General features: G+C 35.0%; 37 protein-coding genes and 1 pseudogene (1 of these 38 running past the window's edge). 17 read left to right on the top strand and 21 right to left on the bottom strand.

The genetic code is table 11. The annotated features are described in order from the left end of the window. Positions 1–524 carry the final stretch of an ATP-binding protein gene (locus tag VB798_RS21860; protein WP_323689372.1) on the top strand. Its footprint begins 760 nt before the window's first position, so only the last 524 of its 1,284 coding nucleotides appear in the window; the start codon falls outside the window, past its left edge; its stop codon occupies positions 522–524. Positions 525–1,242: 718 nt separating this feature from the next. On the opposite strand, the gene VB798_RS21855 is transcribed toward VB798_RS21860, so the two are convergent. Together VB798_RS21855 and VB798_RS21850 are read right to left on the bottom strand one after the other, a co-directional pair. Continuing rightward, entirely contained in the window at positions 1,243–4,200 is a 2,958-nt protein-coding gene (locus tag VB798_RS21855; protein WP_323689371.1) for an endonuclease, read from the bottom strand. 193 nt (positions 4,201–4,393) lie between these two features. Beyond that, positions 4,394–5,635: a hypothetical protein gene (locus VB798_RS21850; RefSeq protein ID WP_323689370.1), complete on the bottom strand. Its 1,242-nt coding sequence runs from the start codon at positions 5,633–5,635 to the stop codon at positions 4,394–4,396. Between the two features lie 916 nt (positions 5,636–6,551). Here VB798_RS21850 and VB798_RS21845 point away from each other — a divergent pair. The 5 genes from VB798_RS21845 to VB798_RS21825 all read left to right on the top strand — a co-directional run bounded on the left by VB798_RS21845 (position 6,552) and on the right by VB798_RS21825 (position 10,435). Further along, complete coding sequence (locus VB798_RS21845; RefSeq protein WP_323689369.1) at positions 6,552–7,820, top strand: aminotransferase class I/II-fold pyridoxal phosphate-dependent enzyme; 1,269 nt, start codon at positions 6,552–6,554, stop codon at positions 7,818–7,820. 5 nt (positions 7,821–7,825) lie between these two features. Beyond that, positions 7,826–8,515: a TetR/AcrR family transcriptional regulator gene (locus VB798_RS21840; RefSeq protein WP_323689368.1), complete on the top strand. Its 690-nt coding sequence runs from the start codon at positions 7,826–7,828 to the stop codon at positions 8,513–8,515. Positions 8,516–8,555: 40 nt separating this feature from the next. Further along, positions 8,556–9,494, top strand: coding sequence for a helix-turn-helix transcriptional regulator (locus tag VB798_RS21835; RefSeq protein ID WP_323689367.1), 939 nt, complete (start codon positions 8,556–8,558; stop codon positions 9,492–9,494). 160 nt (positions 9,495–9,654) lie between these two features. Next, positions 9,655–10,098 carry a MauE/DoxX family redox-associated membrane protein gene (locus VB798_RS21830; protein WP_323689366.1) on the top strand — a complete coding sequence of 148 codons (444 nt, stop codon included), beginning with the start codon at positions 9,655–9,657 and terminating at the stop codon, positions 10,096–10,098. A gap of 103 nt (positions 10,099–10,201) precedes the next feature. After that, complete coding sequence (locus tag VB798_RS21825; RefSeq protein ID WP_323689365.1) at positions 10,202–10,435, top strand: hypothetical protein; 234 nt, start codon at positions 10,202–10,204, stop codon at positions 10,433–10,435. Between the two features lie 45 nt (positions 10,436–10,480). Here the strand turns inward: VB798_RS21825 and VB798_RS21820 are convergent, their stop codons facing one another. The 4 genes and pseudogenes from VB798_RS21820 to VB798_RS24395 all read right to left on the bottom strand — a co-directional run. Continuing rightward, positions 10,481–11,863, bottom strand: a complete 1,383-nt coding sequence (locus VB798_RS21820) for a RagB/SusD family nutrient uptake outer membrane protein (RefSeq protein ID WP_323689364.1) — start codon at positions 11,861–11,863, stop codon at positions 10,481–10,483. Between the two features lie 17 nt (positions 11,864–11,880). Beyond that, a complete protein-coding gene (locus VB798_RS21815) occupies positions 11,881–15,096 on the bottom strand; it encodes a SusC/RagA family TonB-linked outer membrane protein (RefSeq protein WP_323689363.1) in 3,216 nt (1,071 codons plus the stop codon). 37 nt (positions 15,097–15,133) lie between these two features. Further along, positions 15,134–16,096, bottom strand: coding sequence for a hypothetical protein (locus VB798_RS21810; protein ID WP_323689362.1), 963 nt, complete (start codon positions 16,094–16,096; stop codon positions 15,134–15,136). Between the two features lie 12 nt (positions 16,097–16,108). Continuing rightward, a pseudogene (locus VB798_RS24395) lies at positions 16,109–16,459 on the bottom strand (TlpA family protein disulfide reductase); the annotation flags it as partial. Positions 16,460–16,939: 480 nt separating this feature from the next. Between VB798_RS24395 and VB798_RS21805 the strand changes: the two are divergent. From VB798_RS21805 to VB798_RS21795, 3 genes are all read left to right on the top strand, one after another. Continuing rightward, the gene (locus tag VB798_RS21805; RefSeq protein WP_323689361.1) at positions 16,940–17,164 is read left to right on the top strand and encodes a helix-turn-helix domain-containing protein; all 225 of its coding nucleotides are present in this window, start codon (positions 16,940–16,942) and stop codon (positions 17,162–17,164) included. A gap of 348 nt (positions 17,165–17,512) precedes the next feature. Further along, on the top strand, positions 17,513–18,409 hold the full coding sequence (locus tag VB798_RS21800; protein ID WP_323689360.1) for a hypothetical protein: 897 nt from the start codon (positions 17,513–17,515) through the stop codon (positions 18,407–18,409). 457 nt (positions 18,410–18,866) lie between these two features. Further along, positions 18,867–19,391 carry an SLATT domain-containing protein gene (locus tag VB798_RS21795; RefSeq protein ID WP_323689359.1) on the top strand — a complete coding sequence of 175 codons (525 nt, stop codon included), beginning with the start codon at positions 18,867–18,869 and terminating at the stop codon, positions 19,389–19,391. 1,329 nt (positions 19,392–20,720) lie between these two features. Here the strand turns inward: VB798_RS21795 and VB798_RS21790 are convergent. Continuing rightward, entirely contained in the window at positions 20,721–21,470 is a 750-nt protein-coding gene (locus VB798_RS21790) for a 3-oxoacyl-ACP reductase family protein (RefSeq protein ID WP_323689358.1), read from the bottom strand. A 24-nt stretch (positions 21,471–21,494) separates the two neighbouring features. Further along, positions 21,495–22,112 (bottom strand): NADPH-dependent F420 reductase, encoded by a 618-nt coding sequence (locus tag VB798_RS21785; RefSeq protein WP_323689436.1) that lies wholly within the window; start codon positions 22,110–22,112, stop codon positions 21,495–21,497. A gap of 102 nt (positions 22,113–22,214) precedes the next feature. Here VB798_RS21785 and VB798_RS21780 point away from each other — a divergent pair, with 102 nt between their 5' ends. The 5 genes from VB798_RS21780 (at position 22,215) to VB798_RS21760 (ending at position 27,254) form a co-directional block, all read left to right on the top strand. After that, complete coding sequence (locus VB798_RS21780) at positions 22,215–22,604, top strand: winged helix-turn-helix transcriptional regulator (protein WP_323689357.1); 390 nt, start codon at positions 22,215–22,217, stop codon at positions 22,602–22,604. 392 nt (positions 22,605–22,996) lie between these two features. Next, positions 22,997–23,674, top strand: coding sequence for a hypothetical protein (locus VB798_RS21775; protein ID WP_323689356.1), 678 nt, complete (start codon positions 22,997–22,999; stop codon positions 23,672–23,674). A 551-nt stretch (positions 23,675–24,225) separates the two neighbouring features. Further along, complete coding sequence (locus VB798_RS21770; protein ID WP_323689355.1) at positions 24,226–25,359, top strand: NADH-dependent flavin oxidoreductase; 1,134 nt, start codon at positions 24,226–24,228, stop codon at positions 25,357–25,359. Between the two features lie 46 nt (positions 25,360–25,405). Beyond that, the gene (locus VB798_RS21765; protein ID WP_323689354.1) at positions 25,406–26,263 is read left to right on the top strand and encodes an SDR family oxidoreductase; all 858 of its coding nucleotides are present in this window, start codon (positions 25,406–25,408) and stop codon (positions 26,261–26,263) included. Between the two features lie 94 nt (positions 26,264–26,357). Continuing rightward, positions 26,358–27,254 (top strand): helix-turn-helix domain-containing protein, encoded by an 897-nt coding sequence (locus VB798_RS21760; protein ID WP_323689353.1) that lies wholly within the window; start codon positions 26,358–26,360, stop codon positions 27,252–27,254. Between the two features lie 202 nt (positions 27,255–27,456). Here the strand turns inward: VB798_RS21760 and VB798_RS21755 are convergent, their stop codons facing one another. Further along, on the bottom strand, positions 27,457–28,122 hold the full coding sequence (locus VB798_RS21755) for an NAD(P)H-dependent oxidoreductase (RefSeq protein ID WP_323689352.1): 666 nt from the start codon (positions 28,120–28,122) through the stop codon (positions 27,457–27,459). Between the two features lie 144 nt (positions 28,123–28,266). Between VB798_RS21755 and VB798_RS21750 the strand changes: the two genes are divergently transcribed. Further along, a complete protein-coding gene (locus VB798_RS21750; RefSeq protein ID WP_323689351.1) occupies positions 28,267–28,563 on the top strand; it encodes a winged helix-turn-helix transcriptional regulator in 297 nt (98 codons plus the stop codon). Positions 28,564–28,932: 369 nt separating this feature from the next. Here the strand turns inward: VB798_RS21750 and VB798_RS21745 are convergent, their stop codons facing one another. From VB798_RS21745 to VB798_RS21690, 12 genes are all read right to left on the bottom strand, one after another. Then, complete coding sequence (locus tag VB798_RS21745) at positions 28,933–30,078, bottom strand: Fic family protein (protein ID WP_323689350.1); 1,146 nt, start codon at positions 30,076–30,078, stop codon at positions 28,933–28,935. A 695-nt stretch (positions 30,079–30,773) separates the two neighbouring features. Then, on the bottom strand, positions 30,774–31,241 hold the full coding sequence (locus VB798_RS21740) for a hypothetical protein (RefSeq protein ID WP_323689349.1): 468 nt from the start codon (positions 31,239–31,241) through the stop codon (positions 30,774–30,776). Then, positions 31,234–32,319, bottom strand: coding sequence for an adenylate/guanylate cyclase domain-containing protein (locus VB798_RS21735; RefSeq protein WP_323689348.1), 1,086 nt, complete (start codon positions 32,317–32,319; stop codon positions 31,234–31,236). The genes VB798_RS21740 and VB798_RS21735 overlap by 8 nt, the downstream gene beginning before the upstream one ends. A 1-nt stretch (position 32,320) precedes the next feature. Next, positions 32,321–32,869: a Pycsar system effector family protein gene (locus VB798_RS21730; protein ID WP_323689347.1), complete on the bottom strand. Its 549-nt coding sequence runs from the start codon at positions 32,867–32,869 to the stop codon at positions 32,321–32,323. A 100-nt stretch (positions 32,870–32,969) separates the two neighbouring features. Continuing rightward, on the bottom strand, positions 32,970–33,140 hold the full coding sequence (locus tag VB798_RS21725) for a hypothetical protein (RefSeq protein ID WP_323689346.1): 171 nt from the start codon (positions 33,138–33,140) through the stop codon (positions 32,970–32,972). Between the two features lie 371 nt (positions 33,141–33,511). Continuing rightward, positions 33,512–34,519 carry a type II toxin-antitoxin system antitoxin SocA domain-containing protein gene (locus VB798_RS21720; protein WP_323689345.1) on the bottom strand — a complete coding sequence of 336 codons (1,008 nt, stop codon included), beginning with the start codon at positions 34,517–34,519 and terminating at the stop codon, positions 33,512–33,514. Next, on the bottom strand, positions 34,516–34,875 hold the full coding sequence (locus tag VB798_RS21715) for a hypothetical protein (RefSeq protein ID WP_323689344.1): 360 nt from the start codon (positions 34,873–34,875) through the stop codon (positions 34,516–34,518). The genes VB798_RS21720 and VB798_RS21715 overlap by 4 nt, the downstream gene beginning before the upstream one ends. Before the next feature lie 153 nt (positions 34,876–35,028). Next, positions 35,029–36,231 (bottom strand): restriction endonuclease subunit S, encoded by a 1,203-nt coding sequence (locus VB798_RS21710; RefSeq protein WP_323689343.1) that lies wholly within the window; start codon positions 36,229–36,231, stop codon positions 35,029–35,031. A 163-nt stretch (positions 36,232–36,394) separates the two neighbouring features. Continuing rightward, on the bottom strand, positions 36,395–36,877 hold the full coding sequence (locus tag VB798_RS21705) for a PBECR3 domain-containing polyvalent protein (protein ID WP_323689342.1): 483 nt from the start codon (positions 36,875–36,877) through the stop codon (positions 36,395–36,397). 105 nt (positions 36,878–36,982) lie between these two features. Further along, a complete protein-coding gene (locus tag VB798_RS21700; RefSeq protein WP_323689341.1) occupies positions 36,983–38,608 on the bottom strand; it encodes an HsdM family class I SAM-dependent methyltransferase in 1,626 nt (541 codons plus the stop codon). Then, positions 38,602–41,679: a type I restriction endonuclease subunit R gene (locus tag VB798_RS21695; RefSeq protein ID WP_323689340.1), complete on the bottom strand. Its 3,078-nt coding sequence runs from the start codon at positions 41,677–41,679 to the stop codon at positions 38,602–38,604. The genes VB798_RS21700 and VB798_RS21695 overlap by 7 nt, the downstream gene beginning before the upstream one ends. A gap of 334 nt (positions 41,680–42,013) precedes the next feature. Continuing rightward, positions 42,014–43,696 carry a patatin-like phospholipase family protein gene (locus tag VB798_RS21690; protein ID WP_323689339.1) on the bottom strand — a complete coding sequence of 561 codons (1,683 nt, stop codon included), beginning with the start codon at positions 43,694–43,696 and terminating at the stop codon, positions 42,014–42,016. Positions 43,697–44,270: 574 nt separating this feature from the next. On the opposite strand from VB798_RS21690, the gene VB798_RS21685 reads away from it, so the two are divergent. Beyond that, a complete protein-coding gene (locus VB798_RS21685; RefSeq protein ID WP_323689338.1) occupies positions 44,271–51,833 on the top strand; it encodes a CARDB domain-containing protein in 7,563 nt (2,520 codons plus the stop codon). A 12-nt stretch (positions 51,834–51,845) separates the two neighbouring features. Further along, positions 51,846–57,671: RHS repeat-associated core domain-containing protein (locus VB798_RS21680; protein WP_323689337.1), on the top strand; the 5,826-nt coding region annotated here is incomplete at its 3' end.

Here is a 57,671-nt window from a genome sequence, read left to right as displayed (position 1 = left end):
TTTACGGGCAAATCAAGAAAGGTTCAAGGGCAAAGGACTTTGAGACGGCTATCAGATGGCTTACAGATGCAGGTTTAGTGTTGAAGGTAAATATCGTAGAAAAACCAACAATTCCGCTTAGTGCTTACGCCGATATTGATATTTTCAAGTTGTTTTGTTTGGATGTTGGTTTGCTCAATGCTATGGCAGGAATTTCCCCGAAAATACTTTTAGAAAAAAATAGTATTTTGACTGAGTTTAAAGGAGCATTAACCGAACAGTTTGTGGCACAGCAGTTGAAACTTAAACATGAAATATATTATTGGTCTGCACAAAATGCCACAGCAGAAATAGATTTTATGATTCAAAAGGAGAATACTATCATTCCGATAGAAGTAAAAGCCGAAGAAAATCTTAAATCGAAGAGTTTAAAAGTGTTTGTCGATAAATTCCAAACACAGCAGAATATTCGTTTTTCAATGAATAATCATAGAGTACAAGACTGGATGATAAACACACCATTGTATGCGGTGAATAATTTGTAAAGAGTAACAATAGGCTTTTAGAATATGATTCCTTTCCTTGATATGAGATAAAAATAGTATTATTTCTGTTTTATTTTGTCGCAAAAATTACCTGTTTTTGCGACAAAATAAAATAATTAATCAATGTAAAGTGTTGATAATGAAACATTTGTAAAAATAAAAATAGCGAAAAGGGGTTCGCTATTTTTTGCTGAAGATTTTCTTTCTTTTGAGACTGCAAAAAATGTAATCTAAGACCTTAGAGCGTTTGAAAATCGAAGGTAATATTACTTAATCAAATTAATTTATGAAGAGAATACTCCTCCTTTCGAAGAGATTATATGTGATTTAATAACTTGAAAAACAAGATTAATGGATTAAGAGTGGAAGCTCAATAAGGAGGTTCTTGTACACTAATTATAATACATGAGTTTAACTATATGGCTGGATGGAAATTGCCAAAAATAAAGAAAACCAAAAGACTTTTATGGGTAAGGGCATTTATATACCAAAGAAAAGAACTTTTAAAAATCTCTGAAATCCTAAAAAACAAAAGAGCAGGCTTTGCCTGCTCTTCCGTATATCTTCACGTCGAACGACAATTCTAAAAAAGAAACTAACGAAGCCGACCGCTAGACTAGCCGTTCGCCCAGATTAAGTTCAAGACTAAACGTCCTTCATTCCTTCATGGTTTGGCTTTCACCTACGACTAAAGCTTATTTATTAGCGATAGTATTTTTCATCCAATCCCATTAGAAAAATCTACTTTTGTTGCTAGTTTTGGAAAATCAATAAATGGATTTCTGTTTCCTTGTAGTTCTTGAATTGCAAAATTTCTATGCTTTTCAAATATGGTTGGAGGCTCATTTATATGCCATGCTAAAAGAGTTTGAATATCTTGAATACTATATCTTGATATTACCTTAGGGTATCTAATTAGGAAATAAAGTGTCGCTCTAGCAACCTTCCCCTTCCCTTCCTTGGGTTCAAATCCATTATCTTCTCTATTGCCACAATTATCCATGACTTTTTCTTCCCAATCAGAGTACTCATAATATGGAATGTTTCCTCTAAAGCTATTACAGTTCGGTGTACATGAATATAAATGATGTAAATCTCCTTTCATTGGATTTTTCTTTCCAAACCATGATTGAGGTACAACATGTTCGCAATTAAATCCTTGGTTGTTTTCTAGGGATTCTAAAAAAAACTCTTCATCTATTGTCATATTTGATTCGAAACTTTCAGTTAGTGGAAATTCTTTATAAAAAGATTCCAAAACTTTTTGATTTGCTTCAAAATCAGACTTAATTAAAGCTTCAGGAGTTGAAGTATCACCACTATAAATATTGAGTATAGTCTTTTTATCCGGCTGAAGGTCAACCCACGGGTATAAATATTGACTTGGATTATATGATAAAATAGTATTGTGTGTCGTATTAACTAACTTACTAAGAAAATCAAACAGCTTGTTACCCGATAAACCAGAAGGAATTGTCCCATAATAATTACTTATTTTCTCCTTGTCTAAAGTTTCATCATAGTATTCATTGTTCTTGTTTTTCTTTATTTCATTTAAACTTTTTTTAAGTTGGTTTTCATCAGATTTAGGTTTTCTTCTTTTTGTTGAGTTTTTATTGTTGGCATTTAATTTCTGAATTGTGTCAATAAGCTGTTTATTATCATTTGAAGATATACTTTTATCTTGACTAAAATCATTTATTGAATCTTTCAAACTTAGTCTGATTAAAACTGGACGATGGTCGCTTATTGATAAATAGTCAGGCAAAACTTTGTCTTGAGCTACAATTACGTACTCAGAATTTGTCGTTTTTTGAAGATTGGGGGATATAAAAATGTGATCAATAAGTGATTTATATTTTCCTTTAATGTATGTCATTTCTCCAGCCTGCTCGTCTTCGATACTCATTGCAACAAAATCAGAGAGTAAAAAGTTGAAGTCATCAGAGGCAATAGTAGCGTTAAAATCACCACCCAAAATCCAATCTTGGTCTACTCCTTCTTCATCAATCATAGATTTGATTGCCGTTGCTAAAATTTTTGATGCTAAAATCCTTCGCTTTGAACCTTCTCCCATAGCTTTAAGGTGTAGGGGGACAATATACGCTCCAAAGCTTTCTTCATTGCTTCTTTGCTTTGACGTTAGGTAGAATAAGCCTGGATACCTATCAAATATTTTTCCATCAATGTTCTCAAATGAAATATTTGCTTCAAGAATTAAACCATCAGGAGATTTAATATCATTACTTGTTAATTTTAACCATCTTTCAACTTTTTCTGACCATTTTTTTTTCCCTATTGAAACGGTTTTAGAATTCCAAACAATAGTGGTAGTTTGTTTAGCATCAGAAGCATTTGGTTCGCTAGCATCATATTCATAATCTAAATCATATCTAGATTTCAAATAGGATATTAATTCTTTAGTTGCATTGGATGAAGATTCCTCAAAAACCCAAACATCCATATTCATTCTTACAATTACTTTAGCTACTTCTTCAATTTTCTGTTTATAGTGCTTATTAAACCATTCTATATTCCAAAAGGCTATGTCAATGTCCTTGGCTTCTCCACTATAAACTTGTACAACCCTTTCCAATGCATTAATTTCATTTTCAAGATGTTTTTCTCGTCCCAACCCTCCAAAATAGCCAAGCATGGCATCTGTATCTTGAAAATGATTTAATACTTCCGTTGCAGCTTTGTTTTGTCTGTTTTCATTTATAGACTCTAAATAAGTTGCTATTGCAGAAAGCTTAATCCCTTCATTAACACTGACTGCAGGTTTATATTTTTTTATATCAGCAGACTCAAGTTCTTTAGTTGCATGGTGTAGAGCAAAGGCTTTCCATTCATTATTAGTAACAACGGCTCCTGATGAACCTGCTAATGTATCAGTAGAATAGTGTACGACCGTTTCATTTTGAGAAATAATTTGATTGTTTTGTAAGGCAATGGATTTTATCTTACCTCCAGGATGCTGAATTATATTTGCAAAATCGTTTTCTTTTACCACAAAAGCATGACGTAGCAAAGGTATGTAACCAAACTCTTTACCTGGTTCATCATCAACCCAGACAAAGCAAAAATCTAATTCATTTTCAGGACTAGAAATAAATAGTCTTTGAGGATTGAGTTGATAATTTTTTGTTGTTTGAATCTTCCCTTTTTCGTTGGTTTGGTAATTGAATATACAAATGGCATTCTCACACACGTCCATTGAATTTAAAACGTGATAATTTGTGAGTAGAATATTATTGCTTATCAAAAATCCTGTTCCTTGCCAACTACCTTTTCTTTTTTTGTAATCAACTCCTGACGTATTGATAAGACAAATTGACTTTGCCCTTTCTGTTCCTAAATCAAGAAACCATATTGGTAATATATCATTTTGTTCTCCAAGTATTGTTTCATAGTTCACTTCTTGGACAAAAATGGTTTTCTCACTTTGTGTTAAATCTTTTTCTTGTGAAAATTCTTTAGAAATAGACTTTGCTAAGTCGGACTCCGATTTTGTCAAAAGGTTTTTGCTTTCTAATCCATCTAGTTGCATTAGGACACCTGTAGAAGTAGTTTCAAAAGCCAGATTCGATGATGTTTCAAATCCATCATTAGGTACTTTTGTCTTTGTTTCTTTGGAGAGAAACGTGATTTCGGTTGATAAGTTTTGAGTTGTCATATTATTTTTTAGTTAAACTTTTGTCAGACTGTTGATAAGTATTTCTGCTGGAATGAGAGTCCTCTAAAATTCCCGTAAACTAATCGATATTGATATTTCGCCAGCTTGCTCTGAAGTCGAGTTACGTAGAACTGTTCATTATTCTTCAGTCAAGCCAAATTTTTGATAATAATTATATCGTAAAGGTTCTGTTTCATATATCAATTTCGCTTTGCTTGGTAAGTTTTTTAGAATACGGAATAATGAATGAAAACGGCACAGCAATAAACCCTAATGCTAAATAAAGGAAGGTTGAATTGTGAGAATGCAAAAAAGAGTCTATAACTGACACCTTTTCAAGTATTTTTAAAAAGCCATAACCCATTAGGAAATGGCCAACGCTTATTAAAAATATTTTGTTGTCAATTTGTGACTGAGAATATTTAAGCAAATCTCTTTTAATAAATAATTGAATAGAAAGCAATAAAAAAAGTATTCCCAAACAAAGTCCAAGTATTTCCAACCATTCAGTTTCATACCGCTTAACTGTTAGTTTTGATAAACTACTATTTACTGTGAGAAATCCATTTCGTAACGAATAAAATATTGTCGAGGGGTTTTCAGCAATTTGTTTGCGATAAAGGTTAATAAATATTTTTTCTGGAAGTATTTTAGCTGTATGATAATTAGAGTCAAGTATTCTAAAAAAATTTCTGTACAAAAAGTCAATTGGAACATTGCCAATGTTTGTTCCTACTCCTGTAAATACTAATACTTCAGGTATCGGCTTACCTTTATTATTGAAATCATTTTGAAAAGTTGTAAACAAATTAGAAATTACTCTTTGTGCATTGTCTTTCCAAATTGCTTGTATATCATTATCGTAATTAAGCTCGGCAACATTTGAAACAGAATCTAAGTATTGCCAATTTACAACGATTGCATTTGCAACATAAGTAAATAGTCCATTCGCTTTATACTTTCCATTACATTCTGTAATTATTACATCACCTGGATTCTTAATTTTGTTTTCTAATTCTGTTATGTTACAGCCTTGACAAACTTTACTAACTAATGAATTATCGTTTACATTATCACAGCTATATTTTTCATCTGGAGAGTTTACAATTATTGCATTTTTACCTCTCAAAAGTTTTTCCCAATTTTTATATGGATTTACTTTTTCAGAATCAAACTCTCCTTCAGTTATCCAAAGTTCAGTTCTTAGTTTTCCCGCAGTATCGTTTAGCCTCATAATAAAATCAGCTCTCCCTTCTTTATTTGAATTTGGATCAAGTATCCAATTTAGCTTTTCGTCTAAGTAGTCATTGGGGTCTTTTAAACTGTCGTACTGTATAATTGATTTTTTAGACTGATTATTGTAGAAATAATAAGCCGTCAAACTTATAAGTGCCCAAAAAAATATTGTGAAGATTTTTTGTCTTTTCGCTTTCATAATAGTAAAGGTTATCAATTAGCTTTGTTACCAACTCGCAGATATTCGAAAGTTTTTTATTGTTAAGGTCTTACCTTCTTTGGACATAATAGTCAAACTTCTTTTAATCCTAAAACTATGCTGTAAACCACGTTTTCCTACACTACTTTAAAATCTAACACCTAAACTCAGTTCATGATATCATAATAATAAAATATCAGCTTGATATTCAAAAATATACATATTTAATCACATTTTTTAGCGTATAAATACCTGATTTATAATTACTAATAAAAAATATTTCCTACTGAATTTTATATAAACACTATAAAAAAAACATCACTTTTTTGCTATTTTAAAAAAGTTTAGTACTTTTATATCAATAGGTGTAGAACTATTAACTAAAATAGCCTAAGGGATTTTCCCTTAGGCTATTTCTTTATAATTATCTTCAAAGATTAAAATCCCTTTCAAAGAATGTAAATCTTGTTACAAAATTGGTTCAATCAATCACAAACGTCATTGGATAGCTATTGATTTTGCAAGAATCACAGAATGGTTGTGTCCTAACTATATAATATATCTCTTAAAGAAGATATATTATATAATTTTTAGTATTCATACATCCAAATAATAAAAATATAATCATAAAAAATAGTATAAATAACTGATAATCAATAGTTTTTTTATTAAATGTTTTATTCTATTATGATTTTATTGAATATTTTATTTCATTTACTGGAGAAATATTTTAATTATGGATTTGTAAGAAATTTTATAACTCACAAATTCATAGTTGATGCTTAACAAGGATTGCGTTTACTTCTCTATCTGCTTTGACATATCCATGAATTATTGATTGACTACAGGGTATTAAACTACTTACCTGTAAGGGCGACGAGTTTTTTTAATGTTAATTCTTCAAATATTAAGCAGTATGGAAAACTATCTATCAAACAAAAGCTTCAAAGATTATGAAGACATCCCTAACTTGGATATATTCCAAAGGGCAAAGGCACATGAAGAGTACCTTGATTATCTCAAAGTCAGCGGGTATATGAATTACCGATTACTAGTAAACTCAGGTTGTGGTCCAGAAGTCGATTTAGCTGAGGATGGAGATATTAAAAAGGGAAGTTATGTGAGCTTTGTATGCAATGACTATCTGGGCTTTACACAACATCCAGCAATTAAAAAGGCGGCTATTTCAGGAATTGAAAAATACGGTACTGGAGCTGGCTCGTCTCCGCTAATTGGAGGCTATTTTGATTATCATCAGGAATTAGAGGATAAGCTTTCCACTTTTTTCAAAAAGCCTAAGGGTTCTTCTATTGCATATACTACTGGTTATACTTCTAATAGTGCGTCCTTGCAATGTTTGTTAAAACAAGAAGATATCGCTATCGTGGACATGGCTGTACATGCTAGTGTTTACGAAGGGATACAGGGAACCACGGTCAAGCGTTTCTTACATAATAATCTGGATGCCCTAGAGCGTATACTCTCAAACGTCAAGGATAAATACAGAACTAAAATGGTCATAGTTGACGGGGTTTATTCTCAGGATGGAGATTTAGCTCCCTTAAAAGAAATTATTACCCTTACGCATCATTATGGAGGAGTAGTACTGGTAGATGATGCTCATGGTATTGGAGTAATCGGTAATACTGGGCGTGGGGCGATGGAGTACTTTGAAGTGATGGACAAAGTAGATATCATTACTGGAACATTCAGCAAGACATTTAGTAACGTAGGAGGTTATCTGATAGCAAATCCTGAACTGATTTCTTACTTACAGTTTCAATCCAGACAGTATGCTTTTTCAGCGGCAGCGACTCCAGCTATTTCAGCGGTAAGCAGGGCTATTGACCTCGTTGATGAAGAGCCTCATTGGCAGAAAAAGTTATGGGAAAATATAACCTATTACAAAAAGGGTTTAACAGACTTGGGATTGGATATTGGTACTACAAATTCTGCTATCATCCCTGTAAAAATCGGAGATGTACAGAAAAACTGTGAGGCGGGAAAGTTACTACTAGAATGCGGTATTTATACTAACCCCATCATGTATCCTGCGGTATCACTCAAGGACTCACGAATAAGAATGAGCTTGATTGCCACCCATACCAAAGAACACCTAGATAAAGCACTAAATGCGTTTGATTATGTCAATAAAAAGTTGAACATTGCGAAATCTATGAAATAAAAGCAATGGGCAAACAAAAAAACACAGATTCCGAACAAAAGAGTGAAAAGTCAAGAAAAGTAACGGCTGGTCCCATCAGGGAGAAGGCTCGATCAATAACAAGATTAGTAGCAGCAGTAGGAGGGGTTATTCAAAAGAAAGGATATACTGGTCTGACTGGACCAAATATAGCCAAAGAAGCTGGTTTAGATAAAAAGCTAATCTGGACCTATTTTGGCAGTATAGATAATCTGGTGGAAACCTATATTCTACAAAGGGACTTTTGGAATATGGCTGACCAGAAAATTATTTCGGAATTACTAAAGAACCCAGAAAACATCGGGAAAAAAGACATCACAGCCTTGCTTCATGGGCAGTTGGAGCGGATGATGAAAGACAAAGTGCTACAACGGATTATTCACTGGGAAATTGGAGAAAAGAATAAAACACTTCGTAAGGTAGCAGACGAAAGAGAGAAAATAGGAGAGCATTTATTTGAGATTATCGAACCAGACTTCACAGACACTGGCGTGGACATAAGAGCTAAGCTAGCTCTTCAGATTGCGGGTATTTATTATCTTGTCCTTCATGCCAAGTATAATGGCAGTTTATTTTGTGGTATAGATATTAATAAAGCGACGGATTTGGAACGTTTACAAAAAGCAATACAAGATAATGTAAACGCCATGTATGATGAGGCAAAAGTGAATAAATAGCTTTTATGCTTTTATTCACAATTATCCTTTTTGTTTAATTATGAATGAGCCTTATGAATTTCTATATGACTACCCTCCATTAAGCATTCAGCAGGCATTGCCTGAAAGTTGCCTTTATTCTTTTGCCAAGGCTCAAAAGTCACTGTACACCTTGTTTGATTCAGCAAGTTTGATAAGCCAGAGACTCAATTTTCGACCCTTTTACATTGAGCTGCTGGAAGTGAATAATGATTTGCCTTTCCGAATGACTTATAAGGTTACTGAAAAGCAGCACTTCTTATTTTTTGTACTACATGGCAGCATAGATTTCACGGATACCGAAGGACTTTTTATCTCTCATGCCAGACAAGGGTATTATGCGATGACTTATAACGACATAGGTCTATATCGGGTAAAGATGCCACCTGGAAGAAACATCGTCTTATGTATCTCCATATTGCCAGAATGGCTAGCATTTGTGGCTAAAGATTTACCCGTTTTAAAGGAGTATCTAACTACATTGGAAGCAGGAGTATATCCAAACGCCATGCTGCCCTATTGTCAAATGGATTTACATATACAAAGAAGGCTCAAAACGATTTATTCTGAGATTTCAAACAGTGTCGGCTCTCTTGACGGCTTGCTAAGACTACAACTTTCACGAATATTGGAGCGGTATAATGAACTAGCTGAGCAGCAGCTGAACAGTATCTCTTACAAAGTAAAGAATTACCTAGACAGACATTTCTACGATACAGATCTTAATTCCCAGCGAGTGGCTGATTATTTCGGAAGAACCGAACGTACGCTCAGAAATCATTTTAAGGCAACTTTCAATATTACCATACGAGATTACTACACTTCGTGTCGCTTACGTCAGGCTTTAATATTGATGAAAAGCAAAAACCTACCAGTGAGCGATGTCTTTTACCAAGTTGGATATAATGATGAAAGCACCTTCAGGTATGAGATGAAAAAGTACAAAATACGGATGGCATAAACAGCAAATACGTGTATCAAAATACAAAGAAAAATGATTGAAACGGAATAAGGTGAAAAATTGGAAAGGAGGGAGGCTGATTCTCCTAAAAACCCTTCCAATATTCTGTTTCGTATATGAAGGAAGGTTATGAACTTTGTCAGGTAAAATTATTACCAATATGAAGATAAAGCTTATACTCCTGATATTGTTGACACTTTGGATACCCGTGACGGTCGATAAAGTTATGGATTTTGAAATCTTTAAAACAGGCATTCTCAAACAACCCTTCGATGATACTTTCGGGTATCTTCTTATCTACGCCCTGCCTTTGCTGGAAGGGCTTACCATCCTATTTCTTCTTATCCCACGGATGCAATACTATGGGATGTTGCTTTCGCTAGGCTTGATGTTAGCCTTTACGACTTACGTAGGTCTTGCGCTAGGCGGAGCCTGGGAAGAACTTCCCTGTGGATGCGGATCTGTAATTAGTTGGATGAACTGGAAACAACACTTCTGGTTTAACCTATGTTTTACGGCTCTTAGCGGATGGGGTTTTTATTTAGTGAAACTAAAGCGAGGCAGTGACGCAGGAGGCGTTACCGCTGAGGGCGTGCCGGCCTAATGGCTAAATAAATTTTCAAACCTTATAAATTCAAAAATTCATGAAAAATTTAATGAAGAAAAACCTCGTGTTTGTTTTTGCCCTATTTGTAGCGACAAGCACCATGTCCTTTAAATTGGCAGAGCAAAGAAATGTAGTCGATTATTGGTTTGCTGTAGATGTTGATGGTGACACCATTATAGGTTCTACAGATGCCCCATCACCAGTTGATGACTGTAATGAAGAAAACTCCTCAAACCTTTGTAAAATTCGTTTGAATACATCCAGTGCGCCTGCTACAGTAACACAAGCCAACGCATCTAACCTCGTTACAGGGGATGCTCATAGAACACCTTGATTAAAAAAACCGGTGCTTCTATTTTAGAAGCACCGGGTATCATATTTATCTTACATTCTGAGTAATGCCACCCAGATTAATCACATTATCAGGGATAGGCCAAGTATATAAATGCTCTTGCTCAGGGGATAATTCAAATTTCTTATTACCCAGCACCCTAACAATCGTTTTTGCATAAGGAGCTTCTGTTCTTAACCTTCTCAAATCGCTCCATCTTACCCCTCTGAAGATAAGACTCTTACGTCTTTCATTTAAAATCTCCGTCAGGATATTCTTTGTATGCTCCATCGTTTTAGGTTCATAAGCCCCTTTTTGATAGCGATGTATTAGCAAGTTATTAAGATCCCTCAGTGCATCTTCATGATTTCCCAATCGCTCATTGCATTCCGCCCTAATGAGATAAACCTCATCAAGGGCAGGAAAAGGATTGTAGGTCGCATAACCATTGTAAGTTCCTTTAAAGACATAGTATCCATTTGATACTGAAAAATAAGTAGCCACTCTTAAATCTCCAGCCTCGTAGGAGCGTAATAAAGTAGTATCTATTTTTAGAAAAGAAGCAAATGTCTGCGTCCTAATCATGGCATCAAGCAAAGGCTGTTCAGTATTGCCACGAGCATACAAGGGAAAAGGATAATTTAAACGGCTATTTACCTCACTGTAGGCTATTAATACATCTGAGATAGACAAACACTTCTCCGCCTGCACTTTGGCCAGTGCATAATCTTTCATTTGCAAATACGTTCTCGCCAGTAGGGCATACACCGCTTGCTTAGAAGGACGGGTTTTCTCCTCAGCCAAGGCAGGCAATAAGTCCCCAGCCTCAGTAAGATCCTGCACAATTTGTTGGTAAGTATCTTCAATGGTTGCTCTTGTATTGGGCTGATTAATATCCGATGCAAGCCTAATCGGAATTCCCATTTTTTGATTAGCCGTCTCCTTTTGGTAATCATCACAGAAAATCTGAGCCAATTGGAAAAACTGCCATGCCCTCCAAAACAAAGCCGTTCCTTTTATCCTGTTCCATTGCACCTCATTTTTGTGATTTCGTTCAAGCTTAGTAATGCTTTCCAACACAACATTGGCATAGAGAATTTTCTGATAGGCATTATTCCATCCAGGACATTGCTGTCCTTCGTAGATGTCTTTAGCCCATACATAGCCATTTTTTTGATAAGGGTTGGTCAGTGAATTCCAATCTGTTTCATTCAAATAGTAATCATCCGTCCCTATTTCACCCATGATTAATAAAGCATTAGCATTGAGCAAAGTAGTATTGTCCATTAAAGCATCTAAGTCTTTTAAGGTAGTAGGTACAGCCAGCTTACGATTAGGTTCAATTTCCAAGAAATCCCCATAGCAGGCAATCATCAAGAGGCTGAGTACACAGTAGCCGAGACCATGTAGCATTGAATATATCTTTTTCATGTTGATAAAATTTAAGTTTACATGTCCATTTTAAATCCCAAAGAATAAGTTCTGATAGGAGGGAAGTCTGAAGTCGGGAAATCTGGGTCTAAGCCTACTTTATTGGCACGCCATAGTATACCAACGTTATTTATATACATGAAAACCGATACATTGCTGAGTCCTAGCTTAGGAGCCGAGAACTTGTGACTTAGGTTGATGTCTTTTAACCTAAGATGCGCTCCGTTTTCAATAAGCGTTTCATTACTTAAATAGATATTATCACGAGTAGTATTAGCCGTAAGCGTAACTGCTGGAACTGAAGTCTGTAATTCATCCCCTGAAGATCTCCATCTTGCTTCATAATCCCGATGTCCCCCACCATAGTTAATCAGATTAGAATAATTGATACTACTTCTTCTGAACTGATAGCCAGCTTTATAAACCACATTAACACTAGCACTCAATCCTTTCCAAGTAAAAGTATTTCTGATACTACTAAAGAATACCGGCACAGTAACACCCATTTCCTTGAGATTTGTTTGCTGTAATGAAGCCCAGTAAGCTGCATAATTTTCGCTCAGCGTACCAGTTTTGCTATCATACACCTGCATAGCACCCGTAGTGGGATTTAGCCCATACCAAGGCAAAGCATAGAGAATATCCACAGATTTACCTTGCGTTGCAGGCGCACGCCCAGCGTTTGAGGCTGGAAGAAAAGAAAGCAAAGTAGGCGCTTCCGCTGCATTGTATTTGGTTACCTTGTTCTGTGTCCAAGAGGCAAGCAGCACCGCTGACCATTTAAACTTACCCGTAGTAATAGCCCCATTGATTTCTAAATCTGCACCTTTGGTGAGCAGGTTGGCATAATTGATTCGGTTGTCGATGGTATATAACCCAGAAGCAGACTGAAAAATACCCGTCGTAGGATCCAGAAAATCATAACCTATCAGGTCTATCCCAGCTTTTTCATAATACTCCAGACTTCCTCTAATCCTGTTATGAAAGAAAGAAAAGTCAGTAGCCATGTTCCAGACCACTACTTTTTCCCAACGTAAATTAGGATTGCCGGTAGTGGTTATACGTGCATAAGGATAATTAGTAATGACACCAGATGAAAGAGAAATATTAGGAAGCGCACTTACTTGCTTGTTGATATTTCCATTGACCCCATACGTAGCCCTTACTTTTAGTAAGTCAATAGATTCAATATCTGACATCCACTCCTCTTTGATATTCCAAAGCAAACCCACCGACCACAGGGGAACACCCTTTTGGTTAGTGGCTACGCCAAAAATATTAGAAGCATCCCACCGACCACTGAGAGAAAGCGTATACTTCTTATCGTAAGTATAAGCCAGATTAGCAAAGTAAGAGAGATAACGGTCAGTCAAATATCCAATATCGTTGACAGGAGAAGGTATTCTCCCTGATGAAATAGGGCGTAATTGATAACTCGTCTCATAATTGAGGTAAGGAGCACTGGTGAGTATTTGGTCATCATAACCATATAGCAAGTATCCTGGACCCGATTGAGAGCGGTCTTGCCTGACTTCTGCCCCAGCCAAGGCATCCAATTGGTGCAGAGGCTGGAGGAGTCCACTATAATTGAGCTGTACTCTTCCATAATGACTATCCCCATTGCTTTGATTTCCCGATAAAATACCACCAGAAGGAATCACACTAGTGCCATTCGCTTGGGTAAATCGGTTCACAAGATCTCTGACGTAATAGGTTTGTGGAGCATAATATTGGCGGGATGCTCCTTGAGCACTCCGAAACTGATATTTTACTTCCAAGGCTAGATCTGGAATCAGTGCATAGCGAATCCCTGCATTCATCCTAGTTTCATTATTTTTGGAAGTTTTATCAGAAAGACTAAGTTCATCAAGGGGATTAAAAGCCCAATTGAGTAATCCCTGAGATTCCGCAGCAGCGATATAAGGTTGGCGGTATTTATACGGAATATAAGTCGGTATTCCATTTTCATCCCTAAGACTTGTATAAGACTGAATCGCACCACCCTCCCGAGGAATGAGGTCAGTTCTCTCTAGTCCGTTATTGTTAAAATGCTGGAGGGCATAATACAGGCTAGTAAAGAGTTCCAGTTTTTGATTGAATCGGTAGGTAAACTGATTATTGAGTGTTATTCTGGAAGAACTAAACCCAACGTTTCCAGAAAGGTTTTTGTCAAAGCCAAGAGAGGTGATATATTTTAGGCTATTGTTTCCTCCAGCAATATTGAAAGCATATTGCTGATTCAGGCTCTTTTGATAAAGGTTAGCAAGCATATCTTTCCTAATGTCTTTCGTGGCTAGATGTTTCAATTGTCGCTCCATTTCTTCAGCAGAAAGCTTTCCTTCTTGTCTGGCAATCTGTATCTCAATCGCCTCAGGCAGTAAAGTCCAGTTATTTTGCTGAAAACCACCCTGCGCAAATCGCAATCGCTGGAAATCTATCAGCTCCTGTGAAGCCATGAAGGAAGGATTATAGAATAGATTTGGCTTTTCACCAACCGTGAAATTCGACTGCAAGCTAACCAAAGTTTTTTGATTATATTTTCCTTGTTTGGTATTAATCACGATGACCCCGTTTCCTGCCCGAACACCCCAAATGGACGCTGCTGCGGCATCTTTCAAGATCGTAATATCCGCTATATCATTAGGATTGATGCTATTAATGTCTCCCTCGTAGGGAAAATTATCCACCACGATTAATGGAGCAGTATCGGAGAAAATGCTACTCACCCCTCTGATTCTAAGCTCTGAGCTAGTTCCTCTAGGTGTGACAGTACTTCTGTAGAACTGAAGAGCGGGTGTAACCCCCTCTAAACGACTGATGATGTCGGGGCTTACACTCCTGTTGATTAGCTCATTACTAATGTGGGTGAATGAACCAGTGGCACGCTCCCGACTGATTTTAGTATATCCCGTAGAAACGACCACTTCATCAAGGGCAAAGGATTGTCTCTGCATCAACAAACTTTCAGGGAGTGAACGGTTATCAACAGCGATAGCCATTGTCTTAAAACCGATACTAGAAATGACAAGGGTATCAACTGGGTACTTACTCATTATCTCAAAAGAGCCCTTGGCATCAGTGAGGGTACCAGTGGCAGCACGCACCAGCCTGACAGAGGCTCCTTGTATCGGGTGAGCGTCTGTAGCATCCAGCACCCTGCTTTTTAAGCGTTGGGCATAAAACATGGCACAATTTCCCACCAATAACATGAACAATAAGACGAGTTTTTTCATTAGCTTGAAGATTATTGATAAGGATTAGATGAATAAATTAAAGATTAGCATATTTGACGATGATGACTGGTATTTCCTGTTCCTGCAATAACAAATCAAGCCCAATCTTATTAAGCTCCTGTTTGATAGCGGGGATGGTCAAGTTTGCTTTGTTTAGTCGAATGGATACCTTTTGTTTAGCGGTAGTCCTATCAATGATAGGATATGGCTGTTGTGCCAGTACTGCGATGATGTAGTTAGTAAGTTGCTCGATAGGTTGGTTCTCCATCACAAAGTAGTTTTCAGCCTTTAAGTTTTCCTCCTTATCAGAAAATCCAGTAACAGATGGTGAACCATCTCGATTGATAATCGCATAACAAGGCAATTTCTTTTTTCCCAATACTGCGATGATACCCTTTTCAAGCTTGAAATAGCAGTTGATGTCTTGTTCCATCAACTGATAGAGTGCTTTTCTTGAAATATTCAGGGAAGAGTCAATGGCTAGTTCGTAGCAGTAGGAATGTTCTTTTAGCCATTGATAGTAGGCTAGGTCATTTTCATAAATACCTGTTTTTTGCTTATGTGTGCCAATCAATTCTTCTTTGAGAGAATCACTTATCTCCCAAACGATTCGGTTAAATCTCCCAGCGTAAGGAATATCGAGTCTGTACATTTCATAAATAAGACTACGGAATGGGACATTGTAAGCCCGAATATTGCTAGCACTTCTGGTAATTCCTCCGATATTGACGTTGATGCGTTTGGAGAGTAGAGACCTTATTCGGGTATCCTTTAGACTACCACCGTTTCCATCCAAAAAGAGAGGAATATCACGGTTAAAACTGACAGGTGGGGAACTGTTTGAAAGTACAAAAGCCTCACCGTTTAATGCACGGTGTAGATTATAGGTATTGGTATATTCTAAAGCAGCAGACGCTCCAAAGAACAGACCATTTCTAATCCATATTTGATGCGGAATACCTGTATGAGGAAAATAGCTTTTTAGTAAAGTGTCTTCCACCACAGTAGGGAGGCTCCAGCCCCTTTTACGAAATAGAGGAAGAACTTTACTGCTGTTTTCGTAGGTGACAGGCAGGATTACCACTGCCGAGCCAAACTGCTTTTGCAGAGAATCTAGCTTATTGAGTGATTTAATGCAAGGTGCGCACCAAGTAGCCCAGAAGTCTAGGATGATTAGTTTATCCTTATACTCACTGAGTTTCAGGCTTTGTTTGCCTTGGGGGTGATTAGCCAATTTTAGGGACAAGTTCCAAAGCTCAGGTGGGATATTGTCTCCCACCTTAAGAGCCTGAGCGGTTAGATAATGTACAGATATGAAAAAGTAAAGGCATAGCAATGCCCTTACGCAGGTTTTTGCGTTCATGGGTTTAGTTTTTAGATGAATGTATTAAAACATTAAAACAATAGCGTGAAAGCCACCTTATACAGGAGCTTTGATGATGTTCTTGTAGCGCTGTTTAGGGCATGCGCTGACATCAAGGCTGAACAGAGCCTTAGCATGATTGGGATAAAAAAAGAAATGTTTCATAACTCGCACCTATTTTACGAGTCTCTTGCAGAAGGCTTTGAAAGCAATATAGCACAGGGCTACTACCCACCGCACAACAAGCTTCCGACGGCTCCCAAGAACGGCGTAGTGGTAGAGCCCATGCGCTATATTGCCAAATGTAGGCAAAATATTGACATGGGCATTAAGTCTACCATCTCGTCTTGGTCAAATTGTCGGAATTTGTCGTCGAGACTCTTTAGTTTAATGCCAAAAATCATTACAAATATAAAAAAATAAATTAAAAGTCAACATATATGTTGACTTTTAATTTATGAAGAATTGTCAGTTTGCATCATGATAAAAGAAACATCTGAACAATTCAAAAGAAAGCTTGGTATTAAAATTGCTAAGCGAAGAGTCGAACTTGGGCTTACTCAGGAGCAATTAGCCAATAGTATTGGTAAAGATAAACAGTTTATAAACCGTTATGAAAATGATGGTGCAAATCCTACTGCGTTTGTTCTTAAACAACTTGCACAAGTTTTGGAAATAAGTGTTGATGAGTTATTGGATGTCTGAAACTCATTTATATTTATGCAAGCCTTGCAAAAATTGTTAGTCTATTTGACCAATTAAATTTAATGTAAGAGAATTATTAGGAATGAATAGGGAAACAACTAACTTAGCAAGTAAAATAAATAGCACAACAGTAAAAAAAATACTACATCAATAGTACATAGTACTATGATAAATATGTATAAAAGATACAAAAAGCACTACAAAAGTTTCGCATATTAGCGAGTAAGGCGAAATGCAGTAAAAAAGTATGACAAATCTTTCGTAAAGACACTTTGTTCAACATGTGTTGGCAAAATAAACAGCGATACTATCTACTTCGCCAATACTAACATTATCGGTTATTTTATTATGACTACAATAGCAGAAAATAAAACAATAGCAGACGAAATCAATCGCTGTTTGACAGGACATAAACTAACTTATAAACCTACTTTTGATTTCAATGATTTTATGACGACTGAAAATATAATAACAAATCTTTTAGCAACAAATAAGTTGACCGATTTGATTTTGAAAAATTATTTTCAGCAAAACCCAATTGGCGAATACCATCATTTCACAGACCTTGCTGCATTTGAGAGTATTTTGACTAATAAAAAATTATGGCTCTTTAGTGTGAAGAAAAGGTTTGGAGAGAACGAATTTAAACCATTTTACAAAGCCCACCACATGGATGGATATGAATTGCGACAAAACAGTTCAGGCGTTCCAATGGAAAATGAATTAGTGGAAAATGCTTTCTACGCATCTTTCACGAATGATAGATTAAGCACTGACGCTGAAACTTATATGTGGGATTACTTCGCAAAAAAGACAGGTGTGCGACTAGTATTTGAGGTCAATGAAGTAAATACTGACTTTAGGCAAATTTATTATCCGGATAAAGCAACGAGAACAGATATATCTTTATTGACAGATTTAATTGATATTGCAACACGCAGAAATAAGTATCTAATTATTGAAAGAATAGCAACCATTGGTTTTTTTTATTTACCCTGCGACTATAAAATAGAACAAGAGTATAGACTTCTTGTGAAAAGAGAAACAGGAAACGATTTCGGAATGAAGTTCGGGACAAAAGATGGACATGAATACATGGAGTTTCCGTTTAACACTTCTAATCCTCTTGCACAATTCAAACTCAAAAAAGTCATATTTGACACAGGTACTGACATAATGAAAGCTGAACAAATAATTGCTTCAAGCGAATTTGTGAGTATCCCGACAGAGAAAAACAACCGCTAATAATTAAGCAATCGAGATGGTTGAAAGCCAAACCATGAAGGAATGGTGTACGGCTAGTCTTAAGCTCAAACTCTGGTAGTGATTGGTTTCGGTGGTTTCTTTTGTGGAGTTGTCGTTCGATTTGAAGATTTTGGAAGAGCAGGTTTTTGCCTGCTTTTTTTGTTTTTAAGGTTTGTTTATCATTTATAGTTATAAAGTAAGTCTTTTGAAAATTGTTAGTCCGTTTGACCAATTAAATTTAAAGTAAGCATAGTTTTGGGAATTAAAAGACAAATTATTATTTTAGATTATAGAAGTTGTGATTCCAACAATACAAAAAGTACGACATCTATATTTCAACATAAAATAAGAATAACACAAAACAATATAAAAAGTACTACAAAACTTTCGCATATTAGTGAGTTACCTGCTATGCGACTGAATTACGAATGAATCCAAATAATAAAAACCATACATTATGAAAGACAAAACTATTGACGATCCATTTTACTTTCAGATTCAAAGAGAAATAAATAGAATTGAAAGTAAGGCAGACACATATACTTGGATGTTCTACCTGATACGGATTACACAAATTATATTAACTAGTGCGATTACATTCATCTCCGGTTTGGCTGATACTATTTGCAACTCTTCAGCTTGGACTCTTTTTATAGGAGCGTTGGTAACAGCTATAACGGCTATTGACACACTATTTCAAGTTGAAGCGAAAAAGAATACTTATAAGTTAGTACTATTTGAACTAAGAACAATTAGAGCAGAATTTGTTTATAAATTTATTCAACTTAGCAAAACAAATGACTCTAAGTTAAAGGAGGAAATTCTTCAAAAATTCAGAGAGCAGCTGTTTGAAAAATATCGGAATGCAAATTCTTATGCAAGAGATTTAATAGGGACAGATACAGAAAAAGAAGCCAAACAAAACGACAACAATGTTGAAGCAAAAAATGACATTGAAACAAATGAACATCCAGACAAATGATTAAATAACAAAAAGCACAGCAGGTAACACGGGTAACTGTTGCACAACCCACCTCAAACTAGTCGTAGGTTATTTCCTACGACTCAAAATGTTAAAGAGCGTCACGCTCGTATAATGTATCAGGGATAAATATTCCTTTTGCCTTGCAACATTTTAATATATTCAATAAGTACTTTTGGGCGTGAGGCTCTTCCTTGTTTTAGGTCTTAGTATTTCCTAAGACTAGTTTGGGAATAATACAAAAAGTACTACAAAACTTTCGCATATTAGCGGATTATGGACAATTTTTCAGACCCTAACAATGAATCAAAACTATGCTATTAAACATTGGTTGACGACTTTGTTGCTTGCACCATTTCTTCCTTCTGTTTATCAGTTAATATTCAAACCCATTTCTGGACAAGTAGTGGGACTGCTTGAAGTTTATCCAATAACATTGGTGTTTTCATTCTTCTTTTCCTTACCGACTTTGTTTATTTTTTTATATTCAAAAAGCTTATCAAACAAAATGTAAATCCAGTTTTGACAAAACTTATTTTAATCAGCTTGACAGTTATAGGAATTACAACGACAATATTATTAATTGGAGGGTCTTTATCGCTGACACTAATTTTCGCTTTTTCATTAGCAAGTATTATTGCAGGTTGTATTTTTAAAATTAAAAAGCAGACAGACTCTAACAAATTATCAACTAATGTGTGACAAATGTTTTAACGCAGAAATAAAATCTTTTCCTACACAAGCAGAGTTTGAAGAGTTTGACTTAGTATTGATAATGAAAATAGCAAATGACAAGAGCATCAAAACGGGAAAGTTTGTAACCACAGCTTGGAAAGATAGAGGCTATCATATTTATGAGTGCCTTGTGTGTGGACAAGTGTGGAAACGTTCAACACCAGACTATTCAGATAGAGGCTACTTCTTACGGTTGACAAAATAAACCAACCTACAATACCTACCTAGGCCTTCGTGGTGGCTGCAAGCCAAACTATGAAGGCATGGCGGACGGCTAGTCTTGAACTCAAGCTCTGGTAGCGGTCGGCTTCGGTGGTTTCTTTTATGAAGTTGTCGTTTGATTTGAAGATATTGGAAGAGCAGGTTTTGTCTGCTCTTTGTTTTTGGTCTTCGGGTGTTCGAATTTTGTCATCTTAAAAATAGTTTGTAATTTATACAAAGATGGAACTTTGAGAAGTAAAAGCTAGACTAGCCGTCTGCCCAGGTTAAGTTCAATACAACCATTAGTGGCTACTCTATAGAAACCCTACTCAAATTAAAGAGTTGTGATTACTAAAACCACAACTCTTTACAGCTATAACCTATTGACAATTTTTAGGCATTATTGCCACCATCCACATTAATGGTTGCTCCTGTAATAAATGATGCTTCAGGACTTGCCAAAAATGCCACTACGTTAGCAATTTCATCTGGGTTGCCATAACGACCCAAAGCAATTTTGCTTTTCATGCTTTTTGCAAAGTCTGTATTGTCGGGATTCATATCAGTAGCTGTCGGACCGGGGTTGACAGTGTTTACAGTAATTCCTTTTTTGCCCAAATCCCATGCCCATGCTCTGCTATAACCTGCGATGGCTGCTTTTGTTCCTGCATAATCAGAAAAACCAGCAAAGCCCCCCGCTTTTTCGGCAAGGGTAGAACCAATAGAAATAATTCGTCCATTATCAGAAATATATTTGGTGGCAGCACGAACGGTGTTGGTAACACCTGTTAGGTTTATAGCAATAAGTTTGTTTACTTCTGTAAGGTCGCCTTCGTGGTGGTCAACGGGTTTATAGGTGGATACGCCTGCACTGTTTACCAAAATATCCAAACCCCCAAATACTGAAACAGTTTGCTGTAAAGCGTTCTCAACTTCGGTTAGGTTTGCACTGTCGGCTTTTATGGCAAGGGCTTTTCCGCCTGCGGCTTCAATTTCAGCAACCAATTCATCTGCTTTTGTTTTTGAACTGGCGTAGGTAAATGATACCGATGCTCCTTGTGTTGCTAATTTTTTCACTACTGCCGCACCTATTCCACGGCTACCGCCTGTTACAAATGCGGTCTTGTTGTTTAATGTTGACATCTTTTTAGTTTTTAATTTTGTTGACTATAATTTGATAAGGTTTAAAGTTGGTAATGAGCCGCCAGGGAACTGCTGTAGTTTTCCACCTTCATTCAATCGTCCCAAATCCACGCCTGCAAAGCCTATGCGGTTGAGGATGCCTGTAAGAATGTCTTTGGCATCATCGTCATTTCCCGAATAAAAAATTACTCTGTTGCCTCCGTTGGTTTGCGGATTGGCGACTAAAGTTTGCGGTTGCAGCGTATTGAAAGCCTTTACTAATTTTGCCCCTTTTGCCCACTCACTTACCACTTCGCTGGATGTTTTTCCATACAAATCTGCCAATACAAAACCTGGTAAAATGGGGTTTGTGGGGTCTATTACGATTTTACCCTCTAATGATACAGTTGTTAAAACTTGCTGTAAATGCTGCCATTGCAGAGCGAGAAATATAACGTCAGCTTCGGCGGCTTCTTTTACTGAGCCTGCTGTTGTGTTGCCTCCTATTTGTTTTACTTTTTCTTTGAGTGTATCAGCCCCACGGCTATTGCTGATGACCACTTCGTAACCTGCTGCGGCTACTTGTTTTGCGAATGCTGTACCGATGGCACCGGTACCAATAATTCCGATTTTCATTGCTTTTAAATTTTGATTTCCTGAAATATTTTTTACTTTTGTTTCATAAAGATACTATCAATAGTTTCTAAAATAAACAAAAGGAATACAAAACCAGTTACTTTGAAGTAACTACAAATGAAATAAGCTGTGAGAGACGAAAGATTTTCAGCCGCAGAATGCCCGATGACAAGGGCTATGGCAAGTTTAGGAAGTAAATGGAAACCCATTATACTGCATAGTATTCATAGCCGAAAAGTGCGTTTCGGACAGTTGGATGCTATCATTCCGTTGATAACAAGAAAAGTTCTGACACAGCAACTGAACGAACTGGAAGAAGACGGAATATTGTTGCGTGAAGAGTATGCCGAACTACCACCACGGGTAGAATATTCGCTTACCGAAAAAGGGTTGGCTTTGTTGCCAATCCTTAAATCTATTTGCGACTGGAATGTGATTTACGAAAACACAAAAATGTGTGATTTGAAAAAACAACAAAGAGAAGCTGATAAGCAAAAAAGAAAAAAAGCATCGGTTTAAGTACGCTTTGCTAATCATTCAAAAATATCTCTTATCACTATCTCTTTGTCTAAATCATTCAACAAGTCATGGTAATGCCCTTTATATAATTTAAGCGTTTTATCTTTTGAAAAAGTATTGTCATGAAAGTATTGACTTCCCCCAAACTAGTCGTAGGTTGTTTCCTATGACTCAAAATGTTAAAAATCGTCCCGCTTGTACAATGTATCAGGGATAAATATTCCTTTTGCCTTGAAATATTTTAATATTCTCAATAAGCCCTTTCTGGCGTGAGGCTCTTTATTGTTTTAGGTCTTAGGATTTACTAAGACTAGTTTGGGAATAATAGAAAAAGTACGACAAAACTTTCGCATATTAACGAGTTATGCGTAACCATATAAAAACAGACTGCAATGTTCGGACTATTTAAAAAGACAAGTTGGAAAATTGAAGGAAAAGCACTTGACTTTTTTAGAATAGTCTTTTCACAATTACCAGTCGACTTTCAATTTTTAGCGGATGGGCTTGACAATGGACTTTATAGAAGGTTTTATGTAAATCACTCAATGAAAGAACACTTCTATTTTATCGGCTTTGACCCTTCTCAATTCGACAAGTCAATGATTAAAGGAAAGCATTTTGAATTGGGAAATATCCTAATTAAACAGGCCGGACAAGCATTTCCATTAAACATTACAGTTCACGAAGGACTTTGGATAGGTTTTGAATTTGAAAAAAACATTTTGGACTTCAATAACTTTCAAGTTGACTTATCCTCGTTTAAGAAAGATAAAAGCAAGTTTGCCGCAGATACAAAAATTGAAAAACTCGTTAGCGGGCTGACTTGTGAGCAACTTGACCTGACAAACCTTGGAGAGTTTGATATTGACGGAAAGACTTTCTACCAAATAAAAGACCTTGAAGATGGCAACCACATTGCAATTGACAACAAAGGACAAGTATTCGGTCTAATTCACGACCCGTATAAAATTGAACTCATAAATAAATCGGTAAGACAATTTGTTGGCGATGTTAATGGCGGGCTGTTTGACTTTGACAAATATCTAAATGGAAAGAATGGCAACGCATAATAATTAAGCTTTCGTGGTGGCTGAAAGCCAAACCATGAAGGAATGAGGGACACTTAGTCTTGAACTTAACTTGGGCGGTCGGCTTAGTTAGTTTCTTTTATGGAGTTGTTGTTCGATTTGAAGATATTGGAAGAGCAGGTTTTGTCTGCTCTTTTGTTTTTAGGGCTTTAGATGTTCCTATTTTGTTATCTTAAAATAGGGTTTAATTTATACAAAGATAGAACTTTGAGAAGCCAAAAAGCTAGACTAGCCTTCCGCCTAGGTTTAGTTCAACATGGTGTTTTGGTCAAGCGTGGCTGGACAAACTATTTTGAACATTGGTACGTAACTTCAACTAATCAAAAATATCGTCAGTGGTTGTGGGCGGACACAATCCTAAGTCCAAGCCTGCCCAAAGCCCTGTCACGTTAGCGGTAATGCTACAGACCTCATTTTCAACAGGCAAAAAACTCATCCGAAATTTGTATCACATCTTCCGCCATCTGTATATCTAACAAGAGAGTTTAACTTTCCACCTTTGCATCATCATTTAATAACAAAAATTTTAAATAATGAGCAAGACAACAAATACAAAACAGTTATTAGAAACGTTTACGTTTAAAAACGGAATCGAAACCAAAAACAGAATTGCAATGGCACCAATGACAACTTGGGCAAGCAATGATGATTACACAGTAGCTGACGATGAAATAAAGCATTATGAAGCTAGAAGCGGCAACGTAGGCTTGGTAATAACTGGCTGCACCAGAGTAATGGCAAACGGAATTGGCTTTAATAATGAGTATGCTTCTTATGACGATTCCTTTTTACCAGGTCTTAAAAAATTGGCTACTGCTACAAAAAAGGGCGGATCACCTGCCATACTTCAAATTTATCATGCTGGAAACAAAGCAGTGGTGGATCTTATTCCAGATGGTATTGCCGTGAGTGCAAGTGCTGTGGCATTAGTACCATCTGCGTTTTATGCAGGAGGAGTGGCACCACGGGAACTTTCACACGATGAAATTTTGGAAATGATAAAGGCTTTTGGAGAAACTACACATAGAGCAATAAAAGCAGGTTTTGACGGGATAGAGTTGCATGGAGCTCATGGATTTTTATTGCAGAATTTCTTTTCGCCATACTATAATCAACGAACTGACAATTGGGGCGGAACTGCCGAAAAACGGATGAACTTTGCCGTAGAAGTCATCAAAGAAATTAAGGATGTAATTAAAAAATATGCCGACAGACCATTTTTAATTGGTTTCAGAATCTCACCAGAAGAGCCTGAGGGTTATAGAGTGAAAGATACCTTTCCATTGATTGACAAACTAATTGATTGCGGAATTGACTATCTACACGTTTCACTTGCCAATCTGCTTTCTCAAAAACCGATAGATGATGAAAATGGAGAGGCTACTATTTTAAATTTGATACTCAATCACGTTCATCAAAGAGTTCCAGTGGTTGCTGCTGGAGGTATCAAACAAGCTAATGATGCCATAGCGGCACTAATAATGGGATTGTCGTTGGTGGCAGTTGGACATGGACTTATCATCAACCCGAATTGGGTGGAGCTTGCAACAAAAGGAGAAAAAGCGAATGAAATTTTGAGTATGTCTAAGGCTGATGAACTTGCAATTCCTAAAAAACTTCAAGCATTCATCAACATAGCAACCGGTTTTTTTCAGGTAACTGATTAAGTCTTCCTGTTTACAATAATTTAAAATCCACTAATAAAGATAAAAAATGAGTAAGAAAATAACCGTCATTGGAGCAACAGGAATGATTGGTATTCCTGTAACAAAAGAATTGGTAAAAGCTGGTTTTGAAATAACGGCATTGGTTAGAAATATTGAAAAAGCCAAACAAATTTTTCCGACAGGAGTACATTTTGTAAAAGGTGACCTTCAAAATAAAGCGGAAATTTCGGAGGCTTTGGAAAATGCAGATGCTGCCTATATTAGTATTTCAGCATCGCCAAATGATAGCGAAAATGAGTTTAACCCTGAATTGCACGGCTTTGAAAATATCTTATCCGCCTTAAAAACAACATCTGTAAAACAAGTCGGCTTTCTTTCTTCTTTTTTGGCAAGAAACTATGAAGGTAACTGGTGGGTAATGAATGCTAAAAAACAAGCCATCAATAAAATAAAAAAATGCGGGATTCCTTATACAATCTTTTATCCCTCTAACTTTATGGAAAACTTTAATGGCGGAATGAGAGATGGAAATAAAATCAACCTTATAGGAAAATCTAACGAAAAAGCTTGGTGGATAGCTGGCGAAGATTTTGGAAAACAAGTTGCCAAGTCTTTTGAAACAGATAAAGCTTTAAATAGGGAGTATTCGGTTCAGGGGTTAGAGGCTATGACTACCGAAGAAGCGTCAAAGGTTTATGTTGAAAACTATACAAAAGACAAATTAACAATTGCAAAACTGCCGATGGGAATGGCCAGGTTTTTATCATTGTTTATAAAGCCATTGAAATTTGTAGTTCCATTGATTGAAGTAATGAACAACAATAAAGAAACATTTGAAGCTCAAAAAACTTGGGATGACTTAGGCAAACCTTCTATCACATTACAGAATTATGCAAAAGAATAATCTAATTTGCATCAATTATTTTTGAGAATTAGACTTTGATGAACGAGAAATACATCAGACTTATAAAAGCGAAAAATGCTTGATAACATGACTTATGAAACATTATAAAACGATAGGTGAACTTTATAAATCAAACGGATTTCCGCCTCCTGAAAATCCGTTGATGGGCATACTAACTTTTGAAGAGTCTGAAAAATGTACTTTTCTCGAAAGTGAATTTACAATGGCCTTTTATACAATTGCCCTTACAAAATTGAAATCAGGGACATTACAATATGGCAGGACAAAATACGACCATGAAAATGGGTGTTTGGCATTTTTAAAACCACATCAGAAAATAACGATTAATAATATAGAAACAAGTGAAAAAGGCTTTCTAATACATATCCACGAAGATTTTTTTATAGACCATAACCTTTATAAAGAAATTAAAAACTATGGATATTTCGATTACGAAGTGACCGAAGCGTTACATCTGTCGCCAAAAGAAGAAGACATTGTATGGGATTTATTTAATAAGATAACATCAGAGTATTACAATAATCAAGACGAATACAGTAAGGATATTGTGATTACTCATATAGATTCTATTTTAAAATATGCTCAACGGTTTTATAAACGACAATTTTTGAACAGGTCTGTTTTATCAGGTACAATCATTACAAAATTTACTGATGTTTTGAAAACCTATTTTGAGAAAGGTGGTTTTCAAAAAAATGGTTTACCAACTGTAAAATATATGGCTATTCAATTAGCTTTATCACCAAAATATTTAAGCGATGTATTAAAACAAGAAACAGGCAAAACGGCATTAGACCATATACACATTGCTTTGGTAATGGAGGCAAAAAATATTTTGATGAGTACCGACAAAACTGTTGCTGAAACTGCCTATCAATTGGGTTTTGAAAACCCGCCCTATTTTTCAAGACTATTTAAAAAAGAGGTAGGACAAACACCAACAGAATATAGAGAACAATTTTTAGCCTAGGTGAGACAAGCCGACAAAATGCACTACCACTAATAAGGGATTTGGTAAAAGTGGGACAAAAGGAAGTACAATCAACATTTGTACTCCCTTTTGGCTTTTTTCCAGCTTGAAGGAATTCTATTTCCCCCACCTTCGCCAAGCCCTATTCGTTGTGTGCCATTTTGAAAGATACCGAACCACTGAAATTAATCGCTAATTAAAATTATATCTTTTTTACTTTTGGCATCTCTAATTTTCCTTCAATAACAAGTTTTACGAGAAGCTCGCCAGCTCCAATCTGACCTATTTCTCCTAACTCTTTGTCAAAAATTTGGTTAACAAACTCTATTGCTTCTATTAGATATTTTGCACGCACTTCATCAGTTGTTCGGGGAACATTAGTAAAATATTTCACTGCTATATCTTTGAAACCCACCATTGAGAAAATATTATCCCATAAATATTCGATAGATTTATATTGGTTTGCAAGTGATAAATAAGGATCTTTTGAACCAAATGTAAAAAGTGAAAACACTCTCTTATTTTGGAGTAGCCCACCTGTATAATCATAACCAAATCCTGTTATAAAGACTTTATCAAAATAGGCTTTCAGAAAACCAGGAACTGAACCAAACCAAACAGGACAGATGGTAACTATTGCGTCTGCCCAAAGAATATTTTTTTGTTCTTGCTGGACCTCTTGGGTATAAGTTTTGGTAACTGTTGCCTTCAAATCCTCAGGACGCATTGTAGCATCAAAATTCATTTTCACAAGGTCGATAACTTTCACATTTGCTCCTCTTTTCTCCATTTTAGGCACAATTGTGTCTAAAATTCCTTTACAAAAACTGCCATCATATGGATGGGCGTAAATAACTAATATATTCATATTTTTAAATTCATTACTTTAAACTTTACTTTTGATAGTTGCAAAACTAAGTAAAGTGACTTACCTTTGCAATAACTATACAAATGGTTAGTAACTATGTTTGAACATAATAATAAGACTTTTCCCTGTGGTACAAGCCTGACAATGAGTTATATAGGAGGGAAGTGGAAGGCAGTAATTTTAATGTATTTAATCTCAAAAAAACGCAGATATAGCGAACTTCACCAAGGAATGAAGACAATTTCTGAACGTACTTTAAGTTTACATTTAAAAGAAATGGAGGCTGATGGACTGATAAAAAGGACAGTTTACACAACTAAACCACCTTTAAAAGTAGAGTATGAATTGACTGAATTTGGTAGAAGTTTAGAACCAATTCTTACAGCATTGTCTAATTGGGGAAGAGACTTAGCCGAAACGAAAAATTTAGAAAGTATATAAACGAAAAAGGTAAAAATCCTAACGGCTAATAACTAAGCCTCCGTGGCTACAAGCCAAATCATGAAGGAATGAGGGACACTTAGTCTTCAACTTAACCTGAGCGGTCGGCTTTGGTGGTTTCTTTTATGGAGTTTTCATTTGACTTGAAAATTTTGGAAGAGCAGGTAAAACCTGCTCTTTTTGTGTTACTATAGTTATACTTTCCCCTTTTATATGGATAAATAAATTTACTAGATTGCTTATTAAGAATTGAGACAAGGCTCATCAACCTACCATCACTTGCCTCATCAACATCGTGAACTACCAATCCTGTAATTGGGTAAGTTGCTGTTTTTCTACTCTCTGCTTTGAGTGTTGGTATTTCAAAAATTATCTAAATAAAGATAAGTATTTTTCAAAGGCATAAATCCTATTGCGATTTTGCCCTGTAAATTCTCTAAGAATCTTTTCACTCTCAAATGCTTGTACTAAATCATTGGCTGCTTTGGGGCTTAATCCACAAATTTTCTCTATCTCTTTGACTCTGATAAATGGTTCGTTGAATAATGATTTTAGTAATACTTGCCCTTTGCTACTTCTTTTACCCATTTTTTCAGATACTAAATGTTCACACTCGTTTTTCAATTCTAATATCTTACTCAAAGTTTCACAAGCTTGCTTGGCTGTTTCTTCTAGACCTACCAAAAAATATAGTAACCAATGTTTTAAGGTATTTTTATCACGTACTCTCGTGAGGTTGTCATAGTATAAGGTTTTGTCTTTTTCAAAGAAAACGGATAAATAAAGCAATGGCTTATCCAACATTCCTACACTTACCAAATAGAGCGGTATCAATAGCCTCCCTATTCGTCCGTTTCCGTCCAAAAATGGGTGAATTGTCTCAAATTGATAATGAGCAATTCCTATTCTAATCAAGTAAGGAACGGTAATCTCATCGTTATGCAAAAAGTTTTCGAGGTCGCCCATGAGTTCGTTTACATAACTGTGTGCTGGAGGAATAAATACTGCATCGTTTAAAGATGCTCCACCAATCCAGTTTTGTGAATATCGAAATTCGCCAGGTTGCTTGTGTTCGCCTCGTACTCCTTGCAACAAAGTAGCATGAGTTTTACGAATCAGTCTCGATGAAATGGGTAGAGTTTTTAAATCTTCAATAGCATCGTTGAGTGCTATGGTATAATTATTAACTTCTTGCCAGTCGTCTCGTCGTTCGGGCGAAATGTCTTCAATAGGCAATAGTGCTTCATCAATTTGGGTTTGTGTACCCTCTATTTTACTTGATAGCACGGCTTCTTTCATAATGTGCATGTGCAAAAACAAGTCTATATTAGGAACAAGCCTTGCATACGAGTTGAGTTGCCCTATCTGCAAAGATGCTTTTTCAAGTAAATGATTCAAATTGGGGTCGTCCCATAGCCATTGTCTATTTACTTTCTCTGGAATAAAGTATTTATAACCAGTACCAGTACCTTTGATTCCTGCTATGTATTCATCTAAGTGAAGTGTTGATTCCATGGTGTCTTTTGATTTATTTAGTTCTGTACAAAAGTAAAAGATGTTTTTCATTATTTTACTTTAAATGATAAAAGTAAAATAAGATTTTCATTATTTTACTTTTCTAAAATAAAATATACTCTATTTTACCTTTAAAACCTTCACACTACCACCTGCCCATTCATCAACATCGGTAATAATCAATTTCATAATTGAGCGATTTGCTGGTTTTCCTATCAAATCGATATTTGGTTGGCTAATATAGGCGTGAGTAATCCTCTATATATTTCTTTGTTTTGTTGTTTGCAGGGATAAATATTCCTTTTGCCTTGTAAAATTTTAATATATTCAATAAGCTCTTTCGAGCGTAAGGCTATTCTTTGTTTTAGGTCTTAGGAAATCTTAAGACTAGTTCGGGAATTGAAAAAGATGAAAAGTCTATCTTATCGAAACCTCACGAGCAAAAGAAGGGTACAAATTTATATTCAAAAGCTATCCATAGTTAAGTTATAGCGAAAGAACGTTAAACAGGAATTGGTAAAATTTGGGGTAAGATAAGTATTTAGAGTATCTATTGCCTTTTAGGAAAACAACTTTCATTGATAAGATTTAGCCCTGTAATATCCATTTACCCATTCCATTTATTTAGGAAATGGGTATTTCTGTATTCAGGTATAAATGAAAATTGCTTTTTTATCAAAATTGCTAATTATGAATTAATCTTCAGATTCACATTTATTCCTTTCTAATTCCGTAAAATGAGTTGGAGATTCTGGACCTTCCCATTTTCCTCCGTTTACTAAAAATATTTCATAATATAATACCCATTCAACAAGCCAAGGTATAGTGTATTTGTACACTTCTGTCCAAGCCGTCCATTTCATATCAGGGGGATATGAAAGACATAAAGAATGGTCTTCGTACATGTGAATTTCTTTACATGGGTTTATATTAAATGGTTCTACAATTTGACAATGTGGCTCTTTCCCATATATGTAGGTAATTTTTACTTTATAGTTGTCACAATGTTCATTTAACATTATTTGACCGGTGCAAATTAACTTTTTTCGTTCAGAATCAATTTCACATTTTAAAAAAGTGTAATGTTTTTCAATAAGCCTCTTTTGATACTCAAGCATACATACATGATAGTAATTCTTTGGATGTTTTTTTTTACTATTCATAGTGAAAGGAATGTTTTTGATGAGGAACACCAGATGGGTTACTTGAAATATCTCCAGACTTCCCTAAAAAAGCATTCCCTGTATTTACTAATGTTGCTTTGGTTCTTAAATCGTCAATTAATGATGTAGGTTTCATATTTCGAGGTAGAATAGACAAATTACCATTTTTATCTATTTCAATATTAGGTAGTGACAATAAATATTGTGACCAGTCAAATTCAAATTGCGCATAATAAAAGTTTTTCTTAGAGTTCTCAAAAATGTATCGTTTTTCTACTTCTCCTTTGCCATTTCTAACATAATCGAATAGCCGCTCATTAAGTTTTGCAATATCTTTTACGTTTTCCCCAATGACTATTCCATTTGATTTTGCATAAGACTGCATCTTACTGGCAAGGCTTGTGTGTAAGCTGAGAGTTGTTAATTCAGAAACCCCCAATATTCCAAAATTTGCCCATAAAACATCTTTGTCATATCCAAAGTCGATTCCAATTCTTGTTTTAATATCCTCAATACCATCTTCCTCAAAGATGTTTTTCAGGTCGTTTTTAACAAAATATGAGAACATACTACATGCTGTTAACGCTGAGTGAACAGCTTTTTCAGTTGTAATATCTTTGCCTCCAAAATATGCAAATACTCCATCTCCTTGTAATCTTTGTACATGTCCTCCAAGGGCAATACAAGTTTGAATAGCGGCTGTTTGAATTGTATTGGTTATGACATATATTATTTCATGGTCATATTCTTTGAAAAGATTAGTGGAGCCTTTTATGTCTATGAAGACAGATACGATATAATGTTTTTCTGTATCATCAGAATTTTTTAAATGAGCAAAATCTGGATGTATTCCTAATTTTGCTATTTGTAAAGCAGGATTCTCTGCATTTAATATGTCGTTTATCGGCTCTAAATGTAGCTTTGTTTGTTTACTAAAATTTATCTGTTCTTTAATCAAATCCTTCTTTAAATCATGGGACAACCCTGTAAAGTTGGCTTTAGAAAATGGTTGAAATTGTTCTTCTCTATTTTTAGAAAGGGTACTTTTAATTCTGTCTGTGAAATTATTATAAATCATATTACTTTAAATTAAAAATTATAAATGGGATTATTACTAGGACAAAAAAGAATTGAACTAAAATTAAATCACCAGCACATTTTAGCCTTTTAAATTTCATATTTAGTCCATTTGCAAGGGCATGATTTTGATTAATTAAATCCTCTAAAAGCTCATTCCGAGTTTGATTTTTACAACTATCTACATATTCATTAGCAGATATACTTGCCACATCACCAAAAAAAAGTAGTGACTTTCGGCTTGAAGTATTTAAGTAGTTGCTTTTAAGGAATGGATTTAATGATATGATAGTGTAAATAATAGATATTGTGCACGTTATAAGTATTATTATTAATAAAATATAAATAATAATATTACTATTTATGCTTGGTTTAAGTGTTATAAAACTTGCACACATTCCAGATAAAATGAATGTATTAAAAGTAAGATAAAACATCCCTTTATTATTGACACTATCGTAATAATTGTCGTAACGACTGATGTTAAATTGAGTAATATCTATTTGTTCATTAGTTGTTAGCTGGTTGCTCTCTGTTGGAATTGGTGGCATGTCTTTTATCGTGATAGTAGGGTTTATCTAACTATTTGGTTACCTATATATAATTAATACGATTTCTCAAATAGTTAGATATAACTTTCTTTAGATAATACTACTTTTCCTTCCTCACACCTTTAAAAGGAGTGCCGTCTTGTTTGACATCTATGAAACGTCCTGTTTCTGTGTCTCTTTTGACCCATTGGTCTGTTTTTGAATTGTGTGTTTGTGAACGCTCACGGACAGCACCGTGTCGTCCGCCTCCTTTAGCTCCATTTGTTGCCATTGCAAGAATTTGGGTTTAAAATGAAAAAATAATTGATACTGCTTAATGTAAAGGAGGGGAAAAGATATGCAGAGCAGGACAACAGAATTTGGAAAATTCCGTTATGTGAAGTAGTTTTGCAATACTTTTAACCCCAAAGGGCGATTGTACGAGGTGGATTAGCCTCGATAAATCGTAAGTTTCTTAAAGAAAAACGCTCTCAACGGTCGCCAAACTTTATGATGAGTGTTTTTCTTTTTTTTGGTTTCTAATCCTATATTATTTTGTTTTAGTATCTACACAATAAGGGTTAATATAAGCGAAAGCAAGTAATTTGCCAATCTCTTTTTTGTCACACTTTTTTTCTGGTTTCAAGACGTTTTGTCATACTTTTATTTGCATAAATTGAGAAGAAACGCATAGCGATAGTCAACTTTGTCATGATTTTCTTGATTATCTTTCCAAGCTAATTCTTGATGGTTAATCCCCACAATATCTCTTGCTGTTTTGTTTTCAAAAGAATTATATACCTTATTCAGGGTTGCTTGTTCTTCTTCTGTCAAGGATGATGGTTCATTTTTTAGAACTTTATAGACCTCTCCAATATATCCATTAGGAAACTCTTTTGATTTTCTCTCAACATATCCTTCTTCGGCAATATACTCATATAAGCTATCGTATCTTAAAGGTACAGTACCAAACTCAATTGCTTTATATTCTAATCCCATCAGAGCTATACCATAATTGCGATAATGTAAAAAATCAGCATAAAACAGTAGTTTGTTCAATCCTGTCTTAGAAGGATTGAGTTTTTTGATAAAATAGCATATAACCTCTGTTGTTTTACTAATACTTGGTTCTTTATATCCATTTAAGCGACTTGGGTTTAAACTTTCAGCTCCTAAAACATAATTGATAAGCTCATTAAGAAAACATTGATTGTCTTCTTTTGCAATAAGAATATCAATATTTCGAATGACTTTTTCTAACTCTTTACCGTTAAATACTCCGCTTAGTAATACTAGTTTCTTGAATTCCTCTGGGTCGCTTGCAAGCTGTATGAGTCTGGCATTCGATTGGCTCGGCATTTCACCATTTTCATAGTGACGATATACATTTACTCCAAAACCTAAGATTTCTGCCATTTTAGTAGCAGATAGGTTATACTTCTCTCTAATTGTCCGAATCGTTTCAGGAAAGGGCAGTTTATGTTTCTCTCTGTATTGATTATAAACTTGCTTTAAGTTAATTGCATCTACTTCATCATTAGTGAATTCATGTCCTTCATCTTCATAATAATGGTAAACTACCTCAAAATCTTCCTTCCTGAAAGATAAAACCTCGCTGCGTGTCTGAACATCGAGTGTTCTGTCACTAAAGGGACTTGCTAATGGTTTCATGTTTTTTGATGTTTAAATGGATACTTCATAGGGTATTCCGAAAGATGAAACGAAATACAAATGGTCTGCTTGCTTGGATTTCCTAAAGTAATTTTAATATATACTTCTTGGTTTTTAATTCGTTTTCCAAATACCCATAAATCTTTACCCTTATATATTATATCCTCTATCGGACCTTCTGAATAGTCTTCTACGGAAAGTGTCCTAATAACTGTTGTTCGTTCAGCAGGACTTATTTCCAAACTTGCTAATGTTTGAGCGTTTTTTGGTCTTTTATCTAAATAAATAATACCCCAGATTCCTAATTTCAATTGAAAGTCCTTTAAAAAAGTACTGACGTCCTGCTGTGTGACCATTCAGCTATGTAGTTTATGATTACAAAATAAATAAGTGAAAAATTTAAAAACAACTATAAGGTGTTATAAATTTATTTATAATGACAAATATACAACTTTATAGTTGATATTGATAAAATATTTTAGGTGAAAACTTTATATTAGTAAAATCTTTCATTCCACCACCACTTGCCCATTCATCAACATCGGTAATAACCAATCTCGTAATTGGGTGAGTTGCTGGTTTTCTTGTTCAATAGCTATTTGCTTATCTAAAATAGGAGTTATTTTTTCATCTAATAACTTTATCAATCCATCACTTGAAGGTACTGCGATTCTACTTTGTTGTAAATGCTCTTGAGTAATATGTCCCATTGTAGTTTTACGATTTTCAGCCAACATTTTAAAATGCTGCAAGTAATTTACCAACTGATAGTAGTAAAAAGATTTAGGATATTTCTCTGACGTAACTTTAAAAATATGTTGATTTAATGCACCTCTTCCTTTTGCCCAAACTATGACTTCTAAGGATGCAGACCACGAAAATAAAACATCTCCATTTTCAACAATTACTTTTTCTGGTATGTCAACACGTACAAGTTCAGAACTTGCAGAGAACCCGTCTTTCATTTCTCGGATTTTAATAACCCTCAAAGTGTCATCATTTACGGGTCTATACTTTTGACATGCTAATCCATTCGTGTAAGTTGCAATATCTAATAATGTTCCAACTTTCCACCCTTCTGGTATCTCCCTTTTCAAATCTTCACTCCAAACCATTGCACCACCACTACTTTTGTAGGGTTTGCCCTCGGCATTGGGGAAATCAAACTGTACAAACCAATAATCATACAGCGTTTTTGCCATCGCTTCCAATTCGGCATTGATGCGGTTGTTGAGTTCTATTTTGGCATCTAAACTGGATAGGACGGAGGCTATTTTTTGTTGAGTTGGTAGGTCAAAATCTGGAATTAAAAAATCTAATACTTGGCTTTTATCACCTCTTGGCATTTTAGTGCCTTTTGACCCTTTCATAACATGGTCAAAAAAATCGTCTCTAAAAAGTGTATAATACACATATTTAGGGTCGTATGTTTCATGAACATTTAATACTAAAACATCTGGAGAAGCACCACCATTTCGATCTGCAAACCAAATTTTTTTCAAATAAGGACGAATATTACCTATTAAAATATCATTCTTCTGATAGGCTGGCATTGTTCCATCTTGGGGTGGCAAATTTGTTGCTTTACAAATGCCTGCTTTATTTTGTAGTAAATTATCTGTGGTAATATAGGTATCCAGAGTTATATCGGAAATCTTTATTCTCGTATTGGAATATGATGCTATATCATTTAACTTAACATTCTTACTCATATCTCATTCCCTCCAATTGCTTTTGTATTGTTGTTTGCAGGCTTTTTACTTTGTGCATTTTGTTGGTAAATTTATTTTTTTTGTATCTTTGTATAACCTAATCGTTTCGGACGTACTGACAAGGATGGTTTCGTACCTCATAGATCGTAGGTTTTTAAAGCCGTCAAGCCAACTTGTCGGCTTTTATTTTATACATCGTTTGAAAAACTAATCTGCTTAATTTATTCTTTTTCAAACTTGTAATCGTTCTTACTTCTTTCACCACAAAAATTTTATCCTCAATTTTTCTGATAAATTGTATTGTGGGTTTCTGTGAACTATTGGTATTACCCGAAGCCTGTATTTTGTCAGGGTGTAGAAATACTTGTAACATTGTTATAAAATCTTCTTTCATAATTGCCACTTGTCCTCTTTTATTTTCGGAGATAGGATTTCCATGATGTTCTAAAGCATGAATAATTCCATAATTATCAACACACACCCAATGCCCCGAAACATCAATCCCAGTTTCGTTTAAAATCCTTTGACCGAGTTCATCAGGAACAATAAATAAATCTAATTTGCGATGAAATGGTACTGTCGAATTAATACATTCATCATACAATTCAACAATTTTTTGTTTTATTTCTTCGGATATTTCTACCATTCTATTTAGTTATTTGCTCAATTCCGCAGACCATATCTGCGGAATTGTCTTTACTTAAAGTTCCCAAAACTGCGACGCTACGTCGCAGTTTTGGAGACTAAAATTTTACTCAAACCTTAACCCCTCCAATTGCTTTTGTATTTCAGATTCAAGACTTCTTGAATCTGCAAAAAGATTGCTTAAATTACTTTTAAAGCCGTCCATTTTTGCCTTAAATTCATCGGCGGTGATGTCGGTATATTCAATTTTTACTTCAAAGTATTGCCCTGCACTAAAGGAGTAATTCTTTTCGGCAATTTGTTCGTAGCTCAATACTACCGAAAAGTCTTCAACGGCTTCGTGGCGGTTGAAAGTATCAATAATTTTTTGTTCTTCTTCTGGCGAAAGTAGCGTTTTCTGGTTTTTGCCCTCTTTTACAGTTGTCCCCAGTTTCGAGGCATCCATCAATACAATATCGCCTTTGGTATTGGCAGCATCCAAAAACAGAATCGAAACGTTTGTACCCGTAGTCGCAAAAATATTACTTGGCATCGACACTACGCCACGCAACATTTTATTGTTGACTAATTTCTCTCTGATTTTGCGTTCAATCCCACTCTGAGCCGTAATAAAGCCCGTAGGTACTACAACCGCCGCTCTACCTTTGGTAGTCAGCGAGTACATAATATGCTGAATAAAAAGCAAATAAATAGACATTTTGTCTTTGTCTTTATTCGGAATATTCGGAATCCCAGCAAAAAACCGTTCGTGATTGGCTTTAGAATCCAGTTCAGCGTGGTAATCGCTAAAGTCTAATTTAAAGGGTGGGTTTGATACGATGTAGTCGAACTTCATCAACTTTTCTCCTTCTTTGTGATACGGCTCTTTGATGGTATTACCCTGAATGATATTTTGAATAGAGTGTACAAGGTTATTCAAAATCAAGTTAAGGCGAAGCATTCCTGATGATTTCTGAGAAATATCTTGCGAGTAAATCGTACAACGGTCTTCACCAATAGCATGAGCCAAATTCATCAATAGCGTTCCAGAACCAGCCGAAGGGTCATAGCAAGTCACATTTTTGACAGGAGCATCTACCAAAATATCAGCCATGATTTTGGCTACTGCGTGGGGTGTATAATACTCTGCATATTTACCGCCACCATCTTTGTTATAGTCTTTGATGAGGTATTCAAAGATGGTAGAAAAGAAGTCAAACTTTTGTTCAAAAATGCGTTCAAAACTAAAATTGACTAATTGATTAACGATGGCACGGCAAAAAGCATCTCTTTGTGAACTATCACTGATATAATTACTGAGTTCGTCAAAAAGGGTAATTTTAGCTCCAGTACCAGTTTTTACAGAGAAAATATCATTATTGAAAATAGCAATATCACGGAGGGTATTATCAAAATACTTAGCAAACTCTTCTTGATTTTGGCGGTCGAATAGGGTAGATAAAAAATGGTCTCTTTTGAGTTTGGCACTATCGGGGTTGAGTGTCATCAAAAGCATTTCGTATTCATCTTCCGAATACAAAGCAATGGCTTTTTCCCACTTCTCCGCATTTTTTAGGTTTTCATCAATTTGTTTGACATCATAGCCAAACTTATCATTCATAAATTTATATAGAAATACTTGCGTAATGATTTTGAACTCGTTGCCATCATTTCCAAGTCCATAAGACGTACAAACGCTTTTTAGTCCATCAATTAATTCTTTTGTTTTTACTGTAAAATCTTGTACTACCATTGGGTTTTTCCTGAAAATTCGTTGAGATACTCTTTCACAACTGCTTTATTGACAAATCGTGCTGAGTCCGGGTCTAATTTAATACTGGTTTGTTTAAAGCCTTGAATGACTGTTTTCAATACCATTTGTTCAAAGTAATTTTCATTATTGAGCATTTTGGTATTGAGTAATACTTTATCATCGGCTTCTTGTTTTACGTTCATCAGTGTTTCGTAGATTTCTGATTCTCTTTTTGAGATACCACCACGTTCTATGATTCTTTTGTGTACACGTACGTACTTATCGTCATTTTGATATTTGGCTTTTAATAAATTATTCTTTCTGTTGAGTTCAATCGCTTTGTTGTAGATGATTCTTAAAGCACCAATATTGGCTTTCATTTCATCTTGCGTTACTTCATCAAATTTCTTTTCCTTAAACAGTCTTTTCAATTCATCGTACAAAGATACGAACTCTGGGTCTTTAGGGTCAAAATTCTGTGCTAACTCTTCACGAGTTTTCCTGAGTGAGTCTTTTAGCTGGTCTGCTAATACCAATTCATTTTCGGAAACTTTCCGAAACATAAACAGGATGTTTTCGAGGGCAACATTCAGTAGATTAGTGTTTTCGCTGCCGTTTTCTAAGGCTTCTTTTTGGTTGAGCGTAGCTACATGAGCTTCCGCTACTTTATAAAGGTCGTTAAAAAGATGAAAATCTGTTTTTTCTAATAAGTCAAAATGACCGTATAAACGGATGAGGTTATAGATGTTTTTTAGATTAGCCAAAGCCTTTCTGATTTCAAGAACCTCTTTTTTATCTTGGATTTGCTGAATTTGTCGTGAAAAAAGCTCACGATTTTTCAAGTCAAAGTGAAAAAGCAATTCTTTGATTTCCTTAATTTCAGCTTCAATCTCTTCTTTTGATTTAAAGAGATTATTGTAAGTATCTATTTCATCGCCCAATTCTTGCTGGAGTTCATCAAAATAGGCTTTGTTGGTTGCATCAAATTCTTTTTGAATATCAGCAAAATCCACCACAAACCCGAAACGAAAGTCTTTATAAGGACGATTCACCCGAGTAAGCGTTTGTAAAAGATTATGGTCTTTGATGATACGCCCCATGTAAAGTTTTTTCAAACGTGGAGCATCAAAACCAGTCAGTAGCATATTGAAAACAAACAGAAAATCAATCTTTCCTTCTTTAAAGTCTTCAACTTGCTTTTTTCTTTCATCTTTAGTACCAGCATCATGTAAAATCAAAGCCGCAGACAAGGCTTTAGGCGACTGATAAAAAAGAGGCTTTTCAGCAGCTAAACTGTATTGGTTCGGAAACTGAGCCTCAGAAACAGTTTGAGGAATTACATATTTTGCTTGGAATATTTCATAGAGCTTTTCAGCCTGCTCCGAACTATCACAAACTACCATTGCCCCAATGTTTTTCTTTCCAAACTTCACTTGGCTATCATTAAAGTCCTTAACGATGTATTCCAGCATTGGCTCCACAAAACGCTCATGGGCATAGATTTGCTTTTTCTCAAGCCCACCTTTCATAATATCCAAATCTTTTAGTACTTGAGCCAATTGCATTTTATAGCTTGTTTCAATACCTTCCCGAATGAGTTTAAGGGTATAACCATCAGCAATAGATTGGTTATAATAGTATTTATGAATATAATTCCCGAAAGTATCTTTTGAACGACGGTCAGTCGCAATCAAAGGCGTTCCTGTTAGCCCAATAATAATTGCGTTTTTATCTGCATTAAAAAGATTAGCCAAAAAGCTACCAGTAGGATTATAACTGCGGTGTACTTCGTCTAAGAAATAAACCCTTTGGGTATTGAGGTCATAATCGTTAGTTTTGAGAATGTGAGTTTCTTCTTTAAATTTCTGGATGTTTACAACCGTAACCTCTCGCTGACCAGTAGAATTATGAATAGCTCTTTTGGCTTGAAAGTCTTTGAGCAATTCTTCTTTTGAATTAACGGTATGGACAATTAAACCACGACATGAAAACTCACGCTTGGCTTGTTCCAGTAAATCAATTCTATCAACGATAAAATAGAATTTTGGAACGATATTTTTACGTTGGAAATAGTCAGTTAAGTAATGCGTATTGAAGAAGGCTAAGGCTGTTTTTCCACTGCCTTGTGTATGCCAAATGATACCTTTTTTCTCGCATCTGTTAATAATAGCTTCAATTGCTTTGGTAGCAAACAACTGAGGATAACGCATAATATGTTTTTCTATGCCTCTTTCTCCTTTGATATAAGCAATTCCAAATCGGAGAATGAACGAAAATCTTTCAGGCGAAAACAGCGAAGTAAGGATTCTATTAGTAGGAGTATTGGGTTCTTTGTTACTAATAAATTCGTCAGAATGTTTAATGACAGACAGGTTATTGTCTTTTAAAACAATATTTTCTAAATCATCATTTTCAGGTAGGAGTAAGGAATCAAGATTGAGTAAATGTTCTTCTTTGAACGTATTTACTCGTACTTCACTATATGAGCTTGTTGCATAAAATGCACCCTGAATCGGTACTATCGACTCAGCGTCATACTCCATATTATTAGAGAAAACGACTAATTGAAACTGATTGATGAACTTTCTGAACTTACTATTCTGATTCCGTTTAGTTTTCATTCGCTCCGTTTCAGCCATAATACCACGTTCATTATCAGGCTTTTTTACCTCAATAATTGCCAAAGGCATACCATTGATAAACAAGGTAATATCTGGTCGAAATTCATCCTCTCCATTTTTGAAAGTATATTCAGTAACGACATGGAAAGTATTATTTGAGAAGTTTTTGAAGTCAATCAATCTAATGCCAGAAGTGGCGGTAATTGCCTCATAAAAAGCTTTACCTAAATCCTCATTTTCGAGGATTAAAGACAAATCTTCATATAATCTTTTGATGTGTGAAGATTCTAAATCAGGGTTGATTTTCTGAATACTTTCGGAGAAGACATCCGTAAGAATATTGGTATTTTCATCACTTACTAAATTTTTCAGCGATAAATATCTAAAACCAAGTCTGCAAAGATGTAGTATGGCTGGTATTTTAACACGTGTATTTTCATTGAACGCCATTAGAACGAAGTTTTATAATTGGCAGAATTATGTATAATTGATAATTTATCAAATGTAAAACAAAAAAAGCCAATAGCCATACTGGAGAGTATTCCTATGGTAAATGGATCTGGAGATTTTTAATGATTGGATAGGAGGGGAGTAAGAGAATTTGCTGCTGTATTTACGAATATTTAGATTAACAATCGCTTTAGCATAGCTTAAGCTTACACAATTAGATGATTTAGCAAATAATTTTAAAAATAATGCTCCTACTTTAGTGGAAAGTAGGAGTGTTTAACAAACTTTGAAACAGATTTAGGCACCCTCCCTTTATTTCTTGTTTTAGAAAAGTTTAATCTAATAGTTTATGTTTTTTAAAAGATTCAGTCATCATATCAAGTATTGAATTTGCAATTTTACCATTGATAATCACTCTGCATCCTACCCAAAGTAATACTTTTTGTAGAGATGTATAAGTAGCAAAATTTAAGATTACTTTTTCAATACGTTTTTTAATTTGACTTTTATAGGACTGTAAATAATTCACTTTTACAGTCGGCCACTTTTGGTTATTCACAAAGGTTGGCATGTACATACGTTTCGTAGATTCTGTGAAAATTGGAATAATTTGTAAACGTTTTTCTCCTTTATCATTAATAGTGATATAAGGAGTTTTATCTTTTACATTGGCATACCCATTCACAAAAATCTCATTTGTTGTATGTAAAGGCACTGTGAAATAATCTCTTAAGAATTTTTCACAATTTCCTCTTCCCAAGAAATAATCATGAATCCTGAATTCTTTACTGACAAACCCTCCAAAACCTCCCAAAGAGCCACAGGCAATAGCTTTTTCTCCTTCAATTCGTTCATCATTTTTAGTGTCATATCTTACTGGTGCAATTAAAAACTGTCCTGCTCTGTTAGAACCCTTAGTGTCGATTAAAGTACTAGATTTTATTCTTGATTGATCAATTAAAGCTCCTAAAGTATTTCCAATAACAGACTTTAACTCTGTACTACTATTAAAATCTACGGTTTGACTCGGGAATGGGTCAATCATCAAAACTGTACTTTTAAATTTGTCAAAACTTTGGTAGTCCTCAATGCTATCCTGTTTGGTAATGTCTGTCAAAATATTTCTTACATTTTCAAAAGGCTCATTGTTTACAGTGCCTCCATCCACATTTACTGTTGTGTAAGGCTTTGTAGTAGGAAATGGCATTTTAGCATCTTTTGTAATATAATCAAACCAATTAAGATCATTCATATATTTTGCATCACGAGTTACTGTTCGGGCTTTCAAGCCAACAGGGAAAGCACCAGTAGCGATAGCGGCATCTTTAACAATACGGGTATTAATTTTTTTATTGAAGTTTAGAGGAATCCAGCCATCATTACTATAATCAGCTTCTGATTCGGCAAGTTTAAAACAAGCGAAGTCGCTATGATTGGTAATGATGTATGTACTGTCTTTAGAGGAATCAGAATTAAACACTACGTTAAAATCCATCCCTTTTAAATTAACAAGAGTAGTAAATACTTTTAATTGCTCGGCTATATATGTTCGATGTATTTTTTCATCAGATGCCTCAATGGCTCTATCAGCAATTTTTTCTATAAAATCTGCATTCAAAACTGATTCCAATTCACCATTTTTAATATCACTAGTATCCAATAATACTTTCAACATATCATCAGAGATTAAATCGACCCAGCTATGATAAAATTTATTGCTTACTTTGGGTTTAAGAAGATTATCATTTTCATCTTTAAATACCTCTCTGACGGGATTAATAGATTCACGAATTGCTGAAGCAAAAATTACACTTGTCATACCACCAGCAGATGCTCCACCAGTTACAGGAATCTCAACCTTGTGTGAAGGTACGTTTGAATCTCCACTTGCTCTTCTTTTTTCCCACTCTTCCAAAGCTTCAATTAAATAATCCATTACTCCAGCCGTATAAGCTCCAGCAGAAATAGCTCCAGCCATACAAAGACCTACTCTAAAAGTGTTATCTTGATTGTCCATTATATTAATGTTTTAAGTAAGTAATTGGTTATACCTCTAATACTTCGTTAAATCGCAATTTTTTAATTTAAAGGAGAGAGATTGAAAATCTGTTTAACAATATATGAGTAATTGCTAATATAATTTTTATCATACGTATTCTACGTTATTTGTTCTTTATTAAACTTTATAATCCTGTTTTTTGATTACTCAATCTTAAAAAACTATTTTTTAAATCTTTCAAATAAAAAACACTGATAATTAATCTGAATTAAAGTTTATGTCTTTATTCAACTACTTAGTTGAATAGAATTAGTCTTACATTTTGCAACTCCATTCTTTCCCTAAAAATAGCAACTTTCGAGCTTATTTTCAATCTGTAATTTTTACTACAAATTATATTTTCTGCATTTATCACATAGTGATACCAAATAATAAATTTATGACATAATTAACCATCTTAAATTTTAAAAGTTGTGCAATAAGAGTATTTTTATAAAGTAAAATATTGAGGGTAAGCTTTTTATAATTATATAATAATCAGAAGTTTATATAAATTTAACAACTCGATTTCTATGACTTATCATCTTTTCCTATGAAAACACAACTACCACAAAAGCTTAAAAAATTATTTAATTTTTGTGCTTTAATAACACTATTTAGCTTCACAAGTTATGCCCAAACAACAGTATCTGGTGACGTATCAGGTAAGTGGACTAAAGCTAAAAGTCCTTATATTATTTCGGGGAGTGTAACAGTGCCTTCAGGCGCAACACTTACAATAGACCCTGGTGTAGAGATACGTTCTTCTGATTACAGAAATCAAATAAGTATAAATGGCACATTGATTGCCAAGGGAACTGTTACTGACTCCATTCGTTTTAAAGGTTTTGCTAATACAAATACATCCACAGTTTCTACACACGGGGGTTCTTTACAATTTGGGTCAGGTTCTAAGGGATCCCAATTGGAATATATAGTAATGGATCAATGGGGAGATATAAATTATTGGAGTTATTATGGTGCAATTTATATTAATAGCTCTGATGTAAGCATTACTAAGTCAACAATTCGCAATAGTGAAAGCTTTGGTATTAAGGTAGAAAACAATACAATTTCCCCAAAAATTGCGAATAATAATTTTCAAAATAACCCGTACAGTATTATATCATATATCAGCACTAGCTCGAATATTTCTTTAAACACTAATGCAAATATTAGATTATTTACTAATTATTCCACAACCCAAGATGGGACTTTAAAAAAGCAGGGTATAAACTCTTATTTTGAAATAAATAATAACACGCTTACAATTAGTGTTAGTGATACATTAACTATCGAACCCGGCACAGAAATTCGTTCAAATAATTATACTGATAATTTTAGAGTTTATGGCACTTTAATAGCCAAAGGTACTGCTACTGATTCTATTCGTTTTAAGGGTTTTGCTAATCCAAGTTATTCAACTTATTCTACTAATGGTGGTTCTTTACGTTTTGAGAGTGGCTCTAAAAATTCTCAATTGGAGTATATTTCAATGGATAAATGGGGAGATGCAAATTATTATGGAAATGCTATTTATATTAATAGCTCAGGTGTAAGTATTACGAAGTCGACTATCAGAAATAGTGAAAACTATGGAATTTATATAGAAAACAGTGCTATTTCTCCAACAATTACAAACAATAATTTTCAAAATAATCCATACGGCATTGGTACATCTTTAAGTGCTTGTTCCAATGTTTTTTCAAATATTAATGCCAGTATAAGGTTGTTTAGTAGTTCTACAACCCAAGATGGTATTTTAAAGAAACAGGCAATAAACTCTTATTTTATATTAGATAATAATACTGTAAATATTAGTAAAGACCACACATTAACCATTGAGGCAGGTACAGAAATTCGTTCAAACAATTATTCTGATGTTTTTAGAGTTTATGGCACTTTAATAGCCAAAGGTACTGCTACTGATTCTATTCGTTTTCGTGGTTTTGCTAATCCAAGTTATTCAACTTATTCTACTCATGGAGGTTCCTTACGATTTGAGAGTAGTTCAAAAAACTCGCAATTGGAATATATTTCGATGGATAAATGGGGAGATGCAAATTATTGGGGAAATGCTATTTATATCAATAGTACTGGGGTAAGTATTGCTAAATCAACGTTTAGAAATAGTGAAAATTATGGAATTTTTATAGAAAATAGTGCTATCTCACCAACAATTACTAATAATAATTTTCAAAATAATCCCTACAGCATTGGTACATCTTTAAGTGCTTGTTCCAATGTTTTTTCAAATATCAATGCCAGTATAAGGTTGTTTAGTACTTCCACAACACAAGATGGAGCTTTTAAAAAGCAAGGGTTAAATTCTTACTTTTTATTAGATAATAATTCCATAAATGTTAGTAAAGACGATACATTAATCATTGAGGCAGGTACAGAAATTCGTTCAAACAATTATTCTGATGTTTTTAGAGTTTATGGAACTTTAATCGCCAAAGGTACTGCAACTGATTCTATTCGTTTTCGTGGTTTTGCCAATCCAAGCTATTCAACTAATTCTACTCATGGAGGTTCCTTACGATTTGAGAGTGGTTCAAAAAACTCACAATTGGAGTATATTTCGATGGATAAATGGGGAGATACGAATTATTGGGGAAATGCTATTTATATCAATAGTACTGGGGTAAGCATTGCTAAATCAACGTTTAGAAATAGTGAAAGCTATGGCATTTATATAGCTTCTAAAAGTATTTATCCCACAATACAAAATAACAATTTCTTAAATAATCCAACAGATATTTTTGCTTATGTAGAAAATTGTGGATTTTTCCTAAACAATGTTAATGCCAAAATTTTATTGAATGGTGGATATATGGTATCTAACTCATCTTTACCATTTCCTGGCAAAAATGCTTATTATATACTTAATGGACAGTTAACAGTTCAAACAACTTATACCCTTACTATTGAGGCAGGAACAACTATAGATTTTAGTAAATCGTATAGTTTTTTGTCAATATATGGTACTTTAAGAGCTATTGGTACAGAGGTCTCTCCTATTCAATTTATTCGCCTACAAGCGCCTGATACTTATGCCTATGGTGGAAGCGTTTTTATAAATTCAAGCAGTACAGATTCTAGATTAAGTTATGTATTATTTGATAAATTAGGAAGTAGTTATTATGGTTATCCAGCCTTATCAGTCTATACTAATAATTTTTCTATCAATAATATCACAATCTCTAACTCTTTAAATAACGGCTTAGAATATTCAGCAACAGGCTCCCCCAGAATAAATACGTCCAATTTTTACAATAATAGTAAGTCGGGAATTTATGTAAGCAGTGGTAGCCCCATATTTGATAAATGTAATATCTATGGCAATACAGACTATGGTATAAATAATGTAAGCTCTTCAAGAGCCGATACGGTTGATGCTAGAAATAGTTATTGGGGAGATGCAAAAGGTCCATATCATGCAAAGCTAAACCCTCAAGGGGTCGGCAATAAAGTGTCGGATAAAGTAAAGTTTAATCCTTGGAAACAGCAAGCACTGAATGGACAAATTATAGATGTGGGTATTATGTCGGTTCTGTCACCTTTTACAGATTGCAATCTCAGTGATACTGTTTCAGTAAAAATTAGAATAGGTAATTTTGGAAATGTATCATTGAGTAATATCCCAATTACCTACAAAATTAATAATGGAACAAGTGTTATTGATACTGTTTCCAATACAACTATTCTCCCTGGCAAAACGTTAAATTATACTTTCAAGACAAAGGCTAAACTCTCGGCTCTCGGCACATACAAAATAACTGTTTTCACAAAAATGGCAAAAGACTCTGTTCTTGCCAACGATTCAACGTCCGTTACAATACAACATTTGCCTAATGTTTCAGCACCTTCTAATCTTATTCCTGCCAATAATTCTACGGGACACGACAATGCTGTTGCACTCTCTTGGACTTCTGTAACAAACACTACAGGCTATGACTTATATATTTGGAAAACAAATAATGTAATGCCGAGTACACCGTCAGTATCCAATATAAGCCAGATAGTTTATACAGTAAACAATTTGGAGTATGGCACGCAGTATAAATGGAAGGTGGTAGCTCGAAGAGTAAGTTGTAAAGCAGAAAGTGTAGTGCAAAGCTTTACAACTCGCCAATTACCAGATTTAATTATTGAAAGTATTACTGTTCCGCAAACCGCTGTCTCTGAAACAGATATTGTGGTCAATTTTAAAGTAAAAAACCAAGGAATAGGAGGGACAGGTTCAGTAGGCTGGTACGATGTAGTTTATTTATCTGATCAACCAAACTTAAATACGGGTTCGGAAATCTATTATATAGCCAGTAGTTCTAATTTAAGTGCCTTAACGTCGGGACAATCTTACCAAACTCAAAATTATACTTTTCGCTTACCTCAAGGGGCTCAGGGAAATTACTATGTGATTGTAAAAACGAACGATTACCGTTCGCTTACTGAGGGTAATACAACAAACAACCAAAGTGTTAGTAACCCTATCAAAGTATCTCTTGCTCCACCACCAGATTTGCAAGTAAGTTCAGTAATAGTTAGTCCTCTAAATACTTTTTCAGAGGATGAGGTTATTGTGACTTATAATGTTAAAAATTTGGGTACAGGCATTACAACCAACAAGCATTGGTATGATTATATCTATTTAACCAAAGACGAAGTATTAAACCAGAATACCGCTACTTTGCTATATACATACAGTCGAAATCAAGCATTAGCGGTTAATGGTGAATATACAGTGAGTACAAAAGTTAAACTACCTGCACGCATCAGTGGTACTTATTATGTGCATGTGGCCACAGATAGGCTTAATAATGTTTATGAATATAATAAAGAAGAAAACAATACGAACAAAAGCTCAGCATTAACGGTTGTTCAAAAGCCAACGCCAGATTTAACGGTGAATTCATTGAGCTTTTCGGTAGATAGCGTTTCTAATAATCAGCCTATTACTATTCAATGGATTACAGCTAATGACGGTGCCATTGCGGCTCAACCTTATTGGGATGAAAATATCTATTTATCTAGTGATGCTATTTTTAATAATGGTAATGATTTATCGGTTGGAAGTTTAAATCGAAGTGCAGTCCTTAACTCACTTAATAGTATCAGCGGACAACAAACGATTAATATTCCTACAAGTCTTAAAGAAGGTAATTATTACTTTTTTGTAAAAACCGATGCCAGTAATTATCTCTATGAAAATCCAGATGAAAACAATAATGTCTCAAAAGTCTCATCTGTCATTACAGTGGTTAATGCCGATTTAAAACCTACCTTAATAAACGCTTCCGCTACTGCTCAATCCGAGCAGAGTATTGTAGTGCAATGGAAAGTTAAAAATGATAGTCGAGCCAATATTATCAATAGTACTTGGACAGACAGAGTCTATCTTTCTGCTAATACTACTTTTGAATATGGAACAGACATTCTACTGGGAAGTGCCAGTTTAAGCCAATTATTAGCAAAAGGCTCAGAATATAATAAACAAGTTTCTGTGACTTTACCAGAAGGTATTTCTGGAAAATATTACTTACTTTTAATAACTGATGATAATAACAATATCTTTGAAAAATTTGAAAACAATAATATTTTCACCAAAGCTATTACTATCAGCCTTGCTCCATGGCCAGACTTACAGATAACATCAATTGTTGCTCCTTCAATAGATACTGTGGGTACTACAATAAATGTTCAATATACCTTAAAAAATAGTGGAACAGGTAATATTTCCAACAAAAACTGGACAGACTATATTTATTTGACACCCAGTAATAATGCAAATGAAGCTAGTCTTATTTTAATTGGTAAAGTCAGAGAAAATAGAAGTTTGGCGAGTGGTCAAACTTCCATTCAAAAGACATCATTCACCTTGCCGTCTTTAGCTGTTGGGAAATATTATATGGTCATTAAAACTGATTTAGATAAAGAGGTTTTTGAGAACACTGGTGAGGATAATAATTTATTGATTTCCTTAAAATTATTAGAATTAAAACAGATTATTATTCAGCCTATAGATCTGTCATTAAGTACAGGAAAAATATTAAGTAACACCGTTGTAGCAGGACAAACCGTGAATATTGAATGGACGGTAAAAAACAACAGTGCTTACCCAACCTCAGTTAGTTCGTGGAGAGATGCCATTTACTTAAGTAATAGCTCTGTATTAAATACGTATGCCGAATTATTATCAACAGTTAGCATTAATAACACGCTATCTGCTGGAGGAACTTATACCCAAACAGCTACAGTGACGATTCCCCAAACGGCTTCTGGGAATTTATATATTTTGGTCAATACAGACAGAGATAATCAAAACAATGACCCCAGCCGAGGCAATAATACTTTAGCCCTAAATACAGGTAGCGGTGGGCAAACCGTAGTAATCACCACGTCACCGCCAGCCGATTTAGTAGCCAAAAGTTTAACTGTTCCATCACAAGGAACATTATCTCAACCGATTGAGGTATCATTTACCATCAAAAACCAAGGAACAGGCTCTACGCCTGCTGATACTTGGGTTGACCAACTTTATCTTTCTACGGATATGACTTTAGGCAATGGAAATGATATATTAATAGGTACTTTTCAGCATACAGGCTCACAAACGGCTGGAACAGAATATACTACGAAAGGGCAAGTTTTTCTGCCTAATAATGTATCGGGCAATTATATTATTTTACTAAAAACTGATGCTTATGACAATGTCTTTGAACGCAATAATGAAGGCAATAACCTTGCTTTTGCTAACATTTACATTAATCCCCAACAACCAAGTGACTTATTTGCTTCCGACATAAGTGTACCCACTACTCCACAATATGCTGGAACAAATACGACTATAAGTTGGCAATTAAAAAATATTGGTACTAACAATGCCAATGGTTATTTACGAGAAGCCATTTATTTATCAAAAGATTCTACAGTAGATGCCAGCGATGTACTTTTTGGCGTACTTGACCAATATGCATATTTACCAACACAAGCCAGTGAAAAAAGGTCACTAACCAAATTATTAAGCAACATCACAGTTGGGGAATATTTTGTGATTGTGAAAACGGATATTCTTAACAATATCGTAGAAAGTAATGAAGATAATAATTTGGCAATTGCAGTAAGTAAACTAAAAGTAAGCGTTAAAGAACTGCCGATTGGCAAATTAACGGGAGATACTTTAGTAAATAATACACCTTTGTATTATCAGATTTCTGTTCCAGCCAATTTGGTGGGGGAGACGCTTTCTATCTTACTAAAAGGAGATTCTGTTCAAAATGCTACTAATCGTGTCTTTTTGAGTTTAAACAATGTTCCAGATGCAAATCATTATGATTTTGCCTCTACCATTCCATTCAAAGCCAATCAGGAAATTATTGTTCCTGCACTTTCATCGGGTATTTACTATTTAGCAGGTTTTGGTATTCATCCATCAAAAGAAAAACAAGCCATTAGTTTATTGGCTAAGATTATACCATTTAGTATTACTTCTGTTAATTCAAATAAAGGAGGAAATACAGGTTCTGTTACAGTAAAAATTGAAGGGGCAAAGTTTGAAAAAGGAATGACGATTAGTCTATCAGGACAAAACAAAGTTTATACCGCTACAAATGTTTATTACATAGACCAGTCAAAACTTTTTGCCACTTTTAACCTTAGTGCAGCACCTTTGGGTTTATACACTGTTATTTTGAAAAAACAGAATAACAGCACAACTCAACTAAAAAATGGCTTTGAGGTTATTAATGGTTCGCCTGGTGGAGTTGATGGTAGCTCTCTTTTCACTTGTTCTATACAAAACATTGGTTTTGATGATAACATTGGTTTGGATATTATTCGCCCAGAATCCATAAGAAGAAACCAAGTAGCCAAAATTACGATTGTCTACACCAATAATGGCAACGTAGATATTCCTGTACAAACAAGAATGTTTTTGAGCTTGGGTGGAGCTCCAATAAACTTTTCACCTGAGTTTTCAAAGCAAATACAAGAATTAGTGCTTGATTTTAAGGAATCAGATGGACCACCTGATGTGATAAGGGCGGGAGCTTCGGGCTTTATAAATATTTATAGCAAGGCAACTGCACCACTTTCTTTTATTATCACCAAATAATCAATAGAAGACATGAAGAAGCTACTTTTTTACCTATATTTCATCACGGTCTTGGCTACTGTTTCTATTTCAGTAAAGGCTCAAAAAACAATTACACCCAATATTCCAGCTCCACAGGGTTTGGCTGTGAATACCTATACTGGCAATCTCTTTTTTCAGAGAAACGAGCAAAGCCTTCGTGGTACTGGTTATCGAATTTATCAATCCTTTTACTATAATGCAGCAACCGACACGCTGAATTATGGATATGGTCGTGGATGGTCTTTCTATTATAATATATTTTACAGGGAATCGGGGGATTCCGTCATTATCTATCATGCTGATGCCAAAAAAGATGTTTTTTTACTTCAAAATGGCATTTATAAATCGCCCACAGGTATTTATGATGTTCTTACTAAATCTGGAACACAGATTACCCTAACCGCAAAAGACGGAAGTAAACATATTTTTGCAGAATCATCTCACAAAAAAGTAACTCGCATCCAAGACAAAAATAATAATTATGTAAGCATCAGTTACACGAGTGGATTTCCGACTAAAGTTACGAACACGTCGGGAAGAAGTTTGTTGTTGACTTGGCAAAACAATTTATTGATAGAAGCTAAGGACGAATCTGAACCTGCTAAAAAATATACCTATCAGTATAATAGTTCAAAAGACTTAGTATCAGTCACTGACCCATTGAATGGACGTAAGAACTTTTCCTATAAAAATCACCGAATAGCACAAGTTTCCGACCAAAATAATAGTCCTGTGGTGATTTCATATTATGGAAGTGGAGGAAGGGTAAGACAGATTACTTCTTGTAATTCAGAACAGCGTTTTACGTATTTGGCAAATCCGAGAAAAACTTTTGTCACACAAAAAACAGATATTGGGAATGTGGTGACAGGCTATTTTTTTGATGATAATCAACGGCTAACGGCTTTAACCGACCCAGAGGGCAATCAGGCAGAATTTAAGTATGATAATAATAGTAATTTAATAGAATGGAAAGACCTAAAAGGCTTAATTACAAAATACGAATACGATAGTAAAGGAAATATGATTAAAGAAATAGACCCTCTTGGGAATATTTCAGAATTCACTTATGATAATACATTTAATAACCCTATTACGATTAAAAACAAAAAAGGAGCAATCACCACGCTTACTTATAATGCTAATGGGAATCTTACCAGTATTACAAAACCTAATAATACTACCGAAAGCTATACTTATGATGCTGCTGGAAGAGTTTTGACTCATAAAAATGCTAATAATAATACAACGAGCTATCAATATAATTCAACAGGAGATCTTGCTAAAATTCAGTATCCTACCGGTGCAGTTCTTTTGGAATATAATGGTAGTTGCTGTAATGTAGGCAAAATAACAGACCCGAATGGAGGTACTGTTGAGATGACCTATGACCTTTTGAATAGGGTTAAGACCGTAAAGGATAAACAGGGAAATACAATTACGAACGAGTACGATGCTGTCGGTAATTTAATTAAAGAAAAAGACCCTGTTGGAAATGTTAAAGAGTATGGATACGATGCTTTGAATAGGCTTATTTCGGTAAAATTGCCCGTGGGAACTTGGGTCTATACTTACGATGGCCAAAATAACCTCACTAAAATGACGGATGCCAACGGACACGTTACCACCTATGAGTATGACAAAAAGAATCGCTTAAAAAAAGAAACCGACCCACTTGGAAACAGCATACAATACACGTATGACTTAAATGGAAACTTAACAAGTAAAATAGACCCTAATAACAATACGATAAATTATAAATATGACGAATTAAACCGATTGCTTGAGAAAAGCTATACGGGTAATACTGACAAGTATGCCTACGATGAAGAAGGTAATTTGGTAAGTGCTTTCAACAATGATATTGCCTATACTTTTGAATATGATGAGTTGAACCGCTTATTTAAAAAGAATATTCTAACATGGAACAAAGCATTGTCTTACACTTACGATGCAATGGGTAATCGTAAAACGATGATTGACCATGATGGTGGATTAACTACTTACAATTACGATAATAATAATCGTTTGATTAGTTTAACCAATCCTTCAAAACTTACTACTACTTTTGAGTATGACGCTGGAGGTAGAATGAAAAAGCAAATCAATGGCAATAAAACTTTTACCACTTATCATTATGATACCGCAGGACGTTTAGACAGTTTGATTAACTGGAAAAACAATACCGAAAAAATCTCTTTCTTTTATTATACTTTTGACCAATTTGGTAATCGTAAAACCATGAGGGATAAAAGAGGATTAAGTACCTATCAATATGACGGTTCTTATCGTCTGACCAGCGTTACTTATCCCGACGGCAAAACTGAAAGCTTTACTTTTGATGGTACTGGAAACCGAAAAGTGCGTACAAAAGACGGACTTACCACAGATTATACCTACAATGAAGCAGACCAAATACAAAAAGCAGGTAATATCGGTTTTGCTTTTGATGCCAATGGCAATACGATTCAGCAAACAGGTACACAGGCCAAAGTATATAAATATGATGCTGAAAATAGGTTAGTAGAGGTTCAATTAGCCTCAAAACGCAAAGTACAGTTTAAGTATGACCCTTTTGGTGATAAGATAGAGAAAGTGGATACTTTAGCTCAAATCACCAAAATGCTTTATGATGATGATAATTTATTAGCTGAAATGAATGGAAGTAATGCCACACAAGAAGCTTATACTACTGCTTTTGGTATGGATACTTGGTTAAGCAAAAGAATGGCTAATAATGATTATTTCTTTCATAAAGACGGTTTGAACAGCACTGTTGAAATGACAGAAAATAAAAGTAATGTAGTTAATCAATATACTTATGATGTTTATGGGAATATTTTAACGAAAGTAGGCAACATTGATAACGACATTTTATATACCAGTAGAAATTTTGAAAATGATATAGCATTATACGATAATAGGAATAGGTTTTATAATCCTTCTATCGGTAGGTTTTTGAACGAAGACACTTACCCCATTGGAGTTTCAGAACCAATGTTATTCAACAAATACAATTATGTAGCGTCAAACCCAACTAATTTTATTGATTCAGATGGTTTCATTCCTATTTTACCAATAGTTGTTTGGGGATATAGAATATATCGGACAGGAAAATTTATAAGTAAAGTTTATAGAGGATACAAGTCAATACAAAAAATAGTAGAAAAAGTTCCACAACATACTAATAGGAACTGTAAAAATGATAAGCCTACCGGAATCCCTGATTCAAAAGATGAGTTAGAGGGTTGGAGACGTTTCTCTCAAGATGAAAGTATATTTCATCAACCTAACATGTCTTTATTTGAAGCTTGGAGAACTAGTGATAATGAAAGTGTTAAGTTTCGATATATCAAATATGGTAAAGCAAATAGTGACGGTAGTTCTTCAGAGGCTATTTGGGATACTGAAGCAAAAAGATTTTTGAGTACTGGAGAACCTGGTGGACCCTCCTTTAATTATTCTGATCCAGTTGGAGCTAAAGGAAAGACTATTCATTTTTTATTGGATATGTTACCTCATTTTTTTAGTGATAAGTATACTGAAAATAATTGTCCACCACCACCATCTCAAGGTTCTGACACCCCAATCCCCAACACCCCAGAAGGAAATCCTTTTGGAGTTGCGATAGTTAATCCTTCAGATCCTAATGAAATCATTGGACCAACAGGCTATGATAGTTTAAAATGGGTCTCAAGTAAACAAAACTTGCCATTTAAAGTATTATTTGAAAACGACCCAGAGTTTGCTACTGCCCCAGCACAAAATGTAACAGTTTATGTGCCAATACATCCTAAATTAAACCCTGCTTCATTAAGAATCAGTGATTTTGGTTTTGGTAATTTTAATTTTACTGTTCCTCAAAATACCAGTGTTTACACGAATAGATTAGATTTACGAGATAGCTTAGGTTTATATGTAGATGTTACGGCTGGGCTTGATATTGCCAATAGGCGTGCTTTTTGGGTATTCCAAAGTATAGATCCTGCCACAGGGTTAACCTCAACTTTACCAGCCAACAGTGGTTTTCTGCCAGTTAATGACAGCCTTAAACATAATGGAGAAGGGTATGTTACTTTTACCCTTATAGCATCTTCTCTTGCTCAAACTAAAGATTCTCTAACAGCTCAAGCCAGTATTATTTTTGATACTGAAGAAACAATTAAAACCAATACTTGGCTCAATATTTTGGATGCTGTAGCCCCTACGAGTACCATTAGTAGTGTTACTTCCGTTGATGCCTACACAGCCCGTATCAAATGGACAGGACAAGATGATACAAAAGGTGTTGGAATAGCTTTTTATGATTTATATGTTTCAAAAGACAACGGTGATTTTCAATTATATCAATCCCAAATAAAAGGGAATACTTTAGATTTTAAAGGCAATACAAGCTCTTCTTATAAATTTTACACACTTGCTACCGATTTAGTTGGTAACAAAGAAGCATCTAAATCTTCCTCAGCCAATAGTATATTCTTAGGAATAACCTCACCTGTCATTGCAAGTAACAAACCCTCTGCTTGTACTGGTGAAAGCATAAACCTTACAGCCACTAACTGTACAGGAGTCGTTACATGGTCAAATGGGAAAACGGGAAATGCCATTTCGGTAACACTTACAGCAAATACCAATTTCACCGCAAATTGTACGATTAATGGAGAAAGAAGTATTGAATCTGATACATTAAAACTTCTTTGGAATGGAAGTTCACCTACCGCTACCCTTACAGGTACACAGACTATCGTAAGCTCTAATTCAGCTAAACTTACGGTGAACTTAACAGGAAGCAGCCCATGGTCAGTAGTAATCAATGGTCAGACGTATGCTAATATCACAGCCAGTCCTTATACCATTACAGTAACGCCAACAGCCAATACTACTTATACTTTAACAAGTGTAAGCAATGCCTGTGGAACAGTAGCCACGACTACCAACAACAGTGCAGTCGTAACACTGACCCCACAGACAATAGCTACCTCAAGTATCACTGGCAGTCCTTTCTGTTTAGGAGCAAAAGTCAATGTAGCCTATACAGCCACAGGAGTCATTAAGACAGGTAATGTATTTACTGCTCAGTTATCTAATGCCACTGGGAGCTTTGCCTCTGGAGTAACCACAATTGGTACACTCTCAAGTACGCTCTCTACTGGAACAATTGCTACTACCTTACCAAGCAATGTCACGACTGGAACAGCATATCGCATCAGAGTAATCTCTTCTAGTCCAGCAATTAATGGAACAGACAATGGTGTAAACTTAGCTATCAATGGACAACCTACCGCTACCCTTGCAGGTACACAGACTATCGTAAGCTCTAATTCAGCCAAGCTTACTGTTAACTTAACAGGAAGTAGCCCGTGGTCAGTGGTAGTCAATGGACAAACATACAGCAACATCACAGCCAGTCCTTATACCATTACAGTAACTCCTACAGCCAACACTACTTATACTTTAACCAGTGTAAGCAATGCTTGTGGAACCATAACTACAAATACCAACAACAGTGCAGTCGTAACACTGACTCCACAGACAATAGCTACCTCAAGTATCACTGGCAGTCCTTTCTGTCTAGGAGCCAAAGTCAATGTAGCCTATACTGCCACAGGGGTGATTAAGACAGGTAATGTATTTACAGCTCAGTTATCTAATGCCACTGGGAGCTTTGCCACTGGAGTAACCACCATAGGTACACTCTCAAGTACGCTCTCTACTGGAACAATTGCCACTACTTTACCAAGCAATGCCACGGCTGGAACAGCATATCGTATCAGAGTAATCTCTTCGAGTCCAGCAATTAATGGTACAGACAATGGT

The sequence above is a fragment of the Arcicella lustrica genome, from assembly GCF_034930985.1.
Classification (GTDB): domain Bacteria; phylum Bacteroidota; class Bacteroidia; order Cytophagales; family Spirosomataceae; genus Arcicella; species Arcicella lustrica.
This window is presented reverse-complemented; position numbering and strand designations above follow the sequence as displayed.

Coding starts and splice junctions, on each gene's coding strand:
- VB798_RS21710 (WP_323689343.1), bottom strand. CDS start 36,231: ATGAGTAAGAATGTTAAGTTAAATGATATAGCATCATATTCCAATACG.
- VB798_RS21690 (WP_323689339.1), bottom strand. CDS start 43,696: ATGGACAATCAAGATAACACTTTTAGAGTAGGTCTTTGTATGGCTGGA.
- VB798_RS21755 (WP_323689352.1), bottom strand. CDS start 28,122: ATGAATATATTAGTTATTTACGCCCATCCATATGATGGCAGTTTTTGT.
- VB798_RS21705 (WP_323689342.1), bottom strand. CDS start 36,877: ATGGTAGAAATATCCGAAGAAATAAAACAAAAAATTGTTGAATTGTAT.
- VB798_RS21760 (WP_323689353.1), top strand. CDS start 26,358: ATGAAACATTATAAAACGATAGGTGAACTTTATAAATCAAACGGATTT.
- VB798_RS21830 (WP_323689366.1), top strand. CDS start 9,655: ATGAAGATAAAGCTTATACTCCTGATATTGTTGACACTTTGGATACCC.
- VB798_RS21825 (WP_323689365.1), top strand. CDS start 10,202: ATGTCCTTTAAATTGGCAGAGCAAAGAAATGTAGTCGATTATTGGTTT.
- VB798_RS21745 (WP_323689350.1), bottom strand. CDS start 30,078: ATGGAATCAACACTTCACTTAGATGAATACATAGCAGGAATCAAAGGT.
- VB798_RS21845 (WP_323689369.1), top strand. CDS start 6,552: ATGGAAAACTATCTATCAAACAAAAGCTTCAAAGATTATGAAGACATC.
- VB798_RS21795 (WP_323689359.1), top strand. CDS start 18,867: ATGAAAGACAAAACTATTGACGATCCATTTTACTTTCAGATTCAAAGA.
- VB798_RS21855 (WP_323689371.1), bottom strand. CDS start 4,200: ATGACAACTCAAAACTTATCAACCGAAATCACGTTTCTCTCCAAAGAA.
- VB798_RS21700 (WP_323689341.1), bottom strand. CDS start 38,608: ATGGTAGTACAAGATTTTACAGTAAAAACAAAAGAATTAATTGATGGA.
- VB798_RS21775 (WP_323689356.1), top strand. CDS start 22,997: ATGTTCGGACTATTTAAAAAGACAAGTTGGAAAATTGAAGGAAAAGCA.
- VB798_RS21820 (WP_323689364.1), bottom strand. CDS start 11,863: ATGAAAAAGATATATTCAATGCTACATGGTCTCGGCTACTGTGTACTC.
- VB798_RS21720 (WP_323689345.1), bottom strand. CDS start 34,519: ATGAAACCATTAGCAAGTCCCTTTAGTGACAGAACACTCGATGTTCAG.
- VB798_RS21770 (WP_323689355.1), top strand. CDS start 24,226: ATGAGCAAGACAACAAATACAAAACAGTTATTAGAAACGTTTACGTTT.
- VB798_RS21835 (WP_323689367.1), top strand. CDS start 8,556: ATGAATGAGCCTTATGAATTTCTATATGACTACCCTCCATTAAGCATT.
- VB798_RS21740 (WP_323689349.1), bottom strand. CDS start 31,241: ATGAATAGTAAAAAAAAACATCCAAAGAATTACTATCATGTATGTATG.
- VB798_RS21695 (WP_323689340.1), bottom strand. CDS start 41,679: ATGGCGTTCAATGAAAATACACGTGTTAAAATACCAGCCATACTACAT.
- VB798_RS21815 (WP_323689363.1), bottom strand. CDS start 15,096: ATGAAAAAACTCGTCTTATTGTTCATGTTATTGGTGGGAAATTGTGCC.
- VB798_RS21790 (WP_323689358.1), bottom strand. CDS start 21,470: ATGTCAACATTAAACAACAAGACCGCATTTGTAACAGGCGGTAGCCGT.
- VB798_RS21850 (WP_323689370.1), bottom strand. CDS start 5,635: ATGAAAGCGAAAAGACAAAAAATCTTCACAATATTTTTTTGGGCACTT.
- VB798_RS21800 (WP_323689360.1), top strand. CDS start 17,513: ATGACTACAATAGCAGAAAATAAAACAATAGCAGACGAAATCAATCGC.
- VB798_RS21750 (WP_323689351.1), top strand. CDS start 28,267: ATGAGTTATATAGGAGGGAAGTGGAAGGCAGTAATTTTAATGTATTTA.
- VB798_RS21730 (WP_323689347.1), bottom strand. CDS start 32,869: ATGCCACCAATTCCAACAGAGAGCAACCAGCTAACAACTAATGAACAA.
- VB798_RS21685 (WP_323689338.1), top strand. CDS start 44,271: ATGAAAACACAACTACCACAAAAGCTTAAAAAATTATTTAATTTTTGT.
- VB798_RS21735 (WP_323689348.1), bottom strand. CDS start 32,319: ATGATTTATAATAATTTCACAGACAGAATTAAAAGTACCCTTTCTAAA.
- VB798_RS21765 (WP_323689354.1), top strand. CDS start 25,406: ATGAGTAAGAAAATAACCGTCATTGGAGCAACAGGAATGATTGGTATT.
- VB798_RS21715 (WP_323689344.1), bottom strand. CDS start 34,875: ATGGTCACACAGCAGGACGTCAGTACTTTTTTAAAGGACTTTCAATTG.
- VB798_RS21840 (WP_323689368.1), top strand. CDS start 7,826: ATGGGCAAACAAAAAAACACAGATTCCGAACAAAAGAGTGAAAAGTCA.
- VB798_RS21725 (WP_323689346.1), bottom strand. CDS start 33,140: ATGGCAACAAATGGAGCTAAAGGAGGCGGACGACACGGTGCTGTCCGT.
- VB798_RS21805 (WP_323689361.1), top strand. CDS start 16,940: ATGATAAAAGAAACATCTGAACAATTCAAAAGAAAGCTTGGTATTAAA.